The 57,671-nt window shown below is 36.3% G+C and carries 48 protein-coding genes and 1 CRISPR repeat array (2 of these 49 running past the window's edge); of the genes, 10 read left to right on the top strand and 38 right to left on the bottom strand.

Annotated elements, in window-relative coordinates:
• From ACTJJF_RS03350 to ACTJJF_RS03280, 15 genes are all read right to left on the bottom strand, one after another.
• Window positions 1-144, bottom strand: partial view of an RHS repeat-associated core domain-containing protein gene (locus ACTJJF_RS03350; RefSeq protein ID WP_440698697.1) — the 5' end (the start) only. The gene continues 771 nt to the left of window position 1, outside the view; only the first 144 of its 915 coding nucleotides appear in the window; the start codon lies at window positions 142-144; its stop codon lies beyond the left edge, outside the window.
• A gap of 259 nt (window positions 145-403) precedes the next feature.
• A complete protein-coding gene (locus tag ACTJJF_RS03345; RefSeq protein ID WP_440698696.1) occupies window positions 404-862 on the bottom strand; it encodes a hypothetical protein in 459 nt (152 codons plus the stop codon).
• Window positions 863-879: 17 nt separating this feature from the next.
• Window positions 880-1,854, bottom strand: a complete 975-nt coding sequence (locus tag ACTJJF_RS03340; RefSeq protein WP_440698695.1) for an RHS repeat-associated core domain-containing protein — start codon at window positions 1,852-1,854, stop codon at window positions 880-882.
• A 199-nt stretch (window positions 1,855-2,053) separates the two neighbouring features.
• Window positions 2,054-2,578 carry a hypothetical protein gene (locus ACTJJF_RS03335; RefSeq protein ID WP_440698694.1) on the bottom strand — a complete coding sequence of 175 codons (525 nt, stop codon included), beginning with the start codon at window positions 2,576-2,578 and terminating at the stop codon, window positions 2,054-2,056.
• 147 nt (window positions 2,579-2,725) lie between these two features.
• Complete coding sequence (locus tag ACTJJF_RS03330; RefSeq protein ID WP_440698693.1) at window positions 2,726-3,271, bottom strand: hypothetical protein; 546 nt, start codon at window positions 3,269-3,271, stop codon at window positions 2,726-2,728.
• A gap of 14 nt (window positions 3,272-3,285) precedes the next feature.
• Window positions 3,286-4,284 (bottom strand): RHS repeat-associated core domain-containing protein, encoded by a 999-nt coding sequence (locus tag ACTJJF_RS03325; protein WP_440698692.1) that lies wholly within the window; start codon window positions 4,282-4,284, stop codon window positions 3,286-3,288.
• Between the two features lie 77 nt (window positions 4,285-4,361).
• Window positions 4,362-4,874, bottom strand: a complete 513-nt coding sequence (locus ACTJJF_RS03320) for a hypothetical protein (RefSeq protein ID WP_440698691.1) — start codon at window positions 4,872-4,874, stop codon at window positions 4,362-4,364.
• Window positions 4,864-5,895 (bottom strand): RHS repeat domain-containing protein, encoded by a 1,032-nt coding sequence (locus tag ACTJJF_RS03315; RefSeq protein WP_440698690.1) that lies wholly within the window; start codon window positions 5,893-5,895, stop codon window positions 4,864-4,866. Before ACTJJF_RS03315 ends, ACTJJF_RS03320 begins: the two co-directional genes overlap by 11 nt.
• An 84-nt stretch (window positions 5,896-5,979) precedes the next feature.
• Window positions 5,980-6,531: a hypothetical protein gene (locus tag ACTJJF_RS03310; RefSeq protein WP_440698689.1), complete on the bottom strand. Its 552-nt coding sequence runs from the start codon at window positions 6,529-6,531 to the stop codon at window positions 5,980-5,982.
• A complete protein-coding gene (locus tag ACTJJF_RS03305; protein ID WP_440698688.1) occupies window positions 6,515-7,363 on the bottom strand; it encodes an RHS repeat-associated core domain-containing protein in 849 nt (282 codons plus the stop codon). Before ACTJJF_RS03305 ends, ACTJJF_RS03310 begins: the two co-directional genes overlap by 17 nt.
• Window positions 7,364-7,589: 226 nt before the next feature.
• Entirely contained in the window at window positions 7,590-8,084 is a 495-nt protein-coding gene (locus tag ACTJJF_RS03300) for a pentapeptide repeat-containing protein (protein WP_276162026.1), read from the bottom strand.
• Window positions 8,085-8,097: 13 nt separating this feature from the next.
• Window positions 8,098-11,742, bottom strand: a complete 3,645-nt coding sequence (locus ACTJJF_RS03295; RefSeq protein ID WP_440698687.1) for a DUF6443 domain-containing protein — start codon at window positions 11,740-11,742, stop codon at window positions 8,098-8,100.
• A 9-nt stretch (window positions 11,743-11,751) separates the two neighbouring features.
• On the bottom strand, window positions 11,752-15,198 hold the full coding sequence (locus ACTJJF_RS03290; protein ID WP_440698686.1) for a hypothetical protein: 3,447 nt from the start codon (window positions 15,196-15,198) through the stop codon (window positions 11,752-11,754).
• 7 nt (window positions 15,199-15,205) lie between these two features.
• Window positions 15,206-16,831, bottom strand: coding sequence for a T9SS type A sorting domain-containing protein (locus ACTJJF_RS03285; RefSeq protein ID WP_440698685.1), 1,626 nt, complete (start codon window positions 16,829-16,831; stop codon window positions 15,206-15,208).
• Between the two features lie 819 nt (window positions 16,832-17,650).
• Window positions 17,651-18,328, bottom strand: coding sequence for a YceI family protein (locus tag ACTJJF_RS03280; protein ID WP_312300666.1), 678 nt, complete (start codon window positions 18,326-18,328; stop codon window positions 17,651-17,653).
• A gap of 317 nt (window positions 18,329-18,645) precedes the next feature.
• Here ACTJJF_RS03280 and ACTJJF_RS03275 point away from each other — a divergent pair, with 317 nt between their 5' ends.
• A complete protein-coding gene (locus ACTJJF_RS03275; RefSeq protein ID WP_440698684.1) occupies window positions 18,646-21,048 on the top strand; it encodes a hypothetical protein in 2,403 nt (800 codons plus the stop codon).
• 96 nt (window positions 21,049-21,144) lie between these two features.
• Window positions 21,145-22,269: direct repeats of the CRISPR family, unit length 47 nt; unit sequence GTTGTGAATTGCTTTCAAAAATTATTATCTTCGTGATTAGTCACAGC.
• Between the two features lie 57 nt (window positions 22,270-22,326).
• On the opposite strand, the gene cas2 is transcribed toward ACTJJF_RS03275, so the two are convergent.
• From cas2 to cas9, 3 genes are read right to left on the bottom strand one after another with little or no spacing between them, the layout of a single operon-like run.
• Complete coding sequence (cas2, locus tag ACTJJF_RS03270) at window positions 22,327-22,665, bottom strand: CRISPR-associated endonuclease Cas2 (RefSeq protein ID WP_065398220.1); 339 nt, start codon at window positions 22,663-22,665, stop codon at window positions 22,327-22,329.
• Window positions 22,662-23,555: a type II CRISPR-associated endonuclease Cas1 gene (gene cas1, locus ACTJJF_RS03265; RefSeq protein WP_440698683.1), complete on the bottom strand. Its 894-nt coding sequence runs from the start codon at window positions 23,553-23,555 to the stop codon at window positions 22,662-22,664. The genes cas2 and cas1 overlap by 4 nt, the downstream gene beginning before the upstream one ends.
• A gap of 40 nt (window positions 23,556-23,595) precedes the next feature.
• Complete coding sequence (gene cas9, locus ACTJJF_RS03260) at window positions 23,596-27,882, bottom strand: type II CRISPR RNA-guided endonuclease Cas9 (protein WP_440698682.1); 4,287 nt, start codon at window positions 27,880-27,882, stop codon at window positions 23,596-23,598.
• A 218-nt stretch (window positions 27,883-28,100) separates the two neighbouring features.
• On the opposite strand from cas9, the gene ACTJJF_RS03255 reads away from it, so the two are divergent.
• Both ACTJJF_RS03255 and ACTJJF_RS03250 read left to right on the top strand, forming a co-directional pair.
• Window positions 28,101-30,224, top strand: a complete 2,124-nt coding sequence (locus tag ACTJJF_RS03255; protein WP_440698681.1) for a Tex family protein — start codon at window positions 28,101-28,103, stop codon at window positions 30,222-30,224.
• 166 nt (window positions 30,225-30,390) lie between these two features.
• Window positions 30,391-31,026, top strand: a complete 636-nt coding sequence (locus ACTJJF_RS03250) for an HAD family hydrolase (protein WP_440698680.1) — start codon at window positions 30,391-30,393, stop codon at window positions 31,024-31,026.
• 459 nt (window positions 31,027-31,485) lie between these two features.
• Here ACTJJF_RS03250 and ACTJJF_RS03245 read toward each other — a convergent pair whose 3' ends face one another.
• From ACTJJF_RS03245 to ACTJJF_RS03230, 4 genes are all read right to left on the bottom strand, one after another.
• Complete coding sequence (locus ACTJJF_RS03245) at window positions 31,486-33,057, bottom strand: M20/M25/M40 family metallo-hydrolase (RefSeq protein WP_440698679.1); 1,572 nt, start codon at window positions 33,055-33,057, stop codon at window positions 31,486-31,488.
• Between the two features lie 497 nt (window positions 33,058-33,554).
• Window positions 33,555-34,703 (bottom strand): carboxypeptidase-like regulatory domain-containing protein, encoded by a 1,149-nt coding sequence (locus tag ACTJJF_RS03240; protein ID WP_440698678.1) that lies wholly within the window; start codon window positions 34,701-34,703, stop codon window positions 33,555-33,557.
• Between the two features lie 213 nt (window positions 34,704-34,916).
• On the bottom strand, window positions 34,917-35,093 hold the full coding sequence (locus ACTJJF_RS03235) for a histone H1 (RefSeq protein WP_002978882.1): 177 nt from the start codon (window positions 35,091-35,093) through the stop codon (window positions 34,917-34,919).
• A 384-nt stretch (window positions 35,094-35,477) separates the two neighbouring features.
• On the bottom strand, window positions 35,478-36,890 hold the full coding sequence (locus ACTJJF_RS03230; RefSeq protein WP_440698677.1) for a PLP-dependent aminotransferase family protein: 1,413 nt from the start codon (window positions 36,888-36,890) through the stop codon (window positions 35,478-35,480).
• Window positions 36,891-37,120: 230 nt separating this feature from the next.
• Here ACTJJF_RS03230 and ACTJJF_RS03225 point away from each other — a divergent pair, with 230 nt between their 5' ends.
• The 3 genes from ACTJJF_RS03225 (at window position 37,121) to ACTJJF_RS03215 (ending at window position 39,936) form a co-directional block, all read left to right on the top strand.
• Window positions 37,121-37,633 (top strand): hypothetical protein, encoded by a 513-nt coding sequence (locus ACTJJF_RS03225; protein ID WP_440698676.1) that lies wholly within the window; start codon window positions 37,121-37,123, stop codon window positions 37,631-37,633.
• A gap of 96 nt (window positions 37,634-37,729) precedes the next feature.
• A complete protein-coding gene (locus tag ACTJJF_RS03220) occupies window positions 37,730-38,641 on the top strand; it encodes a helix-turn-helix domain-containing protein (protein ID WP_440698675.1) in 912 nt (303 codons plus the stop codon).
• Window positions 38,642-38,730: 89 nt separating this feature from the next.
• Entirely contained in the window at window positions 38,731-39,936 is a 1,206-nt protein-coding gene (locus ACTJJF_RS03215) for an MFS transporter (RefSeq protein ID WP_440698674.1), read from the top strand.
• 37 nt (window positions 39,937-39,973) lie between these two features.
• Here ACTJJF_RS03215 and ACTJJF_RS03210 read toward each other — a convergent pair whose 3' ends face one another.
• Window positions 39,974-40,213, bottom strand: a complete 240-nt coding sequence (locus ACTJJF_RS03210) for a hypothetical protein (RefSeq protein WP_312300707.1) — start codon at window positions 40,211-40,213, stop codon at window positions 39,974-39,976.
• Window positions 40,214-40,351: 138 nt separating this feature from the next.
• Window positions 40,352-41,473, bottom strand: a complete 1,122-nt coding sequence (locus tag ACTJJF_RS03205; protein ID WP_312300709.1) for a lactonase family protein — start codon at window positions 41,471-41,473, stop codon at window positions 40,352-40,354.
• Window positions 41,474-41,738: 265 nt separating this feature from the next.
• On the opposite strand from ACTJJF_RS03205, the gene ACTJJF_RS03200 reads away from it, so the two are divergent.
• Both ACTJJF_RS03200 and ACTJJF_RS03195 read left to right on the top strand, forming a co-directional pair.
• Complete coding sequence (locus ACTJJF_RS03200) at window positions 41,739-42,188, top strand: MarR family winged helix-turn-helix transcriptional regulator (RefSeq protein WP_440698673.1); 450 nt, start codon at window positions 41,739-41,741, stop codon at window positions 42,186-42,188.
• A 22-nt stretch (window positions 42,189-42,210) separates the two neighbouring features.
• The gene (locus ACTJJF_RS03195) at window positions 42,211-43,059 is read left to right on the top strand and encodes a universal stress protein (RefSeq protein WP_440698672.1); all 849 of its coding nucleotides are present in this window, start codon (window positions 42,211-42,213) and stop codon (window positions 43,057-43,059) included.
• Window positions 43,060-43,074: 15 nt separating this feature from the next.
• Here ACTJJF_RS03195 and ACTJJF_RS03190 read toward each other — a convergent pair whose 3' ends face one another.
• The 4 genes from ACTJJF_RS03190 to ACTJJF_RS03175 all read right to left on the bottom strand — a co-directional run bounded on the left by ACTJJF_RS03190 (window position 43,075) and on the right by ACTJJF_RS03175 (window position 46,325).
• Window positions 43,075-43,671: a Crp/Fnr family transcriptional regulator gene (locus tag ACTJJF_RS03190; protein ID WP_440698671.1), complete on the bottom strand. Its 597-nt coding sequence runs from the start codon at window positions 43,669-43,671 to the stop codon at window positions 43,075-43,077.
• A 182-nt stretch (window positions 43,672-43,853) separates the two neighbouring features.
• Entirely contained in the window at window positions 43,854-44,489 is a 636-nt protein-coding gene (locus ACTJJF_RS03185; RefSeq protein WP_440698670.1) for a TetR/AcrR family transcriptional regulator, read from the bottom strand.
• A 258-nt stretch (window positions 44,490-44,747) separates the two neighbouring features.
• Window positions 44,748-45,386, bottom strand: coding sequence for a TetR/AcrR family transcriptional regulator (locus tag ACTJJF_RS03180; protein ID WP_440698669.1), 639 nt, complete (start codon window positions 45,384-45,386; stop codon window positions 44,748-44,750).
• A 300-nt stretch (window positions 45,387-45,686) separates the two neighbouring features.
• Window positions 45,687-46,325 (bottom strand): TetR/AcrR family transcriptional regulator, encoded by a 639-nt coding sequence (locus ACTJJF_RS03175; RefSeq protein ID WP_440698668.1) that lies wholly within the window; start codon window positions 46,323-46,325, stop codon window positions 45,687-45,689.
• Window positions 46,326-47,479: 1,154 nt separating this feature from the next.
• Between ACTJJF_RS03175 and ACTJJF_RS03170 the strand changes: the two genes are divergently transcribed.
• Window positions 47,480-47,839, top strand: coding sequence for a prevent-host-death protein (locus ACTJJF_RS03170; protein WP_212651787.1), 360 nt, complete (start codon window positions 47,480-47,482; stop codon window positions 47,837-47,839).
• A gap of 357 nt (window positions 47,840-48,196) precedes the next feature.
• On the opposite strand, the gene ACTJJF_RS03165 is transcribed toward ACTJJF_RS03170, so the two are convergent.
• From ACTJJF_RS03165 to ACTJJF_RS03145, 5 genes are all read right to left on the bottom strand, one after another.
• Complete coding sequence (locus ACTJJF_RS03165) at window positions 48,197-48,805, bottom strand: DUF4142 domain-containing protein (protein WP_440698667.1); 609 nt, start codon at window positions 48,803-48,805, stop codon at window positions 48,197-48,199.
• Between the two features lie 148 nt (window positions 48,806-48,953).
• A complete protein-coding gene (locus ACTJJF_RS03160) occupies window positions 48,954-49,559 on the bottom strand; it encodes an alpha-ketoglutarate-dependent dioxygenase AlkB family protein (protein ID WP_440698666.1) in 606 nt (201 codons plus the stop codon).
• A 135-nt stretch (window positions 49,560-49,694) separates the two neighbouring features.
• Window positions 49,695-50,363, bottom strand: a complete 669-nt coding sequence (locus ACTJJF_RS03155) for a MarR family winged helix-turn-helix transcriptional regulator (protein WP_440698665.1) — start codon at window positions 50,361-50,363, stop codon at window positions 49,695-49,697.
• Window positions 50,364-50,421: 58 nt separating this feature from the next.
• On the bottom strand, window positions 50,422-51,450 hold the full coding sequence (gene hemH, locus ACTJJF_RS03150) for a ferrochelatase (protein WP_440698664.1): 1,029 nt from the start codon (window positions 51,448-51,450) through the stop codon (window positions 50,422-50,424).
• 31 nt (window positions 51,451-51,481) lie between these two features.
• Window positions 51,482-52,765 (bottom strand): cryptochrome/photolyase family protein, encoded by a 1,284-nt coding sequence (locus ACTJJF_RS03145; RefSeq protein WP_440698663.1) that lies wholly within the window; start codon window positions 52,763-52,765, stop codon window positions 51,482-51,484.
• Between the two features lie 120 nt (window positions 52,766-52,885).
• On the opposite strand from ACTJJF_RS03145, the gene ACTJJF_RS03140 reads away from it, so the two are divergent.
• On the top strand, window positions 52,886-53,170 hold the full coding sequence (locus tag ACTJJF_RS03140; protein ID WP_312300746.1) for a hypothetical protein: 285 nt from the start codon (window positions 52,886-52,888) through the stop codon (window positions 53,168-53,170).
• A gap of 45 nt (window positions 53,171-53,215) precedes the next feature.
• Here the strand turns inward: ACTJJF_RS03140 and ACTJJF_RS03135 are convergent, their stop codons facing one another.
• The 5 genes in view from ACTJJF_RS03135 to ACTJJF_RS03115 are tightly spaced (at most 27 nt apart) and all read right to left on the bottom strand, a layout consistent with a single transcriptional unit that may run on beyond the window.
• On the bottom strand, window positions 53,216-53,587 hold the full coding sequence (locus ACTJJF_RS03135) for a response regulator (RefSeq protein WP_312300749.1): 372 nt from the start codon (window positions 53,585-53,587) through the stop codon (window positions 53,216-53,218).
• Between the two features lie 27 nt (window positions 53,588-53,614).
• Window positions 53,615-54,184 carry a chemotaxis protein CheB gene (locus tag ACTJJF_RS03130; RefSeq protein ID WP_440698662.1) on the bottom strand — a complete coding sequence of 190 codons (570 nt, stop codon included), beginning with the start codon at window positions 54,182-54,184 and terminating at the stop codon, window positions 53,615-53,617.
• 15 nt (window positions 54,185-54,199) lie between these two features.
• Window positions 54,200-55,030, bottom strand: coding sequence for a CheR family methyltransferase (locus ACTJJF_RS03125; protein ID WP_312300754.1), 831 nt, complete (start codon window positions 55,028-55,030; stop codon window positions 54,200-54,202).
• Window positions 55,031-55,396: a response regulator gene (locus ACTJJF_RS03120; RefSeq protein ID WP_440698661.1), complete on the bottom strand. Its 366-nt coding sequence runs from the start codon at window positions 55,394-55,396 to the stop codon at window positions 55,031-55,033.
• Window positions 55,397-55,411: 15 nt separating this feature from the next.
• Window positions 55,412-57,671, bottom strand: the 3' portion of a protein-coding gene (locus ACTJJF_RS03115) for a response regulator (protein ID WP_440698660.1). The gene runs 1,343 nt beyond the window's last position; only the last 2,260 of its 3,603 coding nucleotides appear in the window; its start codon lies beyond the right edge, outside the window — the gene reads right to left on this strand; it ends in the stop codon at window positions 55,412-55,414.

The following is a 57,671-nucleotide window of genomic DNA, read 5'->3' as shown; positions in this document are numbered from 1 at the left end:
CACACCCCACCTTCCTAAGTCAGGCATATAAAATCTTGCACCATAATCATACATTCCCGTCTCTTGGAGTTCTTTGCCGTTGTACTTATAGTTTTGATAAATACCCTTCCCGAAAAATGAATTCCCGGTTCTCAAGTGATTCATCCCAAATGGATAATAATCATTAGCATCTGTGATTTAAAGAGCGCCTGTGCTGTTGTATCCTTGTATTTCCAAGATGAAACTTATACTGGTAAATATAACAGTTTTCTAAGAGAAAGAAAGCCACGGCAAATACAGTGGCCTTACTTTATTTATGGACCCGAGCGAGAAGCTCGCACCAGCGGGGGGGGAATATCTACAAATTAGCTTCTTAAAATTTTAACATCTTTTATTGCTTTTGTTATAGAATTTGAGTAGTAGACTATATTCTATATCTTTCATTACAAAATTCAACAAATTCATTTGAATTTATAGGAGGAAGTTCTTCAACCGTAGCACAAGCGTTCTTCGAATTTAAATAATTTTTAATATCCTTTATTGTTTCAATTTGTTGAATTAATGCTGGATCATTTCCAATAATAGACACTCCAAAAATTATTTTCCCGTCATCAGTATATTGTAACGTTATTTGCTTAATTGTTGCTGATTTATCCATATTATCAAAATAGATTGTATACTCATAATCTATATTATCTTCTAAATGCATTAATAGTTCTCTTATTGAATGAAAAATTTTTTCTGGTGAATCAGAAAATTCAGGAAATGGATAATCTATAGCTAAATCCTCTACTCCTAATGGAAAATACTTTGAAAAAAAATCATAAACAATTTCTAATTTTCTAGTATCAACAAGATAATATGAATCTATATATTGTGGCATAATTAAAATTTTAATATTTAAGGCATTTTTCCGGCACTAATAAACTTACCTTGAAGGGTTTCATAGTAAAAATATTTTTGACCATTAATAATAGGTTCTGTTCTATTAACTGTAGTTTTAACTCCATTGACTAATTCTTTTGAATTAAAAAATCTTTTTGCACCAGCACTTCGAACATTTGTTACACTATTATTAAATAGTTCTTGTAAAATATCAGCTTGGGATTGTGACCAGTTGGGAAGGTCAAACTCAGAAGCATGTCTTGTATAACTATGTTGAAATGCTCTGCGCTCAGCCCTTGTCATTTCTGCCCATGGAGTGGTATGACCTACTCTTACAATCTCACTCTCAGTTTGCATTAATGCTCTTATGACTTTTCCTGTCCCAGCAGTCAAAAGATCTAATGCAGCCCCTTGAATCAACGGGTTTTCAGCAACCATCATCTGAATATTAGTTTTCCCTCGGGATTCGGGAACTGAGCTAATGGTAGCTCCCCATAGATCAATAGATGAGGGTGGAACACCTATCCCTCCTCCTTCTGCACTTCCCACATAAAATGTACTAACATATCCTTTCGAATTAAAAGTATCAGTAATACTTAAATTACTAGTGTGAGAACTTACATTCCATGTGCCATTACTTCCTTTATTAATAGCTATACCATAAGAACCTGAACCTAATTTATTTGCCCACTGTTCTGCATGAATTCTAGCATCTGATTTTGTGAGATTGTTCCAAAATCCAGCACCTCTAACCCATCTTCCATCAGGATCTGTAAAATTAATGGGATTATTTACAGTATAATTATATGGTGAGTATCTTCTATAGATTTCTGCTAATGGATCCACAACTCCCCATCTTCCCAAATCCGGCATATACATTCTCGCACCGTAATCATACATACCTGTCTCCTGAAGCTCCTTCCCATTGTATTTATAGTTTTGATAAATACCCTTCCCGAAAAATGAATTTCCGGTTCTCAAGTGATTCATCCCAAATGGATAATAATCATTAGTATCTGTGATTTCAAGAGCACCTTCGCTGTTTTTTGCAAACTTACTATGGCATTGCCAAGATGATCTCCGTACTGGTAAATATAACTAATTGTTAAAATACTGCCACACGAAAGAATTCGTGCCACAGCTTTGGTTCTTTTTTATTGCTCACGGATTACAAATCTGCGAGATCAAGTTAATTATCATCAAGCTCCTGGCTAAATTTTATTCCTTTTTTTAAAAGTATTTCTTTTATCTCTTTTGATTTTTGTTGTGGAGATATACGGATAACTTCATTTTTTGAATTCAACACAATATACCAGTTTTTAGAATCATAATTTATTAATTCAGTTGCAAGATTAAAATTTTCATATTTTGTTTCTTTAAATGAATGTTTTAATATATCTGATTTATTCAGCGACTCATTTATAATCAATTTATATCCTTCAATTTCATACACTTTACTATATTCAAAATCCTGTAATAATTTTGGATTAACAAACCATATATCTAACCAATAGGAATTTTTATCATTTTCACTCGTATTGGCTCCAATTATTAATATATTTTCTTTTTTACTGATTTCTTTTTCTGAATTTCTATAGTCAATAAATGCCTTAACAATATTTTGATATAGATTATTTTTTTTCTGACTATGTAGATTATTTTTACAGCTACTCATAAATAGCACTACAAAAACTAATAAAAAGTAATTTTTCATATTTTTATTTTTTATGTTACCTGTATATAGATGCTTTATTGTTATATCTGAAGTAGCCAACACCTGGAGTATATTGATAAACATTTTGAATATTTGTATTGTAGCTTTTTCGGTTACCACCAGGTATAAACTTTACAGAGTGAAGTATTAATGTGTAAGCGTCGAGCAATCAGCAGAAGGATTAGAAAATGTAATATCTTCGTATGTATCCGAGAATTTTAATTTTCTATTCATTAAAATTGACTTCATACACCCCGAAATCGGAACTGGTGATAAAAAAGTTATTTCATTTTTTTTGTTTAAAACAATATGCCAATTTTTAAAATCATAATTAGCTATTGTTTTCTTTTGATTGAAATTTTCATATTTAGTTTTTTTAAACATTTTCTCAATAGCTTCGCATTTATTATTGGGTAATATAAGTTTATATCCTTCAAACATATAAACATTTTTATATTGAATACCTTCCATAAATTCAGGTTTGAAAAAAGCTACATCAATTGAATATTCACTTTTCTCTTTTGTTTGGTCGTGAAAACTCACTGCTAATATTTCATTCCTATTATCAACTTTTCGTTTTTTAGAAATATATTCTATATATCCTTTGATAATATTATGTAAATCTTGTTTTTTAATAGTACTTTTATTAAAAGTAAAAAGGAAAACAAGAGTAATTAAAAGTATTTTTTTCATAGATGTAGATTAATTTATTTTTTCGTTCCTGTATATATTGCTTGATTGTAATTATATTTTACATAGCCACCATTCGCACCATTATTTTTTAGCCATGTATTATAAACATACTTAGATATTGCATTATTGCTTTTTGAACGTCCCTTATCACCACCATCTTTATATGCTACTCCAAATGTTGGATTTCCTTTGTTCCAATTTCCTTCACTAAATCCAGAAGGATTATATTCAAATCCTGGATGGGAATGAACGGCTTCAGAATACACTCCATCTTTTGTTATATGCATTGAACCAGACCCCATACTCAAATTATGATTAGCTAAGACATCAGCAGCACTTGCGTGCTTAGTTTCATTGTAATTTGTACTTATTACATTTGTAGAAAATCCATCAGAAAAATCAAATTTATCCTGCCCAAATTCTACAGAAGTATTGTCCGCTATAAATTCGAAAACTTGTGTAGCTGTATTGTAATCATTTATTTGGAAATAACCAAAATCAGGTCCAACTCCTGCAATTGAAACCTTTTCATTCTTCAACTCGCTTATTTGAGAATCTCCTCTTGGGTTAGCTTCAGTTACATTAGTACGAGCCACTTGTATAGACTTAGAACCATCTTCATTAGTGATTGTATCATAATTATTGTTATCTACAGTTCGCTCTATTTTTCCATTATTAAAAATCTTAATAATATCTTCATTCTGCCTTCCATCAGGATCAATAAATCTTATAGGATTATTAAAAGCATAGTTATAAGGTGACCATCTTCTCATCTTCTCTGCCAGTGGATCCACAACTCCCCATCTTCCCAAATCCGGCATATACATTCTCGCACCGTAATCATACATTCCTGTCTCCTGCAATTCCTTCCCATTGTATTTATAGTTTTGATAAATACCTTTTCCAAAGAATGAATTTCCTGTTCTTAAGTGATTCATCCCAAATGGATAATAATCATTAGCATCTGTGATTTCAAGAGCGCCTGTGCTGCTTCTTCCGAAACTAATTCTCACATTTCCCAGATGAGTTTTATTTATTTATGAAATACAAGCTAGAAGATTGCACCAGCAGGGAGTATGTTTTATATATTTCATTCTTTTAAATACCAATTTTCTTTATATTGTTTATAGAAGTATCCTTTTTTAAGCCTTTCAGTGTTTGGCAATTTATCAAATCTAATTAATAAAGCAGGGGAATTAATTTCAAAAGGGTTTATAAATACGTTATTATCTTCGTCGACTGACAATAGAACAATGTCATATTTCCGAAAATGAGATATTAATTTTTCAATTTCTTTATTGTTAAAATAATCTGTAATTTTTGCTTTTGTTAACATTGACTTATTTATTTTAACTACCTCACCTTTAACTTCATCATATTCAATAAAATAAAGAGGCTTATTGCCTTCTGAGTCTCCTAACATATATATTGTTTCTGAATTATTTTTTTGCCTAATAGCAATAAAAGATTTTTTAAAAATAGAAAAATCAGAATCATTATACTTAGATATAATAGAATCTATGTCTTGCTTTTTTGAGTTCTGACAAGAACAGAAAACTGCAAAACTTAGAAAAAATATTATTTTTAAAATTTTATGGTACATTTTTATTTTTATTTTGTTGTTGAATAGCCTTTTCTAATATTGCTCTAAAGCTGTTTCTGCTAGAATAATTAGCTCCCTTAATAATAGATTTTTGATCATCAGCTGAATCCCATTGAGATTTATATCCATTACTTTTTGAATTAATTAAACTATTGGCGTGTCCTGCCATTTGCAATGTCGAATAATCAAAGCCTAACGTATAACCAGAAGCTGCCCATAAATAGTTACCAAAATTCATATGATTTTGAGCCGTATCATCTCCCTCTGGAATAAATAACATTGGAGAAGGCTTTTTCAAAGGATTAGAACTTGCACCTTCTGAAAAAAATTCGGATGGTATTACAGAATAAGAATAATCAAATTTATGTCCTCCTTTACTTTCTCTATAAAAATTTGACCAATTATTTTTATTATCCGGATCAAATGCACCTTGCTGATTTAGCATACTTTTAATTTGATTTTTGTTTACAAAAACAACTTTATTAATAATACCACTTCTAATGTCTTTTGTATCACTTACTGAATCAGAAAATCGATAATTTTGTCTTGCTCCTGTTTTTGAATTTTCAATTACTAATTTATCTGGTTGATTTTTTTTGTCAATTCTTACAAATTTTCCGTGCTGATTAAATATGAAATCATCTTTTGGTTCTCTACCATCCGGATCAATAAATCTTATAGGATTATTGAAAGCATAGTTATAAGGTGACCATCTTCTCATCTTTTCCGCCAATGGATCCACAACTCCCCATCTCCCAATATCCGGCATATACATCCTTGCTCCATAATCATACATCCCAGTCTCTTGAAGCTCTTTACCATTGTACTTATAGTTTTGATAAATACCTTTTCCAAAGAATGAATTTCCTGTTATCAAGTGATTCATCCCAAATGGATAATAATCATTAGCATCTGTGATTTCAAGAGCGCCTGTGCTGTTGCTTGCTAAACTTATCCTTGTATTTCCAAGATGAACCTGATACTGGTAAATATAACAGTTTTCTAAGAGAAAGAAAGCCACGGCAAATACAGTGGCTTTACTTTATTTATGGACACGAGCGAGACGCTCGCACCAGCGGGGGGCCTTATTGTTTAAATTCTAAATTTATTCATCATCTTCTAAGTTCTCATACTTATAGTCTGTCAAAACAAGTATTCCAAAATATTTCCATTCAAACTCATCCTGATAATTAATCCTTAATATTAACTTTTTTTTTGTTCTTTGAAGAACCTCAATAGATTTAATTATTTGAACATGTGATGGATATTTCCCGTATGGCGAAGAAGCAATGAAGTTTTTAGGATCTTGTTGGATTACATTAAATTCATGGAAGATCCCCAATTTTATTTTTTCTTGTGATCTAAAATCTCCTGATTTCAAACAGATTATTTTTTGAAAAGACTTACTCTCATTGTCATATTTAAATATACTTTCGTCGTCTGAATCATATTTTAAATATTCATATTTCATCTTTGAAGTATCTTGTTTAAAATAATCAAAAATTCCAATGTCTATTTTTTCCTTATTTAACAATCCTGGTCTATAGCTTATTATAATTGGCTTATAAAATTCCAAAATTTGAGCTTTCGCTCTATTAGTGCAACAACTTATAAGTACTAAATATAAGATTATTATGAAATTATTTCTTTTTTTCATTTTTTTTGTTTTTATTTTCTTCTCTAACTTTTAGAAGTTGGTTTGTGATTACATCTGAAGGGGATCCAGTAGTACGGGGAGCTATAAGTTTGAATGCATCAGTACCATATTTTATGTGATCTACATCAGCATCACCAGTTGAATCTTCTATATGTGATTTTACTTCATGATAAAGACTTTCTGCTAAATCATAATTATTATATCCTACACTTTTTTGATTTCCTTCATCATCCGTATTTATTACAGTATATCTTTCAGCACTATTCTCTTTAAAATAATTTTCATTTAAAGCCACTAAATGAATTTTTTTATCTCCTGATTGTGATACATCTAGATTATCGAAGACCGTTGCATTTTTATATACTTCTGGAATTTTAATTTTTCCGTTTTTTATAAATCCCATAGAGCCAATATCGTCAAGTGTTGTCGCAACAGTTTTAGAATTAGAACCAAAATTTTTAGAATTTATATAAATATCTTCTGTCTTACTTGTACCATATTTATCCCATAATCTTTTTCCTTCAGGAGTTTTATATAAAATTTCTTTAGAAGCTTTAAATGCACCATTTTTTGTCATAATAATGATGTCTTTTCCTTGTTTCCCATCCGGATCAATAAATCTTATAGGATTATTGAAAGCATAGTTATAAGGAGACCATCTTCTCATCTTCTCACTCAACGGATCTATCACACCCCACCTTCCTAAGTCAGGCATATAAAATCTTGCACCATAATCATACATTCCCGTCTCTTGGAGTTCTTTGCCGTTGTACTTATAGTTTTGATAAATACCCTTCCCGAAAAATGAATTCCCGGTTCTCAAGTGATTCATCCCAAATGGGTAATAATCATTAGCATCTGTGATTTCAAGAGCACCTTCGCTGTTTTTTCAAAACTTACTATGGCATTGCCAAGATAATCTCCGTACTGGTAAATATAACTAATTGTTAAAATACTACCACACGAAAGGATTCGTGCGGCAGCTTTGGATTTTTATGTTATCCACTACACGATACAATCGTGCGAGAGCGGGGGTTTCTCCTATAAAATCTACAAGTTTACATCTTATCAAGTGGAGGAAAATTAGATTTCCCATCCCATACCTCAAAAGATATTAGGTCTCCATCGGCTTTATTATCATTAATACAATTAGTGAAAACTATATCTGATAAAGAGGAGTCGAGTATTGTATTTATAAAAATGCAATTTTCAAAAATAGATTTATAAAAATTACAATTGTTTAAATTGCAATTAACAAAAGTACAGTTAATAAATTTTGAAGCAGGTGAATGGGCATTTGAAATTTCTGTTTTTATAAATATTGTATTTTCAAATAAAGCTCCTGTTAATATTATGTCACTAAATATTGATTTGTTGATAATAGAATTCTTAAAAACAGATGTAGGTAAAGTACATGATTTATACACAGCATTATTAAAGCTACACCTTATAAATCGTCCTCCTCTAAAATCACAATCATCAAACTGAGAATTCCTAATTTCTACTTTATCTAAAACAATTCTATGAAAGTTTTTATTTATATATGTATTCATTTTATTTAATAATTTACCAAGGTTTAGGGTCTATATATACTTGATTCCAAGGAGTAATAGCGTCTTCATAATAAATATCCGTCTTTTGAATTTTTATGGGATAATTATTATATAACCTGCTAGAAATATATCTATGATTTCCTTCTATAATAATACCTTCCTCATTAACTAATATGGCAGGAGGTTGGCTCCCTTGCTTTAAAAGAGTATAATAGTTCTTTATTTTAGGAAGTGATACTGCTGCTTGCTGAGTGGAAAGTGGTGCATTTTCCATAGCTTTCATAATAGACTCTTCGGTTATAAGTAATGGTGAAGAGCTTCTTAAAGCTCTACTTATTGCATTTCCTATTCCTCCAGTAAAGACTCCAATAGCAGCATCTTGCACGAAAGGATTTTCGGAAACTTGCATTTGTAATTCCGTTTTACCACGTGATTCAGGAATAGAGCTAAATGTAGGTCCCCAAGGATCACCAGATGATGGTGGGGTACCTATACCTCCTCCCTCAGCACTTCCAACATAAAATGTACTAACATGACCTTTTGAATTAAAAGTATCTGTAATACTTAAGTTACTAGTGTGAGAACTTACATTCCATGTGCCATTACTTCCTTTATTAATAGCTATACCATAAGAACCCGAACCTAATTTATTTGCCCACTGTTCTGCATGAATTCTAGCATCTGATTTTGTGAGATTGTTCCAAAATCCAGCACCTCTAACCCATCTTCCATCAGGATCTGTAAAATTAATGGGATTATTTACAGTATAATTATATGGTGAGTATCTTCTATAGATTTCTGCTAATGGATCCACAACTCCCCATCTTCCCAAATCCGGCATATACATTCTCGCCCCATAATCATACATACCTGTCTCCTGCAATTCCTTACCATTGTACTTGTAGTTTTGATAAATACCCTTCCCGAAAAATGAATTCCCGGTTCTCAAGTGATTCATCCCAAATGGATAATAATCATTAGCATCTGTGATTTCAAGAGCGCCTGTGCTGTTTCTTCCGAAACTGATCCTCACATTTCCTAAATGATCTTTATACTGGTAAATATACTGATCTTTTATATAATCATAAAATCCTTCTGCTGTTGGGAAAAATCGCAGATCGGGTGTTTTGACGGTCGCATGAAAAGGGTCTGTTCTCTCCGCATCAATGGTATATGCCTGCTGCTCATAAGCATATTTCAATCTTTCAGAGGTCATACGTAGTTCCTCAATAGTTCCTCCACCTCCACCACTGTTAATGGTTTCTGAACGGAAATATTGAAAACCGTCAAGATAATCTGTGATTTCTTTTAATGAGTAACAACTGGCAAATCCACACTCAAACTTAGAAATCTGGTTCTGAAGTTTTATTCCATTGGCTCCGTATAAAACAGTATGCAGACCTCCGAATCCTAAAGTTCCATATTCAGTCTTGTTGGGAAGATTAAGGTGATTATATTGGATCAGGGAAATATTTTTATCCGGCATTTTCCACATGCTTCCATTGAGGTCATATTCAATGGTTCCATTACCTCCTTCATAACCTGAAGGATTATTTCTATGGTCTTTGATATTGGATACCTGATTGCCTTTTGCGTAAGTATACTCCAGCTCATCAATCACAGTAGCTGTTGTGTTATTGCCCTCCAGACCTGAAGTTCTGTAAAGATTGGTAATATTCCCGTTCATATCATAAGACAAAGATTCTGTATGCTCCTTCGTATAAGGATTTACAGGGTTCTGGTAATATCCTGCCGTAAGTCTGTTCAATGCATCATAAGCATAGCCATATCTCTTGGGCTGTAAAGGAGGGTTGGCTCCTAAAGACTCTACCGATCTCCAGTCTACTTCTGCAATATTCCCGTTGTATCTGGGCTTTACATCTTTTCCGGGGAATAGAACAGAATCCGGATTTGTAATGCCACTCATCTGGTTATATTTGATTTTATAGGAGAACAGCTTTCCTCCTAAATCAGTAAGCCCCATCTGATCTTTGTTGATATCTGTCATCCATCCTCTGATATTGTAGGTATAATCAATGCTTTGAAGGTTGTTGCCTACTTTTTTATTGATAAGTTGCGACAAATCATTATAAGTATTTTCTGCAAGAAGCTCTTCAGGCTGTAAATTCACCCGATGATAATGATACTTTACCCTATTCTGATCATCATATACAAATCTTTCCTTGACGGTAACTCCAGCTTCATCAGATTTTCTTTTTTGAACAGTAGCTGTTTTTAAAATATTTCCTGTAAAATCAAGCTCAGATTCCGTTTTTGTGTAACCCCCAAGATGATTCCAGCTCTGATTGCCCACCATTCTACCTTTGGTATCATAATAGAAGTATGTTCTGGTCCAGTTATCATCCTCAATATTTTTGATGTAGGTAGCTGTCGGCATACTTAGTGTTGAGATACCTCCATTGTCGGCACCTACGTGATTTACTACATACTGGTTAAGGATTTTAGCAGGGGGAAATTCCTTGGTATCTCTTGGATAAAAGTCATAATAGTGAATGGTAAGAACCGTTGAAAAATTTGAAAAGAAGGCATTGGTATAATACACCATCAATCCGTTTTTGTTAAACCCTGTTGCTATCTGTGTTTCACTCACCACCTGATTTCCGATCTGAGCCTGCATACCGGCTCTGCTTCCTCCTGTCAATAGTCCGGTATAGGCAATCCGTCCAAAAGAATCATATTTTGTCAGCATCCACAAACCCTGACTTTTCAGATTGGGGTCCTGTGTAAGCACCGGGCGGTCTGCAGCATCATAAACAATAAGGTCCCAATCTTCTTTTCCCGGCAACCTCTTTTCCACCAGTCTTCCCTGGCCGTCATAGCGGTATTGATAGCAGAGTTCATTTAAAATATTCTGGGTAACCGTATTGTTATTCTGTTCGATCTGCTGTACGGCCTTTGGGGGAATAACAAACGCCTGTTGTCCATACTCATTATAAACATAGTAGGTATCTGTATTTTGTATTCCATCTGAACGCCGTATGAGTAAAACCTGTCCCCTTCCATTTTGAAATTGGGTTACCGGAGTGCCATCTTCATCTGTCACCGTATTTTTGTATAATGTTCCGGCATCATAAAAGATATTTCCGGCTACAAAGGGTACAGAAGATTCTGTATTGGTAACTGTCCCCACTGTATTCGTAGTTGTAGTGGTTAGAAATTTCTTTACTTCTGAAACTTCATTGACTTCATATTTATACTTTACGGTATGCCCTGCCCCCATCTTCCAGTCATCACCAGGCTGGGCCTGCTGTAAAATCCTGTCCAGCGGAGAATTTTCAATTTCTTTTTCTGCATAAGCGTTGGCTACGCCATAATAGGAATTGGCGGAATTTTCGTTGACAATTCCGGTATGAATTGCGGCATTGAGTGAACTAACCGGCACCGGAAGAATGTCTTTGGTTTGCATTCCGGCTCCATCATAAACAATAGGGGTTACCAGATCCTTTCCTGTGGCAGTTGCTTTTACATTGACAATCTGTTTGGCCCGCCCCAAACCATCAAAGTAAGTAATGATCTCGGTTTTCTTACTGCAATCCCCATTCAGGCAGGTTCCGGATTGTATGTAGTTTTCTGATACGCTTTGTGCATAGCTTACTGTAGCTGTAAACAGTAAACCTAATATCTTTATATTTTTCATGCTGTGTTTTTACTGTTTATAGTTATACTTAAATTCTTTAACCTTCTTAACAACATAGTTACCTGCATTATCCCTTTCCCTGGCCTGTATTTCCTGTAACCGGTTCGCATTATCATAAACATACACTTCCCTTATTCCTGAAGGTGGGGTGATTGTAGTAATACCTATCAACGGGTCATAGGTGTAAGTGGTTTTCATTCCGGTGGGATTAAATGCATCTAATGCCAGCAGAAGATCTGCTTCTTTTGCAGGATCAACAGCATCCTGATCAGATTTGGCAACAATATCTGCGATCAGATTTTCAACCTGGCTATACAATGCTCCCACTATTTTGGCAATCGGTTTTGTTTTATGATAGCCCCAGACAATACTTACAGGGGTACCGTCTTTGGTAGTATATTGCAGGATATTTCCATTCTGGTCATATTTATCATAGTTGACATCTTTGTAGGAAACCGTACTGCTCAGGTTATCAAATGTATGTTCAGATAAAGGGAGAATGAGATTCCCGGTTGTTGTATGAGGTAATGTTCCCGGATACATACTTTCTGTTCTGGAAATCACCTTGGTTGCATTATCCACTGTTTGCTGCTGTTGCTTTTCTAATGGAAGACCCACTATATTTTTGCTGATCAGCAACTGATTGTTTTTCTCATAAGCATACTGATAGCTGGTTTCTGTAGAAGATAAATCCGGAAAAACGGTTTTCTGTGCGGTAAGCTGGGTATGCTGCGGATTGTTGTAGAAATACTGTGTTTCGGTTTTCATGGCAGTTCCGTTCAGGTATTCTGTGGTTTTTTGTGACTTCAGATGTTCAAAATAAGAAATGTTCTTATACTGAACGATATCAAGATTATCCATCCTCTCATCAAATGCAATAACATCTCCTATATTCCTTCCATAGCAAAGATCCTTATAAACCTGCGTCACATTCTGGGCACCAATGGCATAGCAGTTCTTATACCAGTCAGCTACCCGGTAATGATGCGAATGATTGGCTGTACAGTAGGTCGTCTCCAGAGTTTTTGTAATGTCTGCTGCTTTACAGGTTTTAGTGACATTCATCCCAATAGGGTTATCATAATTTTTTCGGATGGCAAAACCGTCAATCTGGATTTTTCTTGCCGGATCTTCTTCATAATTGTTCTCTACAGATTTCACAAGGTTATTATTACTGTCCAGGTATTTGGTAAGAATCTCTTTTCCATTTTTCCATCCAAAATTTGTGCGTGGTGCAGAATTAATATTATTACCATAGATAGTTTTACCAAAATAATCCGTATCTATTGCATAATAATGAACAATATTAGATTTACCTTCTACAATTTCCTGTACGGTTTTATAAAAAGTATTCGGATGCAGTGCATTGAGCTCATGGATATTTGAGGAAGTCAATACATTATAAGTAAATCTTTCTATCCCTGTAGGAATACCGCCCCCAATAGTTCCTGGGGAGGAATTGTTAAGACATGTTCTGGTTTTAAATAATGATTCTGAAAAAGAAGGCTGACTGGCCGTTATAGCACTTGCAAACGGCTCATTGAGATCTTTATATAAGAATTTCCGGGTTACAGCCGCTCCGCTTTCCGGGTTGTCAATAATCTTACTGACTCTCAGCCCCGTCGTAATGTCTTCCACATATCCCCATTCAGCTTCACCAGCTGTATAAGTAATGGCAACAGATGATCTGGTACATTCAAAACTGGTGGTGATGGTTAAGGTCAGCGGTATATCTTTTGGAATCCTTGCATAGAAAGGACTTCCGTTCACCGGCAATGTATGTGTAGTCCCCGTGACGGTTTCCCATCCGTTTGAAGCTCTTGTGTAAAAAGGGATCAGCTCACCGGTAGCCTTTCTAAGGGTAACCCTTCCTCTGTGTTTTCCAGTAACGTGTAATTCAGGCGGACATTTCCATGCATTAAAGGAAGCGCCTCCTCCAAGAATCACTTCCTCATCTCTTATAGATGTGAAGGTTACTGATTTGGACTGAAGGCTGGACCCAAAATCAATATCTGTGCTTTCTGCACCTATGGAGTGGCCTGCTGAATACGCAGGAACAACAACTTTGTAGGTTGAAAGTGTATTGTTTTCGTAGAAAAATTCTGAATTTCCTTTGGTAGGATACACAACTTTTGTCAGCATTCCAATTTGTGATTTTGCAGGAACCACATGCTGTTGAGCTCCGGAATAAGATATGGCCGAAGTAGGCATCTGAGGAATCAAATGAGTATTCGTCATCACTCCATTATAATACCCTCCCGTATCCCGTGCAAATGAAAGTCTTTCTGGAAATTCTTCAGGTGCATTATAGGTAAAACTATGAACAGCTTTTGATACAATATCATTAATACTGTTCAGGAATAATCTTTTGTTGGTTGTAAGGGTATAATCGAAACTGATATCATTAATTGAAACTGAATTAATCTTCTTCTGTATCCTGCTCAGTTTTCCAAAGTCTTCACTTCCGGTAGACGGGGTATAATCAAAAGTAACTTCTCCATACCCAGGATTATTGCTATAGATCCTCTTTATCTGTTTACCGTTGACAGATTGTAAATGACTAACCAATCCACTGATGACCGGAGGGAGAGAAAAGGCAGAGCCACCACAAACAGACTGCTGTGCGGGGCCAATAGTATATTTCAGCGTCTGGGAGTTACTCAATGTTGTGGAATACCCTGCATTTTGATTCTCAATTATAATATTTTCGCCACTTGAAGGGTCTTCTATTTTGGTAAGATACCAGGCAGTTGTATTATTAGATAAAAGAGAATGTCCGTCTCCAAGGGTACGGTTATTTGTCATTTCTTTATCCGTGAAGTAATATTTAACCCCATCATCCATCGTAATAGTGAAAGAGTCCCCTCCGCTACGGCCCTCTATCTTAACATCCTGTTGAGAATATACTACAGGCATTCCCCTCCTGTCAAAGAGAAAGCGTATGCTGTGCCCATTAAAACTTGCCATGTACATATCCTGTTCTGAATCTACCAGATCATTCGAAGCATCCTGAAAATACTGCATGACAACCGGATGACGAATACCCAGGGCATCAATATCAGTAGGGAATGTGATATTTACATTTTCTTCATCAGGAAGATCCCTGATCGTTCTGGTAATAATTCCTCCGGTTATTAGTCCCCATCCGAGGCCTGTAGAGCCATTCATATCATCTATTTTGATTCCGTTTGAGGAATAGTTGATGGCTACGGGAAGACTTAAGTTCTTAGTTCTGAATTCCGTTAAAGGGATATTTATGTTCGCTTTGCCTGTAAATAAACTCACAGGAATATTTCCGTAGCTTCCTAACTTATAGGCTTCCGGCGAAGGAGGACGCAGATTGGGCAGAACCGATGGATCACTTCCCGTTATTTGTGGCCCTGAAGGCCCTCCACCCTGTCCGGCAACAGTAATCATTGCTGAAAGCCCCAGAATAGTAAAAATATTTTTTTTCATGGTGTTTCTATTTTTTAATCAGTTTTGCATTTGCCGTTTTGTTATTATCCGTTTTTATCGTCACCAGATAAGCACCCTGTACAAGGTTCTGTGTATTGATCTTCGTCACATTATTCTTTGTCTTCAGACTCTGAAGCTGCCTTCCGCTCATATCATACAACAGAATATCAGCTTCTTTGAAATCAAAGCCGATTTCTACATAAGCATAATCGGATACCGGGTTCGGATAAATCTTGATATCTTGTTTCTCGATCAGCTGGTTCACTTGTTTATCTCCAAGTTTCACAATCTTCCAATTCTCTTTCCCCAGTTCTTTGGCACTGGTCCCGGCCAGGATTATAGAACCATCCCGGTTCAGTTTCAGATCGGACAGTCTTTCTTCTCTCTGCCTTGATTCTCCTGCAACATGCTTTCGCCACTGCTCATTGCCATTCTGATCCAGATACAGCATCCAAAAGGTTTCATCATCCTTTTCTATTCTGCCTTCAGCCTGGGTATAACCGCCTAACAAAATTCCTTTGGAAGATTTGTCATCTGCTGAATGAATGACGCTCATTCCCATTAAGACATCACGGTTTTTGAAGTTGTAGGATTTTTGCCACTGTTCATCCCCTCTTTCATTTAAAGAAATCAGCCAGAGGTCTGTGCCTTCTTGGGTGTCTACCGTTTTGTTTCCTGATCTTTCGGACCTGGATTCTCCACCAATGATATAACCACCTGAAGTCAGGGCTAAAGTCCTGATATGATCATCTCCTTTCCCACCATAGTCCTTTTCCCATTCTATTTTTCCGTTTTTGTCCAGTTTTACAATCCAGTAATCACCTTCACCATAATTGCTGCTTTGTTTGGAGGTGGCAGAGGTCAGGTTGCGGGTAGCAGTGCTTTCGGTTGAGGATTTACTTTCAGGATTTCTTACTCCTGAACCCGTATCACGAACCTCGGAGCTTCTTGAATAAATTCCCAGTAATGCTCCGCCATCTTTCGTTGGAATCATTTTCTCAACTTCATCCAGACCTTTTCCGCCTAAAATAAGCTGTGAGAGTTCTTTTCCGTCTTTATCCAATCTTGTGATCCAGACGTCTTTGGAACCATAGCCTTTGGATGAGTTTTGTACATTGCCGGCAACAAAGAACCCTAAATCTATGGTTTGAATAACTGATCGGGCTTCTTCATCTGAGGAAGTTCCTAAGGTTTTCTGCCATAATTCATCCCCGAATTCATTAAGTCTTATTAACCAGATATCTGATCCTCCTTTGGAATCTTCTTTCTTATTGAGTCCTTTCCCGGAATAGGAGGTTCCGGCCAGTAGGAATCCTCCGTCCTGGGTGGTAACAGTGGCTGATAAATAATCATGATTCTGACCTGAGAAATATTTTTCCCAGACCTGATCTCCCTGTTGGTTGAGTTTTACCAGATGGAAATCGTAACCATTATTCTGCTTACTGCCTGAAGTCTGCTGCTTATCGCTTTGAATAGAGCTTCCCGTGATAAGGTATTGCTGATCGATAGTTGTGGTGACCTGGCTTAAAAAATCCTGGGTAGAGGATTGAATGTCTTTCTGCCATACCACTTCCTGAGCAGATAGCCCCAGGATTGTGCATAAGGTAAATGCACAGAGATACTTTTTTTTCATTCCCGTGTTTTTTATGAGTTAATAATTAGTTTTTTTAATACTTCTCAAATTTAACCTTTTTTAACACACTTTAATCATCTTATTAAAATTTAATACTATTTTTTGTCAATAACAAACTTCTTTCATTATCATATATTGATTCTAAACATCTTTAATACAAAGCTACATCCACACTGCGACAGAACCTGTCGTATTTAATCTTAATCTTTACAAAATTTACCCTTCAGAAACATATATTTTGTTATTCTTACCATTTTTTACGTGTTTTTTAAAAGTTTATATGAACGAATGTATAAATGAATTTTTAATAATTAATTACCCCCTGCAGGTTTTGATAAGTTCTGACATCTTTTGACAGGTTTCAAGCCTATTTTCTTCGATAGTTCTTCGGATGTTTTCCGGCTATTCTTCGGAAAAAGAATAAGCGTAGGATATGATAATTTGAATATTAAAAGCATAAAAAAGCCTTCATGGCTTGAAGGCGTTATTGAAAATGATTTCCGGGTAAAATATTTTGTTTCCAATCTTAACATACAGAATCTTCTCTGATCTCCTGATCCGGTGTGAGATACCGTCGCTGATATTCAGCAAACGTTTGACAATTAAGATTAATAAAAATTATTCGTTAAATGATTTAAAGAGATTAAAATATAAATTTAATTTTTCACGATACCCTCTCTATATGAATTCTTCAAAAATCTACCAAAAGAAATGGTGAATCTTTTAAATCTTTTCCCAGCGACAACAAAACACTCCTCAAAAAACAAAAAAGCTGCTTCCCAAAGAAAGCAGCTTGCAGACTATTGATCAGTCTGAAAATTATTTTTTAGCTTTTACATCGATCGCAATCTCGATATCTTTGCTGATCATCCATTCTGCAGGATCTGCTTCCGAAGTACCGAATTTGATACCCCAATCTGCTCTGTTTACTGTAAACTTAGCCTGTACAGCTGCTGTACCTTCCGCTACATCTACTTTAGCAGGGAAAGTAACATTCATTGTTTTTCCTGATAGAGTAAGGTTTCCGCTTACTGTTTTATTAGCGCCTGCTATCGCATCTTTTGATGCTTCTTTCAAATCTGTAACGCTTGTAATTTTGAAATCTGAAGTAGGGTTTTTCGCTACATCAAAGAAGTCAGGGCTTTTCAGGTGACCTTCAAGATCAGCCGGTTTTTTGTCTTTTTCCGTTACTGAAGCCGGGTCTACTTTTATAGAGTTCATATCAATAACAAAGTTTCCTGCCGTAACCTGACCTGCATCAACACTGATGTCTCCGGACTTTACAGTAAGTGTTCCCCAACGAGGAGCCATACCTCCTTTATGGTATGCTTTCCAGTTTACTACTGAAGTTACCGTATCTACTGCAAGTGTTTCACCTTTGCTCTCAGCTACGGTTTGCTCCTGAGCTGTAGCCGCAGACTCTGCTGATTTTTCTTTGTTACATGATGCTAAAAGTAATCCTACTGCTGCAATTGCAATTACGCTAATTTTTTTCATATTGTTGAAATGTTTAAAAAGTTTATCGAAATTTTTATTTCCGGGTACAAAAGTAGAAAAACTCTGTTCCGGTTTCCTTATCATACATCAAGAAAAAGATATTTTTTACTTTTTATTGTTTAAAAGTATCATTTTTATATTTTTCATGCATTAATTATTGTTAAGCTTTACTTTAAATTCCTTGCTATATTCACTTTTTTATCCTGACCGACAATCATTTATATTCTATCGGAATAAAAAACAGCTTTGATTATTTTATGTACCCGTAAAAGATGTATTTTTATCGCTTTAAAAAACACAAATCTATACATGAAAATATGTCAAAAAAACTAATACTTCTATTTGCTTTAAGCACTATACCCTATCTTAATGCCCAAACAAAAGCTGAACAGGCCATAAAAACATTTGAGCAAAAATACCATCAGGAAAAAATACACCTGCTATTAGATAAAAACAGCTTTGTAGCAGGTGAAAATGTATGGTTTAAATCTTATGTATTTGATGGCTACAATACATCAGCTATTTCTACCACATTATTTGTAGAACTCTATGACCGGAATAAAAAACAGATCATTAAAAAACTGGTACCTTTAATTGACGGCGAAGGAAGCGGAAGTATTTCTTTGCCCGCTTCTCTAAAGGAAGACGTTTATTACCTCAGAGCTTACACAACCTGGATGGCCAATTTTAATGAGGATTTCCAATTGATAAAACCTGTTGCAGTCTATAATCCTGCCTCGCCTGAAAAATTAACAGCTAACCCAATATCCGGCTGGACCGCTTCCATACATCCCGAAAGCGGACATCTTATAGACGGAATCAATACGAAATTGGCTGTAAGGCTACAATCTACAGGATCAGGACCGCTTGATTGGGAGGGATATGTGGTGGATTCTGAAAATCCAGATATAAAAATTGTAACCTTTAAAGGACTCGATCAGAATGTTGGCCTATTCAGTCTTACTCCGAAAATTGAAAAAAAATATCAGCTCATCATTCAGGATAAACAAGGTCAGAAACAAAATATTGCCTTACCTGAAATATCTTCATCAGGAATATATTTACGGGTAACCAACGATAAGGACCATGTAAAATATACTTTACAGACAAAAAATATGCCTCAGGATTCCCGGTATTACAAAATTCTGGGAACTATAAACAACCAGCTGGTTTATAAGGCTCAGGTAAATAAAATTATTGATGGGACGGAATACTCCATTCCCAACAATCAGCTCGTCAATGGTATCTTACAGCTCACTGTTTTTGATGATAAGGAGAATGTAATCGCCAGCAGGTTATCTTTTGTACAGCCACAGGTATTACAGATCAAAAAACCGGAATTACAATCTCTTTCATTCAATACTTCCTCTCGTGGGAAAAATTCATTTGCTATTCCTAAAGATTCGGATTATTCCAGCTATACTGTTTTGGTACTTGATGCCAATACGAAAAGTACTGAAGAAGATCAGAGTCTATTAAGTTCATTATGGCTGACCGGCGATATCGTCTCAAATATAGCCAGCCCGGCTCAATATTTTACAAAAAACCGCAATACGGAAGCATTGGATGCGCTTCTGATTTCAGAGAAATGGAAACGTTTTGACTGGAAATCCATTATTTCTGGCAATTATCCAACAATCAAATATCAGCCTGAAAACTACCTATCCTACAAAGGGAAAATAAATGTTCAGGGAAAACCCGCTCCCGACACCTATTTAAATTTAATTTTTGATTCCGGATCAGGATCTAAGGTTTTTCAAATTAAATCAGATCATAGCGGTTTTTTTATTCTCAACAATTTAATTTTTGAGGATTCAATGAGATTTTCGTATAACCTTAATTCAGAGTCTAAAGAGCCTGATCAAAATTATTCGGTTTATTTCCAACCGAATTTCGGCTTTATTCCGTACCAAAAGAATCTTCCCCCTACTCCTTATCAGCTCGTACAACGCTCTGGTGATGATAAGCCATCAGAAGAGGTCACACGGTCATTTACAGCACTCACTACCCAGAAAATGATTGATGAGAAAGTAACAAATATTGAAGAGATAAAGTTAAAAGGAGAAATAAGAAGCAAAACTAAAAAATTAAATAATGAATTGAGCAGTCTCCTGTTCAGGAGTGCCCGTGAGGAGGTTTTTGATTTTGTCAATGATCCGAAAGCCATTACCTCAACCGGTATTATGCAATGGCTGCAAGGAAGAGTTTCCAGTTTAAGGATCGATTCTAAAAATGGAACTTATATCCCATATCTGTATAATGAACCTATACAGATTTATCTTGATGAAATGCCTGTTTCGCCCGGTCAGGTAAGCAATATGTCCTCTTCAGAGATTGCCCTGGTAAAAGTTATCAAAGGTTTTTTTGCCGGAGCATCCGGAGGTGGCAATGGAGCTATAGCTATTTATACCCGCCGGGGCAGTTCTTCCGGCAAGATCATAGACAGAAGCCAGCCATCACAATTAAGGCAAATCACTCTTTCAGGATATGACAAAGAAGCTCCATTCGAGAGTCCTATATATGACAATGAGGGTTTTAAAAAGATCTCAAAAGACACCCGAAGCGTCCTATACTGGAGCCCCAACCAGGAAGCTCAGCCTCAGGAATCAACACCTATACAGTTCTACAATAACGATGATGCAAAGAAATACAGAATCATTATCATGGGATATGATAAAACTAATGAAACCCCACTTTATTATAATGAAGTTCTGCCCTAAATAAAGTTGATGAAAGAATCAACATTTCAGCCTGATCATTAATAAGATCGGGCTTTTTTATACAATTTATTTTATAAGAAAAATTTTAAAAGAGGTATTTTGAACTGCTTTCAAAAATTATTATCTTCGTGATTAGTCACAGCCAGTTGCTAAATGATGCTATTGATACTGCGGTTGTGAATTGCTTTCAAAAATTATTATCTTCGTGATTAGTCACAGCGTATCTGATCAACATTCCTTCTCCATTCGTGTTGTGAATTGCTTTCAAAAATTATTATCTTCGTGATTAGTCACAGCAAAACATTTATTATAGAAAGCTGGACTCACGTTGTGAATTGCTTTCAAAAATTATTATCTTCGTGATTAGTCACAGCTGGATTTAACCTGTACAATCGTTTAATTGCGTTGTGAATTGCTTTCAAAAATTATTATCTTCGTGATTAGTCACAGCGAACACTTAAACAATCCTAGTCGTGGGACTGTTGTGAATTGCTTTCAAAAATTATTATCTTCGTGATTAGTCACAGCTCTGTCAATTTTCACAGTGATTTCATTGCCGTTGTGAATTGCTTTCAAAAATTATTATCTTCGTGATTAGTCACAGCTCTGCTGCAAGGTCAAAGCCACCAATTCCCGTTGTGAATTGCTTTCAAAAATTATTATCTTCGTGATTAGTCACAGCAAAGCTTAAAATATCAGATTCAACTGTGCAGTTGTGAATTGCTTTCAAAAATTATTATCTTCGTGATTAGTCACAGCGTAATTACTTTATGGCATGCATTGATGCATGTTGTGAATTGCTTTCAAAAATTATTATCTTCGTGATTAGTCACAGCTAATGAAGAATGAATAATGTAGGAGGAGCTGTTGTGAATTGCTTTCAAAAATTATTATCTTCGTGATTAGTCACAGCAGACACTTGAAAGAGCTAAACAACAAATCGGTTGTGAATTGCTTTCAAAAATTATTATCTTCGTGATTAGTCACAGCCTGACTATGCAACAGCTGGCAGAACGTTCTGTTGTGAATTGCTTTCAAAAATTATTATCTTCGTGATTAGTCACAGCCAATGTTGAGGTGTAGTAATGTGAAAAACTGTTGTGAATTGCTTTCAAAAATTATTATCTTCGTGATTAGTCACAGCTGGGTGTTCAGGAAGCTTCCGAAGAAAGCCGTTGTGAATTGCTTTCAAAAATTATTATCTTCGTGATTAGTCACAGCCTCAAAAAATAATCTACTGAAAATCAGTAGATTACTTTTGTATTTAGAATTTAAAATTTAGAATAATTCAAGCTGCTGAAAGGTTGGAGGCGGCTCTTCTTTATTTCTGGCAAAAAATATTTCAATATCTCCAAACTGTTTGTCGGTAATGCACATAATGGCAACCTTACCTGCTTTTGGAAGCATAAATTTCACCCTTTTAATATGAACCTCAGCATTTTCACGGCTCGGGCAATGTCTTACATACATTGAAAACTGAAATAAAGTAAAACCATCATCAAGCAAAGATTTACGAAAGCGGTTAGCATCTTTCATATTGGCCTTAGTCTCTGTTGGCAAATCATATAATACTAAAACCCACATAATTCGGTATGCATTAAACCTTTCGGAATTCATAACAGTTGAGGATAAGAGATCAGGCGTTTTTCTCCTGTATAGCATTTGTAAAGTGAGGAAGCAGTTGTTTTAACAGCAACCAACACAGGTCTCGTTTTGTCGTCAATACGTACATCTTTGCTCGCAATCTGGAGAATATGAGCTTTAAATTCTTTTGATAATTCTTCTGTATCAGAATGAATTTCCAGCCATTGCATCACAAGCAAATCAATAAATGGACGATAAGGTTCCATCAGATCGTCAGCCAGACAGTAAGGATTGTATTTATTTTTATGGAATATTCCCAATACGGGAAGTAATCCGGTTTCAACAATTGCCCTTGCTACAATACTTCTGAGAACCGAATATCCAAAATTGAAAAACTGATTGGGTGAATCTCCAAAACGCTGTCTCAAAAAATCCAGACTAATGAGATATTTCCAGTAATGTTGTGCTGCTATCCCTTCCATATTGGTAATATCTCCGCTTTTTACGTTATTCTGATAATCCATCATCGGTTCATAATAGTTCCCTAACCGTTTTAAAACCTCTTTCTGGTTTTCAATTTTACATTCAACCGTTTGTTTCCAAAGTTGTTTTTTCAAAGGTTCACTCGCTTCCAACTGATCTTTTACTCGATCTGAATGTTCTGTATGTCCATGAATCGGAAGCATCATTCCATGTGGCAGATGATGAGCATCACAGCTAATGACCACCACATTATTCCCCATCATTTTCTGAATTAACTGATGCGAGATGGTAATCTGAAAATGATCCAGCATCAGTAATCCCAAATCTTCCACTGGGATTTTTCCTTTCATTTCTTTTGTGGAAGGTTCTAAAATATACATTTGCTCATCTTTGAGTTTAAGATAAGCAGGATTGCCTATGTAGATGGAGCGAGTGATCATTGGTTTAGTTTTTTTAATAAAATTTATTCTTTTGATATATTTATGCTTTTAAAACATTTCCTAAACGATCTATTTTCAGCTTGATACAATTTTCTTTAACCATTGAACCATCAATTGCCCGTTCCATTTTATTCAGTGTTGAAAACTCTGCTTTATTAACAATTGATACAGCAATATCATGCCTTACAAAAAATATCTGACTTCCTGAAAAACTTACGACCTTATAAAATCTTTCACTTTGCTCTTTTGTTATATTTTTAATTTCAATACGGCCTCCATTTTCAACCTCATCACCTGAAGGAATATATACTAAATCATTCGGACAGAGGAAAAAATCATTTGCTCCTTTTACTTCAACAACAGATAATCCTTGTTTTTGTCTTTCAATAACTTCATTCAAAGGAATTGTTTCGTAACTTCTTTTTCCATTTTTATCTTCATAAATTGCAAAAAACAAATTAGTTCCTTTAGCTGCTTCAACATATTTATCTTTTTTATTTCCCGTTTGGCCAACTTGAAATTTACTTCCTAATTCAAAAACTCTGACCTTATTGATAGGTTGATGAGGTTTTCCATTGTTATATGTTTCGATATGCTTATTCATATCTTCAATTCCTTCAGGCGAAAATGCTAACTCCGGACTCTCTTTAAATTCCAGATAATTTTTAAGAATTTTCTGAATTCCAGTGTCTGTAATGGAAGCAATTACTTTTAAATCAAAAGAGGTATCCAGACTTTTTCTGGTTGCTGTCAAAATTTTTCCTTTCGGAACTTTTACCCAAGGCAAATCAATTTTTCCGGAAACTGTTTCTTTATGCATCGGTTTTCTTATTGCCCAGTTTGTACCCGTTTGCTCTACTCTTTCTTTAGTCTTAACACCATCCTTCTCTACATATTTTTCATAATGATTAGTAGCTTTATTGATGACACGAAGGTTTTGCTTAAAGCTCACGATTATTGTTTCCAATGTATTTTTAGCATCAACCGTAAAGGTTTCCCAAGGTTTCAAAAAATGTTTTGGCACTTCCCGCTCAATTCTTTTCTCCGTTTGAGGATCTTTATACACAGTTTTCTCAAACTTCATCAGTTTCTTTTTCAAATCATATCGTTTCGTATCCGATTTAGCTGATTGATTGTTGAGTAAATTCACGTGGTCTTTTGTAGCACAGGCAACAACCAAAGCATCTAAAGCATGATGGCGATGGTCAATTCTTTTCTTTGAAAATCCTTTTGAAAACTCTACCGGTACCGTTGGCAAATATTTCTGATGGTTTTCATTCCAGGCTGTAAAATCTGTTGAGTTGGTCAATTGATTCATTCTTTCAAAACGTGGCAGAATCAGTTCATTCCAAACATCATTCAATCCCCAGTCCTGTCTGAGTTTTGTGGTGATTTTTCCATTCCCGGGAATAACATTTTTGGAATTAACCCCTTCATCTGTTCCATCTTCCACTCTCACAATATTGGAAAGAATCCCTGAAATATATTTACTGATATGACGAGTATCATTCATCTGACGCTCAATCATTTTTTCAGGAATTTCTTCTAAAAGAAGCTTGTTTCTTTTCCCTCTATTATTGGCATAATGTTTTTTTACGAAATCTTCATATTCTTCGGCTTCAAAAACTTTCACACTTTTCCCAAAACCACACTCAATAATGGTTCCTCCAAATTGCTTAATAAATCCTAAACCGATATAATTATCCTTCAATTTATTAACCGCCGATTCACAAATAATTTTATTACTGAGACTATCATCAAAGTATCTACTTTGTGGAATGATATGCTCAATTTCATATTCCGGTGTAAATAATTTATTTAATGGGATAATCTGGCCTGTGTAAGGTGATTTATACTTCTGTTCAAGCCAAAGTTTATACCTTTTTAAATCAGATGGAGAAGGCTGAGCGGTTTTACTTATTTTCAGAATATCATCGTCAATTTCTATATCAGATTTTAAAATTCCCTCTTCATAGATTTTCAAAATCTCTTGCTGCATTGGAGAATAAGGGCGAACATTTTCAACAGTATGGTCATTCATCATTTCAGCCAATAAAGCTTTGATACGAAGGTTCGTATTTTCGTTTTCCGTTATTGTTTTTGTGGCATCTGCTCTTTCATCTTTGGTCTGTTTCATTTCTCTTCCTAACTCAATATGAATTTCGTTGAAGAAATCTTTAGCTCCGTTTCCGTATTTCACCCAGATATCTTTTACCACACGAAGCGTTTCTGTAATTACCTGTTCTACAATAGGATTTCGAAGCGAATGTTGTTTAAATTCTTTTAGGAATTCTTCCAGATCATCTGCAGAGTTCCATTTTCCGATCATTGATGCTTCTGAATGCCTTCCGTAAACAATGTATTGCGCTAACCATAATTGTAAACCCTGGAAATCATTTTCAGTCGTAAGATGAATTGCCTTTTCTCTCACCTTATCTTTGATATTTTCATCAAATTCCCCCGTAATAATTTTTTGAATCCTATTTTTTGAATATAGATCGATATTGGCATAATTCCAATATTTCCCTAGCCGCATTAAAGGCAGCAATTTCTTAATCGCTTTTTCAGAAAAAGAACCGTATTCACTTTTAAAAGGAGGAAATTTTTTGAATGCCTCAAAGAAAGAATTTTCATCCAGATTATTTTTTTCTGCAAAAGATTTTAATGCTTTTTCGTATTCTGTTTTATCATTTACAGAATAGATGATGTGCCAGATTTTCTGCTCCATTTCTCTGGTCAGAAAGTCGTCAGAAATATTTTCTACCTTTTTCAACCTTTCAGAAATCATTGTTTTGGTTTCATTACAAGGATATTTTTTGTCTTCAACATAATTCCAGCGAAACTTTTCGGTTTCGGCATTTAGCAATTTTCCTTTAAATTCCTTTTGCTCCAGCAAAAATTTAAGTAATGGCTTCTGCTCAATTTCTTTTCTGTTGTTCAAAAACTCAAACAAATTTTCGAAATCCCTGGTAGTGTTTAAAAATTCTTTTGTAACGTTATCATCATTATCCTTTTTATGAATATTCAGGCTAAAAATCCAATGCCAGATTCTAAATTCCTGATAATAAGGATTAGATTTCGGAATGGCTTTTAAAAATTGCGTATGCTCTACTCCATTTTGATCTTTATATTTTCTGAATTCCAAGGTACAGTTGGAAATAGATGATTTCTGGCTTTTCAAAGGTCTTTGGTAAAAAATAATATCCTCCATAAAAAGATGAACAAAATCTTTTTTACTTAAAGTCAATTGATGAGCTTCATTATTCCGGTATAATTCACGGATACAATCGTTATAGAAATCATCACTCTGCAATTCATGGTGGAATTCTTTTTGCTTTTCTAAAATCTGCTTAAGTTCTTCTTTATAAAACTTTCTTTCTATGGTACGGACTAGTTTTCCTTTGATTTTTTGTTTAGGGTTTTGAAGAAGCGTTTCGTAAATATAGGTTCCAACAGTTTTGCGGGATATGTCTATCTCCTGCTCTGTTTTTGTTTTTATTGCGATCCAATCTTTCTCTGAATCTACCGCTTTAAAAGTTCTTTTTGTATCGCCATTTTTTAAAATAGATTCTGTGACAATAAATTCTTTCGTACGTCCTATCCAATCTTCTGTTTTTACAATCTGTTTTTCATATTTCCAGCCATTATCAAAATATACATCATAAAGAGTTTTCCCCTTAACCTTTTCGCCAGAATCAACGACCTTATCTACATTTAGCTTTACAAAAAATTTATCTTTTTCTTCTTCAATATCTTCACCACGCAGCTGATAATATCCACGTTTTTGATTAAAGTTCAAAAGAATCCAGGCCAATTCTTCTTTTTCTATTTTTTGTGTGAGTGCCTTTTTGCGGAGATAATAAATTGTCCAGTCATAAGGAACTTTTAAATCCTGCCCATGTGCTTTAAAGTCTTCCAGCATCTCATTAAAAGAAGTTTGAAATAAAAATGAAAATTTCCCATCACTATTTTTCCAGGCAAGTTTCGGTTCGGTTTCAACTTTAAATTTTCCGAATCGTTTCTCGAAATCAATTTGTGAAGCATAATCTTCCGGAAGAAAGTTCAATACGTTTAAAACTCTATGAAGCCTTTCTCTTCTTAATAAAAATCTTTCACGAAGTCTTCTTGTTGCTCTGTAATCAGTTCTTGCAGCAGTTTGTGAAACAGAATTCCCTTTTCCGAATTCTCCTAAAATATCCTGTGACATTGGAATAATCCGGCTTCCCATCCCAAGGATTTCACCATATTTATTTTCAAAATTTTGTTTTATCAACGCCCAGCCAATAGAATTGGTTCCTAAGTCTAATCCAAGTATATTTTTAATCATGATTATTAATTTTCAGATACCACATAAAAATAGAAATAAAAAATTTATTAAAAATGAGGTTTCCCGTAAATCAACTTAAGAGTTTTTCATCTATATTTGTATCAATAATTTTGAAAAGCAATTCACAATAAGGATTATTCCGTTGTGAAAACATTCAAGGCGGGGCAACTCGCCTTTTTTCGTTTTAAAACCCTATTTTAGCTATTCTAAAACAAACAATGACGACCGTAGCATTTATACAGAAGCAGCTCAATATTCCTGAGAAGAGCATCAACAATACTTTACAATTACTGGCAGAAGACTGCACCATTCCTTTTATTGCCCGTTACCGGAAGGATAAAACCGGAAACCTTGATGAAACACAGATTGAGCAGATCGCCAAGATCAGTAAGCAGTTTGAAGAGATCATCAAAAGAAAGGAATCTATTCTAAAGTCTATAGAAGAACAGGATGCATTGACCTCTGAACTCAGACAAAGGATTGAAGACAGTTTTGACCTTCAGGAACTGGAAGACCTATACCTACCTTTTAAAAAACGTAAGAAAACCAGGGCTGATGCCGCTAAAGAAAAAGGACTGGAACCTTTAGCCAAAATCATCATGAGCCAGAAGAATAATGATATTGCACTGCTGGCATCGAAATACGTAAACAATGAGGTGGGATCTGAGGAAGAGGCACTTCAGGGAGCCAGGGATATCATGGCTGAATGGATCAATGAAAATATGTATGTGCGTAAAAATCTTCGCCGCATATTCCAGCGCAAGGCTGTGGTAACTTCAAAAGTTGTGAAGGCCAAAAAAGATGAGGAAGAAGCCCAGAAATTTTCCCAGTATTTTGAATGGGAAGAGAACCTCAACAGAACGCCTTCACACAGGCTTCTCGCCATGCTGAGGGCAGAATCTGAAGGATTTGTAAAGACCAATGTGGGAATTGACAAGGAAGAAGCTATTGACTTCATAGAAAAAGCCATCATTAAATCAAATAATGAAAGCGCAGAGCAGATCGCCCTGGCCATTAAAGACAGTTATAAAAGACTTCTGGAGCCTGCCATTTCCAATGAAGCCCTGCAGGAAGCCAAGGAAAAAGCGGATCAGAAAGCCATTGAAATCTTCTCTGAGAATCTGGGTCAACTGCTTTTAGCCCCACCTTTGGGAGAGAAAAGAATTCTGGCGATAGATCCGGGATACAGAAGCGGCTGTAAAGTGGTTTGCCTGGATGAGAAAGGGGATCTGCTGCATAACGAAACCCTTTACCCTCATGCTCCCCAGAATGAAAGCGGAATGGCAATGAAAAAAATCCGTTCTATGGTGAACGCCTATAATATTGAAGCGATCTCTATCGGAAACGGAACAGCGAGCCGTGAAACAGAGTTTTTTATTAAAAAGATTGCTTTTGACAAACCGTTACAGGTTTTCGTGGTTTCTGAAGCAGGAGCCTCTGTGTATTCTGCAAGTAAGATTGCAAGGGAGGAATTCCCAACGTATGACGTGACTGTACGTGGGGCAGTTTCGATCGGAAGGAGACTTTCTGATCCGTTGGCAGAGCTGGTAAAAATTGATCCGAAATCTATCGGAGTCGGGCAATATCAGCATGATGTAGATCAGACACAATTGAAAAACGAACTAGATTCTACAGTGATGAAATGTGTCAACTCAGTGGGGATCAATTTAAATACAGCCAGTAAATCTTTATTAAGCTATGTTTCCGGGATCGGAGAAAAAATGGCTGAAAATATCGTTAATTACCGGGCTGAAAACGGTGCTTTTGAAGATAGGAAGCAATTGAAAAAAGTTCCAAGGCTTGGAGAAAAAGCATTCCAGCAGGCGGCAGCTTTTGTAAGGATCTCCAATGCTAAAAATCCCCTGGATAATTCTGCAGTACACCCCGAAGCTTACGGAATTGTAGAAAAAATGGCTAAAGACCTGGGCATTAAAACAAACGAACTGATTGCCAATAAAGAAAAAATAGCTCTGGTAAAACCCGAGTCGTACATCACGGAGGAGATCGGAATTCTAGGTATCAAAGATATCCTGAAAGAGCTTGAAAAACCTGGTCTGGATCCTAGAACAGCGGCTAAAGTTTTTGAATTTGATCCCAATGTAAAAAGCATTAAAGATCTGAAAGCAGGAATGATTCTTCCGGGAATTGTCAATAATATCACCGCCTTCGGGTGTTTTGTAGACCTAGGCATCAAAGAAAGCGGACTTGTACACATTTCGCAGCTGAAAGACGGCTTTGTATCTGATGTCAACGAAGTGGTAAAGCTTCACCAGCACGTAAGGGTAAAAGTAACGGAGGTAGATGAAGCGAGAAAAAGAGTTCAGCTGAGTATGATTTTATAATGATGGAACAGAAAGTCTGGAAGCTGGAAGAGAAGTACTTTAAGCCCTAAGTAACAATTTTCTGACTTTTCATACTTTTTAGTCACTTTTATTTATGATCAAATATCATAAGGTAAACTGTGACCTCCTGCTGCTCCCCTATTAACCAACAATATTAAACAACGTTTTGAAGTATAAAAATTTAATTTTTGATCTGGATGGAACGCTTTGGGATCCCCGATCAACGATCATCGGAATATGGAATGATGTTTTGCATCAGCATCAATTGATCGAAAGGGAGTTGAAACCTGAAGATATGAACCCGTATATGGGACTTTTGGCTAAAGATATCATAAAGGATATTGTATCCGGTATTTCTGATCAGAAAGCGGAAGAAGTTCTTTCCAACATCATAGAAAAGGAAAAACAGATCTTACGCATCCGTGGCGGTATTTTATACAACGGCGTTGAAGAAACATTGAAAAAACTTTCGGAAGATCACCGCCTGTTTATTGTCAGCAACTGCCAGGATGGGTATATCGAAGCATTTTTAGAATATTATCATTTCAATCACCTGTTCGCTGATTTTGAGTCACATGGAAGAACCAGAAAACCGAAATCTGATAATATACAGCTCATTATGGAGAGAAATCATTTATCTCCTGAAGATACTGTATATATCGGTGATACCCAGACAGATCATGATGCTTCAAAATCAAATACTCTGTCTTTTATTTTCTGTGCATACGGATTCGGACATCTGAACAGTGATGATTATCAGCCTGCTATTGAAAATTTTCCGGACCTGAAACTTTATGTATAATCTTTGGGTATAAAGAATATTTTTAATACTGTTTTGTTGAACAGGTATTGAAGATCTGCCATTGCTGGCGTAAGCCTCTCGCTTTTATCAATTATAAATCTGCATTTATTTCTATATTATTTCTTAACCATTAAAGAGAGTGAACGAGATAAGGGCAGTTAGGAAAAATCAAGATTTTTAAGATATGCACTCTTAATACTTTTATCCTATCATATTTAAGGGTCGCCAAAAATGATATTCTCGATATAATCCGACCAATGAAGTGATATTGCCATGTGACACATTAAAAAGAGACCGCCCAAAAATGAGCAGTCTCTTATGTGTTTGCCACGAATACATTGATTTATTTTACATCATATCTTGCTTTGTAAATAAATTCAAAAAATTAAGATATCAAATACCAATAGTAAAAGGCTGCCATAAAATAGCCTTATTATATAAAACTCATCAAATAGAGTTTTATTTATAATCTTTAGAACTTCTTCTCGGCTCTTTTGCTTCAGGCCATTTTACGGTTTCTCCTTTTTCATCCTGTGGCATTACTCTTTTCTCTCTGTTTGCAAACTCAGGATCTTCAGATGCCATATAGGCCAACGCAGCAGTTAAAACTACATTATTTTTCACCTCATCAAAAACGATTTTATCATAGGTGTCTTTAGTAGTATGCCAGGTATACCCAAAATATCCCCAGTTCAGAGACCCCAGAGAAATTCCCGGTACTCCGGCAGCCACAAATGAAGCATGGTCGGAACCTCCGCCTCCGGGCATTCCCGGGAAGTCCGTTTTGATATGGCTTCTTACCGATTTCGGAACTCCTTCAAGCCATCTTCCTACATAGTCATATGCTTTTACAAATCCCTGACCGCTGATATTGACCACACGCCCTGTTCCGTTATCCTGATTGAAAGCAGCCTGTACTCCTTTGATGATCTGCGGATTATCTGCCACAAACCCTCTGGAACCGTTCAGCCCCTGCTCTTCACTTCCCCAAAGTCCTATAACGATGGTTCTTTTGTTGTTCGGATAATACTTTTTAAGAATTCTCATGGCTTCCAGCATGGTAAGGGTGCCGGTTCCGTTGTCTGTAGCTCCCTGAGCTCCGTCCCATGAATCTAGGTGGGCAGAAAGTATTACATATTCATCCGGTTTTTCCTTTCCTTTGATCATTCCAATGGTATTAAAACTTTTGGCTTCAGGAAGTATTTTGGATTGGGCATCGATTTTAATTTTAGGCTGTGCACCTTTTTCTGCCATTCTGTAAAGCATTCCATAATCTTCCACATCAATATCGATCATCGGAATCTTTGATGTTTTTGCTCCGAATATCCTGTTGGCACCCATAATCCCCGTCCAGTTTGAAATAGCAATTCCCACTGCACCGGCTTTTTCCAATGCTTCAGGAAGCGTATTGTTGTCATAGCCGATATTTTTTACATACGCTGTAAAATCCTTCGCTGCCTGTTCTTTTTCTGCTTTAAGCTTTTCATACAGTTCAGGTGTTGCAAATTCTTTGATCTGCTCATCAGAACGTCCTATTTTCTGATACTGTGCCATCAGTACAATCTTTCCTTTTGCAGAAGGAAGCCAGCTGTCGAATTCTGCTTTGGAAGACACTTTAGGAAGGATGATCACTTCTGCTTCAATTGCTTTTTTGGTTGACGGGCTCCAAGCCAGTTGTGTAGCGGATAGTGATTTTATCCGTGGGTAGGTCATATCTACATGGGTAGTTCCTCTCTGCCATCCTTTCCACGTTCCAAACTGCTGAAGGTTGGCATCTATACCCCATGAACGAAGCTTTCCGGCACTCCATTCGTTGGCGGCAAGCATTTCCGGTGTTCCCACAAGACGAGGTCCGATACCATCCAACAGTTCATAAGCCATATTTTCCAGCTGTGAATTGTTATTTACCTCATCTACAAAACTTTTTACGATAGGGTTAAGCCTCTCTTTCGGGTCTACTTTTACCTGAGCCCATGAAAACTGGGCAGCCAGCATTACTGCAGGCACTGCAAAAAATCTATTTATCCTCATAATATATATTGATTGGTTTAAAGATAAAGGAAATTAAGGAGATGATGAAAAAATGAACACAAAAAAGTTCCTGTTCAACGATATTATGAACGTTTTTACTATTTATAAAGTAAATTCATATTTTTTTTAATCTGCCGATTCACGAATTCTTTTTTCATCCATGGATTAGCGGATAGAATATCTCGCAGATTGTGCAGATGCGCAGATTTTTATAAAGAACTCTGTTATATCTATTACAGGATTTCTTCAATATTTTGAATGTTGATTCTCAAATTCTTTTTTAATTCGAACAATAATAGCTCGCAGATTGCGGGGATTGCGCATATTTTCCAAACAGATCTGCGTTATCTGCATAATCTGCGAGAGCTTAAAATTAAATTGAATATTGAAGACGTAAAGAACATAAAAAACTATGTCTCCATGCTGTTAAAAGATAAACCCCATAGAGACATAGAATAAACTAATTCCTGGTAAACTGATGCATCATTACAAGTGAATTACTTCCCGTTCACAAAAGCTTTTTCCTCTTCTGAAAGCAATGTAGTATTCACTTTATTTTCTTTCACCGCACCATTATTCCAGATACTGATCTTAAAATCAACTTTCGGATCCAGTCCTTTTTTGTCAGACGGGGTAAATGTATTGTAGACCATCTCACGGCTGAACTTTCTCACATGGGTTTCACCTTTGTAATAAGAAGTAAATTTATCACCTTCAAGCCTGGTCATTGCAGGAATATAAGAACCGTTTTTCTTATAGAAATCAAAGATCAGCGAAGCATCCCCCAGTTTATAGTCGAACTCTCTACCATCAGTCATCTTCCTTTTGACAACCGGATAGTTTTCCTGGAAATAATGGGTTTCAAAATAGGTAATAACCTTATCTGCCGTATTGTATTTGAATTCCCCTTTCATGTTTACTCCGGTCACAGAAGTAATTTTAAAAGTGATCAACTGTTCGTTTCCTTCTTCAAAGATCAGTCTTCCGGTACACCTGGTTCCTTTCATTTTCAGATGCTGAAGCTCTCTGTACAGTTCGAAATTCAGGAAAAAGTTCCCCAGATATTCATGAGAAAATTCGTTGGTTTTACCTGTAAAAATGCTGTCTGATTTTATGTTTTTTAAATATTTCACATTATTCAGCTGCATCTGAAGAATCTCATCATAATCTTTACGCAAACCCTGTTTGAAATTATACATATTGTCTCTTGTCCATAATTTTGCCTCAGCAATGACCAGAAAAAACAGTTTATTATTGTCAAAACTTTTCTCCTTATACACTATATCATATAAAGAAGGTGCATCATAATACCGCTTATGATAATTTTTAGCAACATCTTCAAAGATTTTTTTGACATCTACATTCACAATTTTTATTTCCCCGATATCTTTATACAGAGGTTTAAGCTTTATTTGTGGACTGAAATTACGGACCTCTGTCTTCTGGTAGCCTGAAGCCGAAATTTCAAAAACAGGAACATCATTGCTAACAGGGGCTATACCATCTTCATTGGTATACAGAATCTGATCCCTCAGAAGGATCCTTGCATTGGGTACGGGACTTCCGCTCTCAGCATCCACAACTTTGAGCTGCTGGCTATGGAATAATCCAAAAAACAGGATGAATAATAGATAAGCGTGTTTCATATACGAGTTATTAGTTTAAATAGCTGCACAAATATATGCTCTGAAACACAAAACAGAAGAAGTATTTAATACAAATTAATAGTATTTAACTTTTGAAATTTAATTTTGGGAAATAGAAATAAAAACTTGGAAATTTTAATAAGGCAAAAAGAGCTTATTTACGATGCAGGAGATAAAAAAACCGGCTCAAAATGAACCGGTTCAGCGAACGAATTATTTTTTAGCTTCTTCTACAGAAACTTTTCTAAATTCTTTGAACAGTTTGCTTAGTTCTAAAGCTGCTTTACGAGCTCTTGTACCTGCTGCTTTGTTTCCTTTTTCTGCTTGCTGGTTAGCTTCAGTTGTGAACGCTTCAAATTCTGCGTTGATTTTTTCAATTAGTTCTTTCATTTATTTAAAAATTTAGGCTGCAAATATAGGTTTTATGGTGATTCCAGCCTAACTGGAGCGAAAAAAGTTTGGCCAAAATGGCTAAAATTTTCACTTTAATCAGCATAAAAGTAGGTTTCTGATACTATTGAGCCTTTTAAAATCTTGTTTTTGCCGCTGTTCAGGGAATTTCAGCCTAACAAACTTTGTCCTATATACAAAAAAATAAAGGGACCAAAACACAGCAGAAATCTTCATTTTCTTATTTTTTACTTTAAATTTGGAAAAACGACTTTATCCATCCGGATTAAAAGTGCAGTTGATTATACTTTTAAAAAACCGTCAGATACCGTTTCCTTTTATTTTGCAATGAAACTGAATATGGGATGAATTAAAAAGAATGTTTCAAAGGAGCAGCTCTTTTGCTTTTATGCCTGCACTTTCCAGCAGAGATATGTCTTCTGCCGTAATTCTTTCTGAAAAAACAATCCGGAAATAATGACTGTATGAGCCTGAAAAAGAGAAGGTTTCCCCGGGAGTAAACATGATGCCGTGTTTTTCGCAATACTGATAAAACAGCTCCATATCTGTCTTTTCCGATAGTTGTGCCCAGATGCTATACCCTCCTTCCGGCTTATAAAAACATGAACCGGAGGGAAAATATTTTTCCAGTACACTGGATAACTGAACAGCCTGATCATTCAGTTTTCTCCTGAATGTCCGCAGATGCCTTTCATAGCTGCTGCTTTGCAAAAGTTTAAGAATCAGCTCCTGGTAAACAGGCGAAACCGATCTTCCCAGACTGAATTTGACCCTTTCTGCTTTTGAATAAGAATCTCCGGCATACAGCCATCCTAAACGGATACCGGGTGCCAGTGTTTTTGAAAATGATGAATACATCATGACCAGCCCTTTAATATCAAAAGCTTTGATACTACAAGGTCTTTTCTCTCCAAAATAGAGGTCGGAATACATATCGTTTTCTATAATACTTACTTGATTGTGTTCAGCAATGCTGAGCAGATCTTTTTTAGTGCTATCGCTCATAACGGCTCCTGTAGGGTTATGAAAGTTCGGTGTGACCACCAAAGCACGGATATCATTTTCTTCACAGGCTGTCCGGAAATATTCCAGATCGAAGCCGCCGCTACAGGAGACCGGAATTTCAACGACTTTCAATTCCAGATTAGCAATCACTTCCAGAACAGAAAATACACATGGGCTGTCTACTGCGACTATATCTCCTGCTTTGGTCACAGACTTCAATGCAATGGTAAGTGCCTGTAAAGCTCCATCGGTAATAATCAGCTCATCAGGATTCAGTATACAGCCATACCTGTTCATTTGTTTTGCGATCTGCTGTCTTAAAAGCTCAAGCCCATTGGACGGATAATATCTAAGCAGAGCTGCTCCTTTTTCACGGATCACTTCCTGCATCGTTCTCAGAATTAATTTCTGGGGAATAAGCAGGTCACCGGGAGCCGCAGCATTAAAGGAACTGGCTTCAGAAATCCTTTTGGAAGTAAGCATCATATTTTTCATGAATATTTCATTCCTCACAACCGGTGGAAGCTGGCCTGTTTTCTTATGATCCCCGTTTTGCTTTTGATCTGCCACAAAATAACCGGACCGTGGACTGCTTTTAATGAGGCCTTTGATCATTAAATATTCAAATCCGCTCTGAACGGAACTTGTGCTCAACCGGTATCTTTTCCTGATTTCCCTGATAGATGGAAGCCGGTCGTTTTCCTTTACAACTCCATTACGGATCTGTTCTTCTATAACCGATGTAAAAATTTCATATTTATAAGACTTCATACTAACCCGTCAACTGTATCAAACAAATTTACATGTATTTTTTATAAGTATTCTGGATTCGGGATAAACAATTTCGGGTTTGATCATGTCAGGAAGCCTGAAACAGGGGCTGGAAGTTATCGGGGATGAAAGTATAGTGATCAGGCATTCCAATCTGTACCGGTTACATTTTAATGAACTGTACCCTTTTCAAATGAAATAATCTTCTAATTTTGAACAAAAAAAGACTTATGGAGATCGTTTCAAAATTTACAGTTGGTTCTGAAGAGGGAATTTCTGATCTTATAGCCATTATTGACGCTTCGGTTTATACGCTTCACAAGGGTTTTGTTTCTGATGACGATATTAAAAAATACAGCAATGAAATAGATCCGAGAAAAATGATCAATGATCTGAATGATCTTTCCAATCAGCTGATCATGACGTATGCGGACCAAAAACCTGTAGGGTACAGCATTATCAAAAGCGGTTCTGTATATCCCGGTATGGCTGAAGGAAAACGGGCTACGGAAATCAGTTTTGTTATGCTTCCGGATTTCAACATTCCTGAAGTAAGAGAGTCGCACTGGAAAAAATGCAGATCCGCAATAAGTTTCACAGATGTCATCTGGATCAATATGCTGGCTCACGATCCGCTTCAGGAATTTTTAAAAGAAAAAGGGTTTACTTCAGTGGCTGAAGCTAAAGCAGAACCTTTCCAGCTTCCTTCTTTCATTATGGAAATGCAGCTTCACAAAAATTAAAGAGACTTTCCATCATTACAGATCTGATATAAAACAAGGTAAGTAAATCACAATACAAAAGATTTACTTATCTTTGATTTTTATAATTTACAGATCATGAGTGACCAGCTGGAAACTATAGAGGATTATTATAACCGCATCCGTAAAAACCAGATAAAGGTATTTGATACGGATGATTTTGAAACGGGTAAATCTCATTTCAACATCTCCATGCGGAAGTATTGCAGCTTCAAGAGCCCATACAACCGCAGAGATTATTATAAGGTCAGTTTTATTATAGGAAAAGGAACATTTCAGTATGGCCCGCACCAGTTGTATATTGACCGTCCGGTTCTTTTTTTCCCTTCTCCCAATATTCCTTATTCCTGGGAATGCGAGGGTGAACAGGAAGGTTATTTCTGTTTATTTAACCAGGAGTTTTTTCATGGAAATTCAGAATTCAACCTGTTTAAAAAGACTTCGCTTTTTAAAGAATGGAGTAAACCTATCGTCTTTCTTACTGAGGAACAGACCTTGCTGGCCACCTTGTATTTTGAGCAGATGTATAAGCTGAACAATTCTCCCTACCCTTACCGTAGCAGCAGTATCAAAAACCATCTGGCTTCCGTTCTGCATCTGGCACTGGAAAACCGGGTAGAAGATGTACATCCCAGTGAACTTCCGGCTAACGTAAGGCTATACCGTTTATTTGACGAACTTCTTAACAAGCAGTTTCCTCTGGACTCTCCGGCCTACCCTTTAGCTTTAAGAACTCCGTCTGATTTTGCCAGCCATCTCAACGTGCATGTCAATCATTTGAATTCATCGGTAAAATCCGTTACGAACCTTACTACAACACAGATCATCAAAGAGAGGATGTTTGAAGAATCTAAAAACCTGCTGAAGTATACCAACTGGGATATTTCTGAAATCGGGTATACTTTAGGTTTTGATCAGCCCTCCCATTTCAACAACTTTTTTAAGAAGCACGCCCGGACTTCGCCTTTAAAATTTAAGAATTCATTTTAAATATTTGAATTTTGTAATTTTTACTTTGTCTTTTAAAATTGATTCCGGCATTTCTTGTCTTATTTTTGCAATGTAAAAAATGAATGAGTATGTTGAGAGAAGCATCTGAGCAACGCATCAGATTAATAACCATTATGGCATTTGTGTCTATACCGCTCTCGGGGTTTGTCACAGATATTTACCTTCCGTCTTTCCCTTCTATGGCCAGAGAGCTTTCTGTGTCTGAGAAGGATGTCCAGATTACTTTGACCTCTTACCTGCTGAGTTACGGAATTTCCCAGCTGTTTGTAGGTGCTATCCTGGACAGCATCGGACGCTACCGTCCGAAGTTACTGGCCCTTTTCCTTTTGGTGATCAGCAGTATCCTGATTACCATGACCAACAGTATTCTGCTGATCTGCCTGCTGCGGATTCTTCAGGGAGCAGCAGTATCAGTACTTGTAGTCGCTACCCGGGCTATTTTTGTGGATATTTATGATTCTGAGCGGGTGAAGCATTATTTGAGCTATTTCACTATCGTATGGTCCTGTGGTCCTATTCTGGCTCCTTTCCTTGGCGGATATCTGGAAAAGATTTTTAACTGGCATGCGAATTTCTATTTCCTTGCTTTCTATGCCGGTTTCCTTTTTCTGTTTGAATGGTTTTTCAGTGAAGAAAGTCTTCCTCAGAAAAAGAAGCTTAATCTATCGGAAAACATCGGTCTTTATAAGATGATGCTCAAAAATAAGATTTTCATGCTGGGCATTTTTATTTTGGGATTAAGTTATTCTATTGTCATGTTATTCAATATTACAGGGCCTTTTATTATTGAAAATACGTTTCACTTTACGCCTGTAGTCATTGGATACTGTACGCTGATTTTAGGATTCTCATGGATGATCGGAGGTTTTATAGGAAAACGCAGACTGACGCTGGAATTTAAACCCAGAATTCTGCAGCCTATTATCCTGCAGCTGTTTCTGATCATAAGCCTGATCGGCATCAGTTATTTTGCGGAAAGTCTTTTCATTATGATTCCTTTTGCCTTTTTTATTCATATCTGTTCAGGAATTCTGTTTACCTCGTTCTTTACAACAAGCATGTTGTATTTCCCAAAAAATGCAGGAACTGCAGGCGGACTGATGGGCGGATTGGTGTATGTGATCACTTCAATTACCAGTTTTATTATTTCTGTAAGCGGAACGGTAACGGAACAGAAAGGACTGTCATGGCGTTATCTGATCATAGCCTGTTTACTTCTGGGGATCATCCTCATTATGAACCAGGCCGTAAAAAAAGAAAAAGCAGAGAATTGATCTTTGCTTTTTTAATGTTGCCTATTCTTTTTCAAAGTTACATTTTAATTGAGTAATCATAGACTGTGTCATCATTAAGGTATAAGTGCAACTTCAGTTTAAACATCCCGAAAAGATATTTCTTCAGTACATAAATACGCTCAGTAGTGTGTAGTCTATCTACCTGATATCTGGTAAAAAAGCCCTCAATCTCATCGATCTCTTTCCCTACCAGGTCATGTTCTGAAATGCTGACGCTTTGATTTCTGTCATAGAAATAATATCCTTTGTCATCCATAGTAAAAAGTGTTTTTTTTCGGCTGTTAATTTAAGCAAATTAAAAGGATTTATTGCTTTTAATATCTTTATTTTATTATTTTTTTCCTATTTCTACGGTTTTTCTGATTCAAAATTTGTACAATATATTCAGTAAAATTTAATACTTCCTGATTTGTACAGAAGACACTCCTACCATTCTGACCTTACCTCCTGCTCTTTTCAACAGTCCGTTTTCGGCATTTCTCCTGAATACAGTAGCGGTACCGCTCACTGCATTGGTTGTGATCACAAATTTTCCGGTACTGTCTATGGCAAAGACCCGTGGATGTTTTCCGCCTGTCGGCTGGTAGCCAACCGTTTTCAAAGTACCGTTGTTCTGGATGGCAAAAATCGCAATATTGTTTTCCTCACCCCGGTTTGATGCATACAAAAAGCGTCCGTCAGGAGAAATATGGACATCTGAGCTTTCAAAATTTTCTTTACGGTCATCAGAATGGGTACTTATTCTTTGAATATTCTCCAGGGTGCCGTTCCCATAGGCATAAGCACTCACGGCTCCTCCCATTTCTTCAATACAATAGGCAAACTTACCGTTAGGATGAAAAGTGAGGTGCCTCGGGCCGCTTCCTAAGGTAGCCTGTATAAAAGGGATTTCTGCAGGCTGTAATGGTTCGTTTTTATCAGCATTAAAGCGGTAAGTTCTGATCTTATCCGCCCCCAGGTCGGGTAGAAAAACATGGGTAAAATCGGGTGAAAAAACGGTGGAATGGATATGAGCACGATCCTGCCTGTCCGGGTCTATACTTCCCTCTGAAAACTGGAAATTCTGAGTGTAAGGTTCTATTTTTCCGTTTTCTGAAAGTGGATACACAGAAGTACTTCCCTCTGTATAGTTCCCGGCAATCAGCCATTTTCCATTGCTGTGGGCTGATACATAGACCGGATTTTCACCACCACTTTTCTGGCTGTTGATGAATGTAAGGGATTTTTTCCGGGGATTAAATTCAAAACTACTTACACTGCCGCCGTTTTTTGTTTTGCTTTCGGTACAGGCATAAATATATTTCCCATCAGGAGACAAGGTGAGGAATGACGGATTCAGTATGCCTTTGAAAGAGGTTACTTTCGAAAGCTTACCCCTGATGGTATCAAGCTGGTAAACATAAATTCCTTCGGTGTTTTTATCACGGTTAAATGATCCGAAAAACACATAGGTATCCTGAGCCAATAATTTTACTCCTGATGCCATCAGGAGGATCATGCTTATAGTAGTCTTCAATTTAATCAGTTTTTGAAATGTTGGGGAAATTCTGCAGTTGAACTGCAAATATAGAGTATAATAAGCATTTAAAATCTTAAATATTTAATAAATAATCTGAATTGGCCGGTCTTTTTCAAATGATTGGGTCATTGAAGATAAACTCACCGCTTTCATAGAATATTTTCATCACAATTAGTTTTAATTAAAACTAATTGTGCGTATATTTGTGAGAGAAGTTATAAGCTCCCCTTCACATTATTTTGTTAATTTTATTGTTAAAAGTATGGCAGCAGAACAATACAGTATTTCAGAACTTGCCCTGGAACTGGGGCTGGCAATGAGCGAAATGAAAAGCCGTTTGCGGCAGAAGATTCAGACCACCATCAATACGTTTGACCCGGATCTTTCTTTTGAACTGATTGAAATTCTGGGGCTTCTATCCCGTAATGACGGAATCAACCAGCAGGAAATCGGAAATAAGGTAAGTAAGGATAAATCAAGCATCACTTACCTGATCAACAGCCTTGTACAGCGTAACCTCGTTGAACGGATAGCCTACAAAAACGACCGGAGGAATAAGCAGATCTTTCTTACTCCCAAAGGAAAAGAGATTGTAGAAACCGTTTATCCGTGGGCACTGGATCTTTATAAAAAAGCTGCCGGCGACCTTCATGCAGATGAGATCAGAAATGCACTGCTTCTGGTAAAAAAAATGACCGCCAATCTGGAATAATAAGACTTAAAATGATTAGATTATGAAAACAGTCCTTGTACCCGTAGACTTTACCTCAGCTACCGAAAATGCTGCAAGAGTTGCCGCAGACTGGGCCAAACAATATGAATATCAGCAGATCATCCTTCTAAAAACAGCAGGAGAATCTGAATTTGATTACCTTCACATTGCAGAAGGTCATTCTTTTGTGAATGAAGAGAGCATCAACAATCTGCTGAAAAAAACAGAAATGCTGTTTGATCACCTGAGCCATATGATCACAGAGATAGCACCGGATGTAAAAGTTTCAAGAATATTAAGCGACTGGGCTCTTACCCGGAGCATCAATGAATTTTTAAAAGATCAGCCTTCGGTAGAACTGATTGTTTTGGGAAGTGATGATGCTTCTTCATCTCAGGAAAGCTTTGTTTCCGATCATATCATAAGCATTGCGAGAACCAGCCCTGTTAAAACCCTGATCGTGCCCAACAGCTATCACTACAATACAATCAAAAATATTCTGATTCCCTGTGATATCAAAGGAATCAAAAGGCTGGAGAGACTGTTTCATCACAAATACATCATCCACCGGCAGGATATCCGCCTTATGTTTTTAAATATCAATACTCATAAAAACAATGATATTGATGATGACAAGAAAAGAGAACTTGAAGAATATATTCAAAGACATTTAAATGAAATCCCAAGCAGTACTCATTATTCTCATGATGAAGATATCATCAGCGGAATTCTGAATTTTGCGTCCGGACATGATACAGACCTCATCATTGCTTTGCCCGGTGAGCATAGTTTCCTGTATTACCTGGCCAGCAGAAGTATTTCAGAAGGCATTTACCAGAATACCAGCCAGCCTGTTCTGATTTTAAAATAACGGATCTCAGGAAAATTAATAATAGATCTTCGTACTGTCCAGCCTGACAAGCTTTTGTTCATTCATTTTTTTCACATAGCGGATTACGGTTTCCACTCTCATTCCGGTAAGGGTAGCAATTTGCTGCCTGGTATAAGGAATCAGGAATGAGTACATTTCTTCAAATCCGAAGTACATTTTTAGATGGTCAAAAAGTTTCTGCAGTTTTATGATCGGGTCTGAAATGGCCAGAAAACTGGAGATCATGTACCTGAAATGCAGCCTGTCGGCGGTATATCTGCTTATTTCAAGCATTAATGCGGGCTTATCCAGCAGAATCTTCAGAAATTGATCTTTGGGGATCTTAATAATTTCGCAACCGGTTACTGCAATTGCATTGACGGCATAATTGTGCCCGGTAAACAAATAGCTCTCTCCAATACAATGACCGTCAAAAGGAAGTCCATGAACAAATTCTTTCCCGTCTTCCAGGAACGTGTTCAGTTTTACTGTTCCACATTTTATCTGGAAATAATATTTGGCTGACGTTCCTTCCTCAAAAACAACATCCGCAGGATTATATTTTTCCAGTTTGGCCCCATTCGAAAATAATAAGTCTTCGCATATAATCATCTTTCCCACTATTAATTGGTAAAAATACTTAAAGTATAATGAATATTGCAAGTTATTAAATACCACAGCTGTAAAAGGACAGGGAATTACAGGGAATTCAGATTACTGATGATCCTTAACTTTTATAAAATTTTTGAAAAGTATTGTATACAGAATCATATTTTATGATCTGTTTTTGAACATTACAGATTCTCATAGGACTGTTTTACTAAAAAAGAGGTTGCTCTTTTGATATGTTCCCGCCCTTCAGGAGTATTGAGATCCAGCCCGCAAAAAATACTGCCATTCATGGAAGCATACAGGTTCAGATAATACATCCCGGAAATCATAATGGCCATGACTGCACGAAAATCATCTAAACGTTCTCCAAAAGTATCTTTCAGCAGTCTGAAAATACGCTCTCCGTTTTCTTCCCGTATATCAGACAGCTTTTTTAATGATTTCCGGGGTTCGGACAAGCCCCAGACCAATAATTTCTGGGCTTCCTTATTATTGTAAAGATAATCCAATTGTGAAAACAGCATGTTTACCGTAAATAATTGCCCTTCATGAACTATTTGCGGCTTATATTTTTCAAATTCTTCTGGGGTTACTTTACTCCAAAAATCCTGTGAACTGATATATTCGTCGATAAGGCCATCGATTCCGCCAAAATACATATAAATCATTTTCTTGTCCACCCCTGCTTTAGCTGCGATATCATTTACCTTTAATCCTGTAAATCCTTTTGTTTTCAGGATTTTCCCAACGGCATCCAGGAATCTTTTTTTACTTCGTTCCTTATTCCGGATACTGCCTGCTGATGATTTTCTTTCCATGATAAACATTCAATATTACAAGTTTATGAATTTTTTTCAAATTCTAGACACTAACCAGTGTCTTATTTCATATATTTGCACAAACTAAAAACCATTCTATATATATAAACTATCTAGGGTGGAAATTTTTTTCGAAAACACTAAGGTAAAAACACTAAAAGCAACAGCATCATCAGATTTTCTAATGATGCTGTCTTATTGATAATGGATGAGGAGGAAGTCAGCTGATGGGGATTGTTTTTCCTGTCCTGCTACAGACTAAAGATTCTTGTAAGTTTGCTCTACTAAAAAAGATATTGCTCTTTTGATTTTTTCCCGGCCATCAGCAGCGTTCACATCCAATCCGCAAAAAATACTTCCGTTCACAGAAGAAAATATGTTCAGATAGTACAGTCCTGAAACCATGATCGCCATTACTGCCCGAAAATCCGCTGAACGTTCTTTGAAGTACGGTTCGAAAATATTTTCAAAGATATATTCCCCGTTCTCTTCCTGAGCGTCAATCAGTTTTCTCAATGATTTACGGGATTCAGAGATACTCCAGAGCATTAGCTTTTGGGCTTCTTTATTACTGTACACATAATCAAACTGTGATAACAGCATCTCTTTGATAAAAGATTCTCCTCCGTCATTAGTCTCCGGAATGATCTTATCTACCTTGTCTGTTGTCACCTTAATCCAATAATCCTGTGTACGGATATACTCGTCTATCAGGCCATCCATACCGCCAAAATAGGTATAAATCATTTTTTTATCTACTCCTGCCGTTTTTGCAATGTCATTTACTTTTAATCCTGCATAACCTCTCGTTTTCAGAATTTTCCCCACCGCATCCAAGAATTTCTTTTTACTGCGTTCCTTGTTCCGGATACTGCCTGCTGATGACTTTCTTTCCATAATCAAAAATTCGATAATGCAAAGTTTGTAATTTTTTTTCAAACTAGACACTAATTAGTGTCTTATTTTTATATATTTGCATTAAACTAAAAACCATTCTACATATAAACACTATTCAGGGTGGGAAAAAAATTTCGAACGCTGAGGTAAAAACACTAAAAGCAAGCAGCACCATCGGGAAATCCAATGATGCTGTTTTTATTTATGATAAATATTCTGATCCGCAAACGTAAGCAGCACGTGAAAAATTTCTTCTCCGTATAAATTGCTGCTGAAAATTGACATTAATCCTATAGAATACTACAGATTCTCATAGGTTTGTTCTACTAAGAAAGTGATTGCTTTTTTGATTCTTTCCCGGCCTTCAGTAGAATTCATATCCAAGCCACAAAACATGCTTCCGTTGACCGATGAAAAGATATTAAGGTAATAAAGTCCTGAGACCATGATCGCCATTACTGCCCGAAAATCCTCCGAACGTTCTTTAAAATGAGGATCGAAAATATTGTCAAAAATATACTCTCCGTTTTCTTCCTGCGTATCAATCAGTTTTCTCAATGATTTGCGGGGTTCGGATATACTCCAGAGTAACAGCTTCTGTGCTTCCTTACTAGTGTACACATAATCAAACTGTGATAATAACATTTCTTTGATAAATGATACTCCCCCATCATTGATACCCGGAATAATTTTATCTATTTTATCTGTTGTGACTTTGATCCAATAATCCTGTGAACGGATATACTCGTCGATCAGGCCATCCATACCTCCAAAATAGGTATAGATCATTTTTTTATCCACGCCTGCCGTAGCCGCAATATCATTTACTTTTAATCCTGCATAACCTTTTGTTTTCAGAATTTTTCCAACGGCGTCCAGAAATTTCTTTTTACTTCGTTCCTTATTCCGGATACTGCCTGCTGCTGATTTTCTTTCCATGATTAAACATTCAATGATACAAGTTTAAGAAATTTTTAATTATTTTAGACACTGCATAGTGTCTTAATTTGTATATTTGCACAAACTAAACCATTTTATATATTAAAAACACCTTTTTAAGTTGAAAAAAATGAAACCCGATTCTGATTGTATTATATGTAGTTAAGGATAAAAAAGCGTTCGGACACAAGGAATTCAGATTCTTGTTCAAGAATAAAAGTTAGTTCGCCGGAAAATGGCAGTTTCTGTAAAAAGATACGGTCTTTTCCAACTCCGAGGTATGAATGCTGAACCTTAAAACATGGATCAACCAGAATCCCAGATTTCGGATTGAAGTCAGTAAAGCCTTTTCAGCTAAAAAGCTGGAGAGACCGGATGATTTCCCCGTGAGATGGTTTCCCTCAGTTTAAAAACGCTTCATATAGCAATATAATGAGGCAAAACAAAGTGATTATTTGACACTATTGATGATGAGGTAATTGCAGCGGTAAAAACTGCAATAAAACAATTTTGAAAACCGATCACTAAGGTAAAAACACTAAATGCGGCAGTATCATTAGATTTTCTAGTGATGCTGTTTTTATTTTATACAATCTATTGAGCACATCGGATCAAGAGCAAAAATTGTAAAGTTTTATTTAGATCTATTTAATTTTAAAATTTAACGCAAAGGATTTTTATTATCCGGTGTTTTATTTTAGGAAGCAAAGGAAAGACAGAATCAATTGTATTAATTCTTTCTAGGTGTACGCATATTTAGATAGCTTCATCAGCGACCTTTTTTTATCTAGCCTCCAAGTTTTGCATCTGAGCCCAGAAATCCCTTGCTCCGGACCCTACGGGAGATTCAGAATAAACAATATCTTACCATTTAAAAGTACTGACTCATGTAAGGATTTTTTTATAATTCATTTTTTGCCTAAAAAAATAAATTAATCACGTATATTTGAAACTAAAATATAAAATCCGAGTACATTATATAAAATCGTATTTCCTGTTAAATTGATGATGCTGTTTCAATGTATACAGATTCTTTATGATTCTGCATTATAATAAATGAATGATACCACATAATTAAATTATGGGAATAATCTATTAAAAATGAGCTGTGATTTGATATAATTAAACTTATATTTACCAAAATTTAAAATTAAATGAACTATAAGCTTGAGCTCAATACTCAGGAGCCTAATTCTAAAATTGTTTTTCACAATATTCTATTTGACTCATTTAAAATCAATATAATTGAAAGGTACATCGGCTCTATGAAGGCACGCCCGGTATTATGTGAGGTTTTATTTAAAGTAAGAACTTTAGACAATGAACTTATTACCAGAAGGGATGGTAATATGAGGGTAAAAATAAAAGGAGATCAGTTTGATACTTATCAGGAACTATCAAGAAAGTTGGGTTCTTATGAATATAAAAATAAACTGATTAACAGAAAGGAAGCTGATCAGGATTATGTTCACTTTATTCTAAGCCTGGTTATTTCTAATTATGATCTTAATTAATTTCCATCTTTATACTTTATTTTTTAAAGCTGATCTTAATTGAATAAAACATTCTATTAAGACTTCATCCGGTACTAGTTAAAGATCATTTTTTCCTTTGAAAATCTCAACTTAACGTTATAGAAGGAAGTATTGTACTAACTCAATCAGGCAACAATACATAGACCTATCCTGGAGTACGAAAAACGGAAATATTACCACAAAGAAAATCATCAAAAATAAATGATCTTTCTTTATAAAATCAAAATACCTCTCCGGCTCTATGAGCCGGAGAGGTATTTTATGATATCACACCAAAATAGCAGCTGAAATATCAAATCTGTTTTCCTATCTTATAGTGACAATCATAGATGCGGATTATTTTACAGCATTTTTAGCTTTTTCCGATTCTTTCAGGTGATGTTCAAGTGTTGGAAGAGTTTTGCCTGCAAAAGATTTTAAAGAGGCATCTTTTCCTTCAGAAGCTTCTTTTTTAAATTCTTCAATATCTTCCTTATGGTCGCTTACCATAAGATCAGTATATTTCTTGTCAAAATCAGCTCCCTTTTTAGCTTTCAGATCGTCATACATTTTCTGCTTTTCTGCATCGAGAGCTGCAGGCAAGGTATAACCTGCAGCCGAAGCCCACTGTTTCAGTTCATCGTTTGCTTTGGTATGATCTGTAACCATCATAGCTCCTAAAGATTTTACCGTTGAATTTGCAGCATTGGTTTCAGCCAGTTTTCCCATCATGACTTCCATAAGCCCACCTTTGGCAGCAGCATCTGCGAATTTTTTATCCTGATCACTAAGGGTATTGGCAGTGTCTGTAGTATTTGACATTCTTGAAGAATCACTTACCGTCATTCCGGATTCAGCGGGGGGAGACATTGTCGTGTTTTCCGCAGACTGATCAGACGGTGTTTCATTTTTTTTGCAGGCAGTCAAAGCGGCCACTGCAAAAATTGTTACAACAAAATTTTTCATAATAATAAATTTAAAGTGGTGTTATTAATAAAAGTCAATCTGACTTTTGTATATATGGCAACAATTTATCTGCCAAAAATAGATGACAACAATATCACTTCAAACTGTAACGTATTATCAATGAAGGTTTAATAAGTTTTAAACATGTTTAATGAACCCATCTGAATGTGAGGTTAATCCGCTCTTTCATAGATGTTACGGATTTTGCAATACGATGTTCCCAGTGTTCCTGAAGGTCACCTTTCATAATGAGTAACGAACCATGAGGCAACGGAAGGCTGTATTTGCTTTGATGATGATCTTTCTTCCGGAAATCAAAATTCCGGGTCTCACCCAAGCTTACAGATGCAATGACCGGGCGTTTTCCGTATCTGCTTTCCTTATCGCTGTGCCAGGCAACGGAGTCATTATGGTTCCGGTAAAGATTAAGTAAAACAGAATTGAACCGGTATCCAAATTCATTTTCTATTTTTTGTTTTAATGAAAGGAGTTCCGGCGTCCAGGGGGTAACATTCAATTCATCTTCCTTTAAAGGGTACGTTTTTCCAGGATCACCATACCATGCTGTTAAACGGGGTGTAAGAACCATTTTATCATACATTTTCTGGGTACGCTGTTTCCATGGGACAGTTTCAAGTAGAAAGTCTTTAAGCTGATCTGCCTCTTTTCTGATCAGGAAATGTTCTTTATACTCCAAAAGGTTTTTTGGAAATTCATATAAATCTTCTGAATCAAATAAACTTAGCTGTTCCATGTCTCTTATTTAAACATAAGATGAAATCAAAGGTTTTCACAAAAAATTAAGTGTCTGAAACATTTTTTACAATACTGCATCATGCCAATAAAACATACTTATGAATACTAATTCATTATCTACATTTCAAATTTCTTAAAATGCATATTCATCATAGATGGTACTGATCAACTGATCAGAATGAATGTTCCTTGAAAAAATAGGGTAATGAAAACGATCCAGTTTATTAAGGATACGGATAAGTTCCATTTTTTCGGAATGATTGAGATTTCCTGCAACGATATTCGTGGCCTGCCGGATTTTTTCCATTTGTTTTTCCAGGATCATTAATCCTCTTTCAGTAATACGGATCAATTTGCTGCGCTTATCAAGATCAGAGTCTGTTTGTTCAATAAGCCCCTGGCGCAGAAGTCTTGCAATAATAAGCATACCCACCGGTTTATCATGAATATTTTTCTTGATAAGCGCCATCTTGGTCATTTCCCCGAAAGCTTTCAGATTGATTAAATAAATAAAGTCTTCCTGGGTAGAAAATTCAGAATCCGAGATGGCAGATTTTGAATAGGTTTTCGCATATCTGTTGAGATGAACAAGTAATGTACTTATGGCACTTTCAGGAGTTCTTCCATTCTCCTTACCTTCCCAGTAGGGTTCTTCACGATGGTTTTCTTCAACAGACTCCTTGTCAGAAATCCAGGATTTAAAGCCCTGAATAGTTCCAGGATACAGATCAGGAGAAGCATGAATTTCAGCTTCAAACTGCTCCAGAAGATCTACACAATCTTTGATCAGCGTATAATTCATATCTTTTAAATAGTTTACAAATATACCTAATTTTAAAAGTATATCATAGGTAAAAAAACTAGATCAAATAGAACTGTTGAAGTTGTTCTTCACACAGGATCCGAATGACTTCAATCCAACGGTCCTCATCATTCAGACAAGGGATATAGGTGAAATTTTCACCGCCAGCTTCCAGAAACTGTTCTTTTCCTTCGACGGAAATTTCTTCCAGAGTTTCAAGACAATCCGAAACAAATGCCGGGCAGACTACCGCAAGGTTTTTAATTCCTTTTCCGGGAATGGTTTCTAATGTATGATCTGTATACGGCTCTATCCATTTATCTTTTCCCAATCTGGACTGGAAAGAAACAATGACCTTATTCTTGGGCAGTCCGAGTTTTCTGATCACATTATCAGTGGCATTAAAACACTGGTGACGGTAGCAAAACGCATGGCTTGGATGAGAATCTTTAGAACAGCAATCATTCATATTACATGTCTTTGTAGGATCTGTTTTGTAAATATGGCGTTCGGGAACACCATGGTAAGAAAATAACAGGGCATCAAAACTTTCAGGCAGTTTCTCCCGGATACTTTCTGCCAGGCAATCTGTATAAAGATCACGGTTGTAAAAAGGCTGTACGTAGTTGATCCTTACCCCCGGGAATTTTTTCTTTCTGATTTCTTCCGCTTTTTCAATTACGGTTTCAGTGGTACTCATTGCATATTGCGGATAGAGAGGAAACAGTACAATTTCTGTAACGCCTTTTTCAACCAGGTTTCTGATCCCGGTTTCAATACTTGGTTCGGCATACCTCATCCCGATCTCAACAGGTACATCTACTCTATTCTGGAGTTTTTTCTGTACCTTTTTGGTTATGACAATAAGTGGAGAGCCTTCGTCTGTCCATACCGTTTTATAAGCTTCTGCTGATTTTGCCGGTCTTGTTTTAAGAATAATTCCCTGAACAAGAAGTGCCCGGAAGATCCAGCGGTAATCTATTACTTTTTCATCCATCAGGAATTCATCCAAGTATTCTTTTACATCTTCTACTGCAGTAGATCTTGGAGAGCCAAGATTGATTAATAAAATTCCTTTTTTAGCCAATGTTGTTTATTTTATAATAATGTTATAGAAATTATTCTGCCAGTGCTTCTTTGTACACCTTCAAAGCTCTTTCTCTGGCTTTTGTGTGTTCTACGATAGGTTCTTCAAGATAATCTTCACGAAGCCATTTTCTGATATACTGATGATCTTTATCAAACTTTTTTGTCTGTTCATAGGGATTGAAGATCCTGAAATATGGTGCCGCATCACATCCGCAGCCTGCCGCCCACTGCCAGTTTCCGTTGTTGGCTGCCAGGTCATAGTCTAAGAGTTTTTCAGCAAAATAAGCTTCTCCCCACCGCCAATCAATAAGCAGGTGCTTGGTAAGAAAGCTTGCCGTGATCATTCTTACCCTGTTGTGCATGAATCCGGTTTCATTCAGTTGCCTCATTCCTGCATCTACAATGGGATATCCTGTTTTTCCTTCACACCAGGCCTTGAATTCCTTTTCGTTGTTTCTCCATGCAATATTCTCATATTTCTTTTTAAAGCAATGATGAACAACATCTGGAAAGTGATAGAGAATCTGCATAAAAAATTCTCTCCAGATAAGCTCATTAAGCCAGGTTTCATTGTGTTTAACAGCATATTGTACACATTTCCTGATCGAAACGGTACCAAAACGAAGGGCAATCCCAAGGTGTGTAGTACGATCCATCGAGGGGAAATCCCGGTAGCTTCCGTAAGAGTCTATTATTTTTTTGTTGAGCTCCGGTTCTGCATACTCAAGATCTGTTTTCTCAAACCCTATTTCTTTCAGTGAAATGATCTCTGAAGCTCCTTTATAATGTTCAAAATGGTCCCAATTTGTTGGAAAAGTTTCTATATGCTTCAGATTTTCCTTCCATTTCTTTGAGTAGGGGGTAAAAACAATGTACGGAGAAAGGTCATTTTTCAGGATATCATTCTTTTCAAATATAACCTGATCTTTATAATCTTTCAGCTGAATATCATGCTTCAGAAGAAGATCTGTTACCTGACGGTCCCGTTGTATGGCCTGCGGTTCGTAATCCCTGTTACAAAAAACACTGTCTACATTAAAATCCTTGATTATTTTTTTAAAGGCTTCCGTTGGAGTGTCGTAATAAACATAAAGTCCGCTATTGTGTTTTTTAAGTTCTTTATGAATATGCTGTAATGCCTGATGAATATAGTCTACTCTTCTGTCCCTTTTGTTCTGAAGACGGTTCAGAATATCAGTATCAAAAATAAAGACAGGAATAACCTTTAATCCTGTATTAAGGGCATGGTGAAGCCCTGCGTTGTCTTGCAGCCTGAGATCTCTCCGGAACCAAAAAATATTCACTCTACCCATGATCTGTTTTTGATATTAATACACAAATATACTAATAAATAATTTAAAAGAATATTAATACACTACAAATGTAATACGGCATAAAGTTTGTAAAATTTAAAGCAGGATAAAATAATTGTTATGGACTATTTAGAAACCGAACGATTAGATCTGATGAAAGATCAAAAACTCATTGATGAGTACTTCAGCTGGGTTATAAAAAAGGATTTGAATATTGATATAAATCTTAGCAATGAATATGTTCCCGCCCATAATATTGTCTCACAAAAATTAATTCTTGTCAAGACCTTTTCGGACAGCATTTTGGAAAATCCTGACCTATATTTTCTATTATCTTCTCTGATTCAGGATATCAATACAGGAGTATTAACAAAAAGCAGGATTCATTTTCTTCTTAAAAAATAAAAACTCCCAGGATATGAGAGTTTTATTGATGTATATGTCAGGGATTTACGCCTTTGCTTTTATATATTTATCAACCATTACTTCCAGATCATCCAGATTAAAAGGTTTTGAAACATAATCGTCTGCCTGAGCTTCCGATGCTAAAGCTACAATATCATTATTAGCAGTAACATAGATGACAGGAATGTGTTTAAATTCTTCCGTACTTTTGAGAAGTCTGGTCGCTTCCACACCACCGATTTTCGGAATCCAGTTATCCATCAAAATAACATCAGGCTGATAATCTGCCACTTTCTCCAGGATATCGTGTGACGTTTCTGAGATTTTAACCTCATATCCGTTTTCTTCAAATATGATAGTGATCACTTCTAAAATAGCAGTATCATCATCAAAAATTAAAATTCTCTTTTTACTCATATTATTTATATATTTTTTTTCTGAATATTATAATTGTTTTATATAGTTCGCTAAATTATGAGGGCTGATGATTAAATCATAATCAATTTCTTCTATAGCACTTCTGGGCATATAATCCACTTCTGCTGTTTCCGGATCCTGAATCCAGACTTTCCCGTTATATTTTTTTATATAGCTCAGCCCTTCTACTCCATCAGCATTAGCTCCCGATAAAAGGACACCGATGACGTTTTCGCCATAAACCTCTGCCGCAGATCTGAATGTAACATCTATGGAAGGACGGGAGTAATTCATTTTCTCAGAACTGTCTAATGACATCATGCTATTATTTTCAAATAACAAATGATAATCAGCAGGAACGATGTAAATTGTATTCTTTTCGATCTCGGTTTTATCCTCAACCTCTACAACGGGTATTTGGGTAAACTGCTGCAGTAAAGTTTTAAGAATATCTCCGGATTGCGCTTTGCGATGGATCACAAGTAGAATGGGAATATGGATTTTACTATCCAGATTTTTAATCATTTCAATAATGACCTGTAAGCTTCCTGCGGATCCTCCGATAACAATTAACTCCATATTGGTTGGTAACTTCATTGCAGCAACTATTAATTAATGATGATCAATTTTTTTCCAGATCTTCTGATCTTCAACCTGGTGATAATTCTTATCAATACCAGAAAAGCGAAGGGTTTCTTTTGCCCCCAATGCCAGAAAGCCTAAATTCTCCAGACTGTTATCAAAAAGCCTGAACACTCTTTCCTGAAGTTCTCTGTCAAAATAAATCAGGACATTCCTGCACACAATGAGCTGAAAGCTGTTAAAAGAGCTGTCTGAAACAAGATTGTGTGTTGATAAAATCAGTTTTTCCTGTAAACTTTTGTCAAACCGTACGCTATCATAATTGGCGGTATAATAATCAGAGAAATCTTTTACTCCACCGGAAAGCATATAGTTTTCAGAATACAGTTTCATCTGCTGTAAGGGAAAGATTCCTGCTCTGGCTGTTTCAAGAACGGCAGGATTTAAATCTGTACCATAAATAAGGGATTTATTATAAAGCCCGGCTTCTTTCAGCAGAATGGCAATAGAATAAGCTTCCTCGCCTGTTGAGCAGCCTGCAATCCAGATCCTGATTAAAGGATAGGTGCCAAGTTGGGGTAATATTTTCTCCCGCAATGCTTTAAAAAACGAAGGGTCTCTGAACATTTCCGTAACATTCACTGTAACTTCTTCTACAAAGCGTTTTAAGTATTCCGCATCATTGATGATGGTGTACCTCAGCTCTGCAAAACTGGTAAACCTGTCCAAAAGACATATACGGTTTACCCTTCTTTTAAATGAAGCTCTGCTATAACCGGAAAAGTCATAGCCGTACAAATCGTAAACATCTCTGATGAGATATTCTATTTCTTCATCTTTTACGATACTTGGTTCCAGCATCTATGAAATTTTTTCTATTGCCATTATTAAAAGGTCTACATCAATTGGTTTTGAAACATAATCATCTGCTCCTGCTTCCAGACATTTCTGGCGGTCTTCCGGCATTGCCTGTGCTGTGACAGCAATTACAGGTACATGTTTGATTTCCCGAGAGCTTCTTATCATTCTTATCGCTTCATAGCCGTCTATTCCCGGCATCATCATATCCATCAGAACCACTGAAAAGTCGGGGTCAGTCTTCAGCATTTCCAGAGCATCCTGGGCCATTGTACAGGATTCAACTGCATATCCACGAGCTTTAAGAGTTAATTTCAATGCAAATATATTGCGTGGATCATCATCCACAATTAAGATTTTCTTATTCATCAGAATTTTATCTGTTTAACTTTCATACAACCAAACACGAAGGAGTGATAATAACTGATCTATATCTACCGGTTTTGAGATATAATCTGAAGCTCCTGCGGTAATGCATTTTTCACGTTCTCCAATCATAGATTTGGCGGTAATGGCTATAACAGGCAGTTTTTTAAACGCCGGCATTTTCCTTATCTGCTTAATGGTCTCATAGCCATCCATTTCCGGCATCATCATATCCATCAGAATAACATCTACATCATGATTCTGGTGAATTTGCTCAAGGGCGTGTTTACCATCCATGGCCACAATGACTTCAACTTTATATTTTTCCAGTGCTTTGGTTAAAGAAAAAATATTGCGTACATCATCATCGGTAATGAGTATTTTTTTGCCACTCAGAACTTCAGTTAAAGACCCAAGCATTTTTCCTCTGTTATTTTCAGTGGAACCGTTCTTTTCTTCCACCAAATGCAAAAATAAGCCTACTTCATCTAAAACCCTCTGATAGGAATGGGCTGTTTTTACCACAACAGAATCTGCGTATTGCTTTATTTTAAGCTCTTCTTCTTTAGATAAATGATGTTCTGTAAAAATAATGATCGGAAGATTTTCCAGTCCCTCATAACTTTTAATTGATTCTATGACATGGTAATCATTTCCTTTGGTACTTCCGGTATCCAGGATAACACAATCAACAAGGTCTGAAGTAAGTGCTTTCACACTATCTTCAACATTATGTTCCACCGATAAGGAAATATTAAAGTTGCTAAGGAAATAGGACAATGCATTGGCATGTTTGGCATTTTCCTCAACAATCAGAACTTTCTGGGTTCCTTTTTGTAATGCTTCTTCAATTTTTCTGAATACATCGGTCATTTTCTCCAGAGCTACGGGCTTGTTGATAAAATCAACAGCACCTTTCATAAGGCTTTCTTTTTTCACGTGCAGGGCAGACATCATATGTACCGGAATGTACTTCACATGAGGATCCGATTTCAGTTCGTCCATAACTTCCCAGCCGTCTTTTACCGGTAGCTGAACATCCAGTAAAATTGCATGCGGATGATATTGCTGAGCTGCCGTAAGCGCATAATCTCCTCTTACCACCACAATCCCTTTATAATTCTGCAGATGAGCATATTTCAATAAAGCTTTCGCAAAATTAGTATCATCTTCAATAATCAGTATCACCTTATCTCCTTCCTGAATATTTTCTCTGTCATCCTCCACATCTTCAGGTATTTTCAAGGTATTTACCTGAACTTTATCTCCTTCATCAAGGATACTCTGGATTTCCTCCACATCTTCACGGATGATTTCCACCAGATCCTGGTCTGTTTCGGAATGAGCAATTTCAGTGACCGGATGTACAGGAATAATGAAACTGAATTCACTGCCTTTATTTACTTCACTTTTCAGGGCAAGCTCGCCTCCCAGAAGTCTTGCAATTTCACGGCTTATTGAAAGTCCCAGACCGGTACCTCCAAACTTTCTTTTGGTAGAGCCGTCAGCCTGCTGAAATGCTTCAAAGATAATTTTCTGCTTATCTTCTGCAATTCCTATCCCGGTATCTTTTACTGAAAATATAATAAAGTCAGGCTTTTCAGAATGTTTTCTGATACGCAAATCAATGCTTCCTTTGGTTGTAAATTTTAAAGCATTAGACAGCAGGTTTCTCAGTACCTGATCAATTCTGAGGCGGTCACTTTCAATAACTTTCTGTACGTCTGAATCTACCTCAATATTGAATGGAAGGTTTTTTTCCTGAAATACAGGACTGAAAAGACTTTTCAGATCTTTTATAATGTCTTCAATGACCACATTCTGGTACTCCAGGGTCATTTTGCCGGATTCTATTTTTGCCAGATCAAGAATTTCATCTATTAATGTTAATAAACTGGTTCCTGAGCTTTGAATCACTTTAGCAGATTCCACCTGATCTTCATTAAGGTTTTCATCGGGATTTTCTGCCATTAACCTTGATAAAAGAAGGATTGAATTGAGTGGTGTGCGCAATTCATGGGACATGTTGGCTAAAAATTCAGATTTATATTTGGTGCTGAGTGCCAGCTCCTCTACTTTTTTCTGAATTTCATTGTTGCGTTCTGCTATTAAATGATTTTTTTCTTCCAGCAATCGTGAGCGCTCTTCCAGCTCTGCATTGGCCTGCATCAGCTCTTCCTGCTGTACTTTTAATTCTTCTTCTGAGGCCTGAAGCTTCTGAGTCTGTGCTTCCAGTTCTGTATTAAGGTTTTCAAGCTCAGAATGCTGCACCTGTAAT

This window comes from Chryseobacterium sp. 22458 (assembly GCF_052044975.1).
In the GTDB taxonomy this organism is placed as follows: Bacteria; Bacteroidota; Bacteroidia; order Flavobacteriales; family Weeksellaceae; genus Chryseobacterium.
Note: the sequence above shows the minus strand (reverse complement) of the source record. Positions and strands in the feature narration are given on the sequence as shown.

Bases quoted from the DNA above. Each gene is read 5' to 3' on its own strand.
- ACTJJF_RS03345 (WP_440698696.1), bottom strand. From the start codon at position 862: ATGCCACAATATATAGATTCATATTATCTTGTTGATACTAGAAAATTA.
- ACTJJF_RS03340 (WP_440698695.1), bottom strand. From the start codon at position 1,854: ATGAATCACTTGAGAACCGGAAATTCATTTTTCGGGAAGGGTATTTAT.
- ACTJJF_RS03335 (WP_440698694.1), bottom strand. From the start codon at position 2,578: ATGAAAAATTACTTTTTATTAGTTTTTGTAGTGCTATTTATGAGTAGC.
- ACTJJF_RS03330 (WP_440698693.1), bottom strand. From the start codon at position 3,271: ATGAAAAAAATACTTTTAATTACTCTTGTTTTCCTTTTTACTTTTAAT.
- ACTJJF_RS03320 (WP_440698691.1), bottom strand. From the start codon at position 4,874: ATGTACCATAAAATTTTAAAAATAATATTTTTTCTAAGTTTTGCAGTT.
- ACTJJF_RS03310 (WP_440698689.1), bottom strand. From the start codon at position 6,531: ATGAAAAAAAGAAATAATTTCATAATAATCTTATATTTAGTACTTATA.
- ACTJJF_RS03305 (WP_440698688.1), bottom strand. From the start codon at position 7,363: ATGAATCACTTGAGAACCGGGAATTCATTTTTCGGGAAGGGTATTTAT.
- ACTJJF_RS03300 (WP_276162026.1), bottom strand. From the start codon at position 8,084: ATGAATACATATATAAATAAAAACTTTCATAGAATTGTTTTAGATAAA.
- ACTJJF_RS03295 (WP_440698687.1), bottom strand. From the start codon at position 11,742: ATGAAAAATATAAAGATATTAGGTTTACTGTTTACAGCTACAGTAAGC.
- ACTJJF_RS03290 (WP_440698686.1), bottom strand. From the start codon at position 15,198: ATGAAAAAAAATATTTTTACTATTCTGGGGCTTTCAGCAATGATTACT.
- ACTJJF_RS03285 (WP_440698685.1), bottom strand. From the start codon at position 16,831: ATGAAAAAAAAGTATCTCTGTGCATTTACCTTATGCACAATCCTGGGG.
- ACTJJF_RS03280 (WP_312300666.1), bottom strand. From the start codon at position 18,328: ATGAAAAAAATTAGCGTAATTGCAATTGCAGCAGTAGGATTACTTTTA.
- ACTJJF_RS03275 (WP_440698684.1), top strand. From the start codon at position 18,646: ATGTCAAAAAAACTAATACTTCTATTTGCTTTAAGCACTATACCCTAT.
- cas2 (WP_065398220.1), bottom strand. From the start codon at position 22,665: ATGAATTCCGAAAGGTTTAATGCATACCGAATTATGTGGGTTTTAGTA.
- cas1 (WP_440698683.1), bottom strand. From the start codon at position 23,555: ATGATCACTCGCTCCATCTACATAGGCAATCCTGCTTATCTTAAACTC.
- cas9 (WP_440698682.1), bottom strand. From the start codon at position 27,882: ATGATTAAAAATATACTTGGATTAGACTTAGGAACCAATTCTATTGGC.
- ACTJJF_RS03255 (WP_440698681.1), top strand. From the start codon at position 28,101: ATGACGACCGTAGCATTTATACAGAAGCAGCTCAATATTCCTGAGAAG.
- ACTJJF_RS03245 (WP_440698679.1), bottom strand. From the start codon at position 33,057: ATGAGGATAAATAGATTTTTTGCAGTGCCTGCAGTAATGCTGGCTGCC.
- ACTJJF_RS03240 (WP_440698678.1), bottom strand. From the start codon at position 34,703: ATGAAACACGCTTATCTATTATTCATCCTGTTTTTTGGATTATTCCAT.
- ACTJJF_RS03235 (WP_002978882.1), bottom strand. From the start codon at position 35,093: ATGAAAGAACTAATTGAAAAAATCAACGCAGAATTTGAAGCGTTCACA.
- ACTJJF_RS03230 (WP_440698677.1), bottom strand. From the start codon at position 36,890: ATGAAGTCTTATAAATATGAAATTTTTACATCGGTTATAGAAGAACAG.
- ACTJJF_RS03225 (WP_440698676.1), top strand. From the start codon at position 37,121: ATGGAGATCGTTTCAAAATTTACAGTTGGTTCTGAAGAGGGAATTTCT.
- ACTJJF_RS03220 (WP_440698675.1), top strand. From the start codon at position 37,730: ATGAGTGACCAGCTGGAAACTATAGAGGATTATTATAACCGCATCCGT.
- ACTJJF_RS03215 (WP_440698674.1), top strand. From the start codon at position 38,731: ATGTTGAGAGAAGCATCTGAGCAACGCATCAGATTAATAACCATTATG.
- ACTJJF_RS03210 (WP_312300707.1), bottom strand. From the start codon at position 40,213: ATGGATGACAAAGGATATTATTTCTATGACAGAAATCAAAGCGTCAGC.
- ACTJJF_RS03200 (WP_440698673.1), top strand. From the start codon at position 41,739: ATGGCAGCAGAACAATACAGTATTTCAGAACTTGCCCTGGAACTGGGG.
- ACTJJF_RS03195 (WP_440698672.1), top strand. From the start codon at position 42,211: ATGAAAACAGTCCTTGTACCCGTAGACTTTACCTCAGCTACCGAAAAT.
- ACTJJF_RS03190 (WP_440698671.1), bottom strand. From the start codon at position 43,671: ATGATTATATGCGAAGACTTATTATTTTCGAATGGGGCCAAACTGGAA.
- ACTJJF_RS03185 (WP_440698670.1), bottom strand. From the start codon at position 44,489: ATGGAAAGAAAATCATCAGCAGGCAGTATCCGGAATAAGGAACGAAGT.
- ACTJJF_RS03180 (WP_440698669.1), bottom strand. From the start codon at position 45,386: ATGGAAAGAAAGTCATCAGCAGGCAGTATCCGGAACAAGGAACGCAGT.
- ACTJJF_RS03175 (WP_440698668.1), bottom strand. From the start codon at position 46,325: ATGGAAAGAAAATCAGCAGCAGGCAGTATCCGGAATAAGGAACGAAGT.
- ACTJJF_RS03170 (WP_212651787.1), top strand. From the start codon at position 47,480: ATGAACTATAAGCTTGAGCTCAATACTCAGGAGCCTAATTCTAAAATT.
- ACTJJF_RS03165 (WP_440698667.1), bottom strand. From the start codon at position 48,805: ATGAAAAATTTTGTTGTAACAATTTTTGCAGTGGCCGCTTTGACTGCC.
- ACTJJF_RS03160 (WP_440698666.1), bottom strand. From the start codon at position 49,559: ATGGAACAGCTAAGTTTATTTGATTCAGAAGATTTATATGAATTTCCA.
- ACTJJF_RS03155 (WP_440698665.1), bottom strand. From the start codon at position 50,363: ATGAATTATACGCTGATCAAAGATTGTGTAGATCTTCTGGAGCAGTTT.
- ACTJJF_RS03145 (WP_440698663.1), bottom strand. From the start codon at position 52,765: ATGGGTAGAGTGAATATTTTTTGGTTCCGGAGAGATCTCAGGCTGCAA.
- ACTJJF_RS03140 (WP_312300746.1), top strand. From the start codon at position 52,886: ATGGACTATTTAGAAACCGAACGATTAGATCTGATGAAAGATCAAAAA.
- ACTJJF_RS03135 (WP_312300749.1), bottom strand. From the start codon at position 53,587: ATGAGTAAAAAGAGAATTTTAATTTTTGATGATGATACTGCTATTTTA.
- ACTJJF_RS03130 (WP_440698662.1), bottom strand. From the start codon at position 54,184: ATGAAGTTACCAACCAATATGGAGTTAATTGTTATCGGAGGATCCGCA.
- ACTJJF_RS03125 (WP_312300754.1), bottom strand. From the start codon at position 55,030: ATGCTGGAACCAAGTATCGTAAAAGATGAAGAAATAGAATATCTCATC.
- ACTJJF_RS03120 (WP_440698661.1), bottom strand. From the start codon at position 55,396: ATGAATAAGAAAATCTTAATTGTGGATGATGATCCACGCAATATATTT.